Below are 57671 nucleotides of genomic sequence, written 5' to 3' on the forward strand. Positions count from 1 at the left end.
TATTTAACCATACTTAAACTTCTTTATTTATACTAAGCAATATTAAAGGCGTAAAATTATTTTATATGTCATGTATTTAAAATGCATGTCGCCTTAAATAGTTGTTTACAGCTAATTGAATGGACATTATACTAAACGCCTAACTTTGAGGAATAAAGTATGTCTATCAATAATAATGCGCTAGATACCTACCGACTTTTGAAAGCAACCGCAGAAGTTGCTGAAAAATCACTAGAAGGACGTATTCAACATTACCGCGCCCATCTTAAGTCTGAAGAAAAAGAATTAAGAACCTACACCCAAAAAGCCGCTGCTGATTTACTTGGTTGTAATAATCGTACCTTAAAAAGACGCCATGACAATGGTGATTTTGACGATTTAAACATAAAACGCGGTGCAAACGGTCATTACGCTTATACGTTGGTTAATATTTTTGCCATGGCCGATATAATGGATATAAAACCCGATCATCGTGCACCGACAGACAAACTCCAAGTTATTGTTATTAATTCACTAAAAGGTGGTTGTGGTAAAACAACGAGCATGGTTAATATTGCTGCAGCACTTGCCACTACTAACATCAAGCGTTACCGAATTGGTATTATCGATTTAGATCCGCAGGGGTCATCATCTAGCTTTTTCCCATCTTCTGAGCCCGATCCAATTACTGTTGGTGATTTAATGCGTGACTGCATTGATCTTGAAGAAGGTGAAACCTGGCCTGAATTTGTTTCAAACTCTTTTTTACCAACTCATATTCCTAATATTCGTGTTTTACCCTCAGGTATGGATGATTTTTATTTTGAACACGAAACTGCAACTTTGCTTAAAGACACCTCAAACTATGAACAAACTCGCCATTACCATAAGCTGTTAGAGCGTGTTATCGAGCCAGTAAAAGATGAATTTGATATTTTACTAATTGATACAGCTCCTACTCTTAACTTTATGTTTTATAATGCATTAATGGCTTCTACAGCGATGCTTATACCGGTTCATCCTGAAGCGGTAGACTTTGATGCTAATAATAAATATTTAAAACGTTTAGGTGAGATTTATCATACCGTTGCAGCTCTTGGTCACGATGGTTGGGACTTTATGCAATTTCTGGTTACCAATTATGTAAAAGGTAATCACTCACAACGTGACATAGTTAAAGACGTAAGAAGCGCCTTTGGTCGCCAAGTCATGAGCTACCCTATTAATCACAGCTCAGCAATTACTGCGAGTTCATCCTCGTTTAATACTATTTTTGATCAAAAAGCGTCTGACAGTTTAGCGAGTAGAGAATCGTTAATGCGCGCACAAGAAAATATCAAAGATGTTGTTGACGAACTCGAAATGCTAATTCGTTCAAATTGGCAATCTACACAATCAAAATTAAATACGCCTAAGTAAGGATGTTGACTAAAAATGGCTAAAAAACGTAAAAATGACACCCGCTTAGATCCCTTTGCAACCGCTGTCGGCAGTAGCAGTTTAGACGCTCTTTTAGAGCAAGCTAATGCAGGCGATGTTATTCGTATGCCTGCGCCAAGCGATCCTAATCGCGAAATCACCTTGGTTTGTAAAGTGATTGCTCATAACGAGATTGAAAAATCGACTCAGGTTTATGGTAAAAATCGCCGTGTACAAGCGCTTTTAAACGAAAAGTCGGTATCCGATATACTTCCTGCAATTAAAGAAGATGGACGTAATCAGCACCCCGCCCTGCTTTGGGATCAAGGGGATATGAGTCTTGTTCTTGCAGGCTCAAGACGTCGCAAAGCCTGTATTTTGGCTGGTGCAGATTATCTTGTTTTGAGTTCAAGTGATTTTAATGAGCAAGATGCCAAAGTGTTAGCAGTTTCTTCGGATCAATACATTGCTCCAAGTCTTTGGGAGTTAGGTCAAGCGTATCAGCAAACTCGAAACGAACTCATTCAACAAGGCAAAAAAGGATCGTACCGCGAGATTGCCGTTATTGAAGGGGTATCGCATACCGCCATTGCGGATGCTATTAAAGCGTATGAGCAAATATCTGCCGATGTTATAGCTCTTTACCCAACAGCTAATCATGTTGGTAGAGAAGTCGCTAAAAAGCTGATTAACGCAAAGGAGCGAGACGAGGTTGCATTTAACGAGTTAGTTGTAGCACTTGCAAGCAATGATGAAGTTAATGCCTTAGAAGCCGACGACAAGCGCGCTATGCTGATCACTAAACTATTAACCGCAGAGCCTAAAACAGCATTAAAGCGTGAGGCTGTGCTTGAAAACGACTTTATTAGTGTGCAACGTAACCTTAAAAGTGGTGACGTTTCAATAAAAATTAATAATAAAGTGATGACAGACAAGCGCTTAGAACAACTGACTAAACTATTAAGTGCTTTTAATTAGTTAGTAATATCGTGATCTGTAAAGGGGGGTAGGTTAGTTAAATAGTGATCTAGCCCTCTTAATTAGTTAGTAAAAATCTGATCTTCCGTGGTGATAAAAAGCAAAAAAAGCCCGATAAACCACTAAGGATCGTATTTTTACTAACTAAACCTGCTCTATTTGATTAAATTGCTACCTTGTTAGTAAAAACCTGATCTACTCCTAGCAAAACCTCCCTGTTAAGTTAATTTATTGTTTTTATTTTGTAATTTAAACGCCTTTTTTTAGTGAGTAAAATTAAACAATCCTTATAAACCAATTTTTTACTAACCAATCAGATCCAACCAGTTTATTTTAAAAATAATATTGCTTTAGCTCAGCGTTGATAAGACATATACTGGAAAAATTGTTTTTAAATTTTAATACTTTGAGTGACATGTCTGCTAACTTATCAAAAAATGATTTAATGGCTATTTTTGAAGAAATTAAAAATGAGCAGGCTACCCAGTTTCCTCTTTCTGAGCGATTCATAAAAAAATTGTTTAAACCCGCGGTGTTAGCAAAAGGTAAGTCGTATTATAAAAACGGCCAAATAAGTTGGTTAGAACATAATGCTGATTTTTCTGTTGTTGATTCTACTGTGCAAGGCGATAAGGGCATTGCGTTTAACCAACGAATTGAGATCAGTAAATTACCAACTGGCTATTCAGTCGACACACACTGTACTTGTAATGTTAAAACTAAATGCCGCCATTTGGCTGCAATTTTGTTAAAACTTAAAATTGAACACTCAGGTGAATACGGCGAAGACTATTTTATTAATGACTGGTTTAGCGAACTTAGCTCGCTTAAAAACACCGATCAAGCTCATCCATCACAAGTGTTACTGTTTGTATTAGATATTGAAAACGATAAAGTATTTTTAACACCTAAAATTGCCAACTACGATAAAAATAATAATTATGCATTAGGTCGCAATTTAACTGAGCAACAGCTTAATAGTTTTGTAACCCCTAGCGACCTGCTAGAAAGTGATTTTAGATTATATAGCTGGATCCGCTCGCAAAATGCGGTCGGTAATATTGAACTCAAAGGTCAATGGGGCTTTAACGCGCTGCAGCAATTACTAGCTACAGAACGATTATTTTTACAGCGTTCGCGAGTACCTATAAAAGCGCAACCTGGCTTACCCCTAAATTTTGTTTGGGAAAAACAAAAAGAAGTCACCCAGTTAAAAATTCACCTAGATCAAATTCCTAATTGGGCGTTAATTAAAACTACACCGCCCATCTACTTAGATTTAGATAAATATAAGCTAGGCCGCATTCGCACGCCGCTCAGTGCGGACGAAATTGCTCATTTACAAACAATACCAGCACTTCACGATACAAACTTTGATCGAATTTATAAGCAGCTTGCTGATAATTTTGGTGCCGGTGTTATTCCCCATCCTACTAATGCACCAAGCATGCCTGTTAAGTCGTTGAGTAATGCCGTACTTAAAGTCAGCATGTCGGGCTCAGTAATGGCTATTTCGTTATCGTTTAAGTATAAAAATAAAAACTACTTAGCAGGTACAGCGCCTGAAAAACTAATAAACAGTGCATTTGAAAACACCGTTACCAACGAGCTGGTCAACTTAGGCTTTGATTTTTGTAAAGGGGGTTTACACAGCGAGTTTATTTTTAGTCAGGAATCGGCTATTCACTTACACTGGTTAGCGCATGAGGTGTTACCAAGCTTTAAGCAACGTGGCTGGCAAGTATCAATGAGCAAAATAAATATTGCCGATACTAAAAACCAAATTTCCTTGCATGTAAACAGAGCTGCTGGGCATCAAATGCATTGCAAAGTTGTGCTTAACGATACCAAAGTGGCCACTTTATTTAATGTAAATAATAAACTGTTTGAATCGTTAAATCGTCAAAGCGAATTGTTTTATTACTATCCCGTTGGCCGTCAATTTGGAGTTATAGATAAAGCTGCGTTTAATTTATTAATTGAGTTTAAATTGCGATTTGAGTTTATTAAAACGCGCGACGAATTTAATATTCCACTTTCATACTTACCTGAGTTAGTTAAGCACACAGCCATTAATGTTGAGTTACATGATCCGTCATTAGAGCGCTACCTTGATGAGCTAAGCAATGACGCGCTGTTATCGCCCAATATCGCCATTCATGGCTTACACGATTCTGTGGTGCTTAGAGAATACCAGCAAGAAGGCGTAGCTTGGCTTAACTTTTTAAAGCGTAATCAGCTAGGTGGTATTTTAGCGGACGATATGGGCTTGGGTAAAACTTTGCAGGTGATCGCTTATTTAGCCAGTTCTTATAATACTCCGCAGGCTGGCCCTACGCTTATTGTTTGCCCAACAAGCTTAGTGAGTAATTGGCAAAACGAAATTAACAAGTTTGCTAAAAACTTAAAAGTGACCACTATTTTTGGTGCACACCGTAATGATGCGTTGAAACACTTGGCACAAGCACAGTGTATATTAACCACCTATCCGTTATTAAAACGTGACATTGCTTATTATTCGCCACTGTATTTTGAAAACATTATTCTTGATGAAGCGCAGTATATTAAAAATGATACGGCACAGGTATCGCGGTTAGTCAAACGTTTGAATGCCGACTTTAAGCTTTGCTTAAGTGGTACCCCAATTGAGAACAATTTATTTGAATTAAAGTCGTTACTCGATTTTGCTATGCCTTCGCTATTAGGTTCCCAGGCACACTTTAAGCAGCACTTTCAAGGTCCTATTGAGCGCGAAAGTAACATTGAGCGTGCAGAGCAGTTAAAAGCGTTAATTATGCCGTTTATTTTGCGCCGTACTAAAGCCCAAGTGGCTCAAGAACTGCCGCAAAAAACGGAGCTTGTTAAAGAGTTTGAATTTGAGCCTAAACAAAAAGACATGTACCAAGGCATAACTCACGCGCTTGAAGAAAAACTCATTGATTTATTTGCCGAACAAGGCGTACAAAAAAGTAAACTCGCTTTTTTAGAGGCACTATTAAAACTTCGCCAAATTTGTTGTCATCCTAAGCTGATTGAGCCAGAAACTGACGCAGCCAGTGCTAAGTTAGAATGGTTATCAAGCCATTTACCTTTAATGCTTAGCCTTGGTCGTAAAGTGATTATATTTAGCCAGTTTACCTCTGCGCTTGATTTAATTGCAGAGCGCTTAAATACACTTAATATTAAATTTAGCATGTTAACTGGGCAAACGCGCCATCGCGATAAAGTGATAGACGAATTCACCAGTGGCACTACTTCGGTATTTTTAATTAGCTTAAAAGCAGGTGGCACAGGGCTTAATTTAACCCAAGCCGATACCGTTATTCATTTTGATCCTTGGTGGAATCCAGCTGTTGAAAAGCAAGCGACCGATCGTGCTTATCGTATTGGCCAAACTAATCCGGTATTTGTATATAAATTGATTATGGCTAACTCTATTGAACAAAAGGTGTTTCAAATGCAGCAAGATAAACAAGCGCTTGTAGATGCATTATTTACTGAAAAATCAATGAGTTTTACCCAGTTTGATGAACAACAAATGTTGTCTTTAATTAAAAGTTAAAAATTAACAATAATTTTTTGAACTTATTTGAATTGTGGGCGTCTATTAATACAGCTTGGTTAAATTGCAGTTTCTCCAAGTTTTCATGTTGATATCCCATATAGTAGTTACTAGACATAGTAATGATTAAGCCAGCCAGTTCAGCGCTGGCTTTTTTTTGCCTGAATATTTTAAACTATTTTATTTTAAAATATTTTTGAACTAATCAATAATAGCTGGGTCTATTAATATGCTTGTAGTTGATATGTTGTTATACAAGTTTCATGTTGATTTCCCTGTTTGATTACTAATTTAGTAATATTGAGCCAGCTTTATTAGCTGGCTTTTTTTATGCTCTAAATTCAACTTTTTAAAAATTATTTTGAACTAATTTAATCAGGACGCGTCTACTATTATGCTTGTAGTGATGTGTTGTTATACAAGTTTCATGTTGATTTCCCTGTTTGATTACTGATTAAGTAATATTGAGCCAGCTTTAATAGCTGGCTTTTTTTATGCGCTTAATTTAGTGCGTTACCCCTACTGCTAAAGAGCGTTATTCGTTATGATGGCATGTCACTAAATTTTAAAAGTTTATTTTATGTTTACTTCGTTTTTATCCCATTTAGATTGGTTAAGTGTAAGTGCTGGCGCTATAACAGGCATGGCTATTTGTGGTGTTGTATCAATGCAATTAAGCAAAAAAATAAAGCGCCAAGTAAATGAGCAACAACAACAGTTAATGCTATTACAAAGCCAGCATGAGCAAACGCAAAGCCAATATGCCGCGTTGGTTGAAGAGCACGATTTATTAGGGCTTACTCATCAAGAGCAACGGGATCAGTCTCAGCATTTTAAAACCCGTTTAACCGAGCAAGAAAAACAAAGCCAACTTTATAATCAATATTGGCGTAAAGCCGAAGCCGAGCTAACCGCCCTGCGCGAGCAATACAATCTGCGCGATGTAGAGCTTAATAATATACGCACTACCCTTGAGCAAAAGCAGCAACATTTTAGTGAACAACTCGTCCATATAGAGCAAAGTAAAGAAACGCTTAAAAAAGAATTTGAAAATTTAGCTAACCAAATATTAGAAGAAAAGTCGCAAAAATTTAAAACCCTCAATCAAGAAAGCATAGAGCAGTTACTTAAGCCGGTTCAAGGTGAGCTAAAAGGCTTTAGAGATAAAATGGAGTCTATTCACGTTGAAGACTTACAGCAACGTGCTGCACTTAAAACTGAGCTGCTGCATTTACAAGCCAAAAGCCAAGCAATTACCGAGCAGGCCGATAAGCTAAGCAATGCCTTACAAGGGCAAAAGAAAACCCAAGGTAATTGGGGCGAGTTAATGCTTGAAAACGTGCTTGATAGCGCAGGCCTGCGCGCTGGCACCGATTACAAGCGAGAAGTGTCGTTTAATACCGAAGACGGCCGTTTGCGCCCTGATGTTGTGGTGTATTTACCTCAAGGTCGCCACTTAGTGATTGATGCAAAAACATCGTTAAATGCCTACACCCGTTATGTAAATGCCGAAACAGAGCTTGAGTCTCAACAAGCGATTAAAGAGCATGTAAATGCCGTAACTGCCCGTATAAATGAGCTGGCCAGTAAATCGTATGACCGCCTACCAGGGATAAACTCGCCTGAGGTTGTTATTATGTTTGTACCCATAGAATCCGCCTTTGTAGAAGCACTTAAATACCAAAGCGACATTTACCAGCAAGCAATAGAAAAAAACATTTTGGTTGCTACCCCTACTACCCTGCTAACCAGTTTAAATATTGTTAAACAGTTATGGCGCTTTGAAGAGCAAACTAAATATTCAAAAGAGCTGGCTAATCGTGCTGAGCGTTTTTACAGTAAACTCAACGGCTTTTTAACTAGTATGGAAGGTGTGGGTAAACAGCTTGATAAAGCCAAAGAAACTTACGATAAAGCATTTTCTCAGTTATACCGTGGTAAAGGTAACTTAATTAAACAAGCCTCAGAATTTAAGGAGCTGGGTGTATCGGTGCAAAAAGAGTTACCTCAAGAAAGCGTTGAACGCGCTCACTTAGAGCTTGATGAATAAACACCGCACATAATTTTTGCGCACTGAGGTTGTGCATTTATGTGGCTAGTTATTTACTAACGGCGCAGGCACTATAATAATATCTGTCCTTTAGGATTAATCACATGCAACGCCCAACCGTTTTTTTCATTTCACATGGTGGCGGCCCAATGCCATTACTAGGTGATGCCAACCATGCAGAAATGCGAGCCTGCTTAGAACAAGTTGCCGCTAAAATCCCAAAGCCTTCTGCTATCTTAATGGTCAGCGCGCATTGGGAAGCTCAACCAATTAGTATAACGGCGCACTCTTCACCGCCGCTTATTTACGATTACTACGGTTTTCCTAAGCAGGCGTATCAATTAACTTACCCTTGTGCTGGCCAGCCGCAACTTGCTAATTTAGTACAACAAGCGATCGCAACACGTAATATTGACTCAAAACTCGATCCACAGCGTGGCTACGATCACGGTATGTTTGTACCGTTAAAAATTATGTACCCAGAGGCCGACATTCCTTGTGTGCAAATATCCTTGCACCCAAGCCTCGATCCGTTAATGCATGTTGAAATTGGTAAAGCGCTGCAAAGTATTGATTACGATAACTTATTAATTATAGGCTCAGGCTTTACCTTCCATAATATGCGCGCTTTTGGTGTTACCCAATCAAGCGATGTTAATCAGCAAAATCAGGCATTTGAAAATTGGCTGGTAAGCACAGTCGCAGATCAAACATTAACCGAGCAGCAGCGTGAACAGCAATTATTAGCATGGCAGCAAGCTCCAGCTGCACGCTTTAATCACCCCAGAGAAGAGCACTTGTTACCACTACATGTATGCTATGGCGCTGCTATGTGTTCAAGCACTGAGGTATTTGAATTAAATATTGCCAATAAGCGAGCCAGTATGTATTTGTGGCAATAATAAAAAACACGCCAGACTTTACTAGGCGTGTTTTTGGTTCTTCTGCATTTATTGCAGCGGTTAAGCGGCAATTACCATTTCATTTCGCCTTTATGAACTTTAGCACCAATGCTAAGAGCCATAGGTAATACAGCCTCAGGGTATGAGTTGGTCATTTTATCTATCAGCAGCTTACTGCTATCACTACTTTGCTTAGCGTGTGCAAAATCCTTTAAATACTGGATTGAAAAATCAATATTTGCAGCATCTAATTGGGTGCCTGCTTTCATATGCCCTGGGATCACCACGTCAGGTTTAAGTGCTTTCATTTCATTAAGTTGTTTTGCCCAGGTATTTTGCTCTGCTTGAGTTTGCGCATCGGCCATCCATAAATGAACATTGGCGTATACAGCCACATTACCTAAAATAGCTTTGTTATCAGGTATCCATAAATAAGGACGATGATTATGCTCACCCTCTGTACCACGAATTTCAATGGTATGGCCTTCTATTTTTAAGCTATTACCATTAAATACCTCAGGAACAACGGGGTTTTTTGGGGCGTTTTCCCCCATTTTTGGCGTCCAGAAAGCAAGTTTACCTTTAAGCTTTGCTGCTATTTTTTGGTTCACTGCCGGTGTGGTTATAATCTTTGCGTCAGGAAAAAACTGCTGTAACACTTCAGCGCCAAAGTAGTAATCAGGATCGGCTTGGCTAATAAAAATAGTTTTTAGTTGTTTACCAGAGTCAATTACTTTGGCGGCAATGCGCAGTGCATCTGCTTTGGTAAATCCGGTATCAATTAAAATTGCATCGGTACGGCCATAAACCAGCGTGGCATTAACATGAAAGCTATTGCTGTCAGCGTTATACACATCAAGGTTTAGTGGGGTTTCGTCTGCAATAGCGATATTGCTGGCTAATAGTGTGCTTAGTAAAAGAGTGCGTAGGTTCATAGTATTCTCATCATTGGTTGCTAATGCGAGCATAATAAAGGTTTGATATGTTCAGAAAAACAACCAATAATTAGCATCATTGTTTCATAAATCGTGCAAATACTATGGATAAACTCACCGCAGCGCAGGTTTTTGTGGATGTTGCCTACTCAGGCAGTTTTACTGCCACTGCCGATCGGCTTGAAATGTCACGCCCTATGGTTACTCGTCATATTGAGTCGGCAGAGGCCTGGTTAAATACGCGCTTATTGCATCGCACTACCCGTAAAGTAACGCTTACCACCGCCGGCGAGGCCTGTTTACCCGAAATAGAGCAATGGTTAGCACAGGCTAACCGTTTAGTTGAACAAACTAAAAGCCAGCAACAGTTGTCAGGTAAAATACGAGTAGCGACCAGTATGTCGTTAGGTTTTGCACAATTAGCCCCTATATTTACACGTTTTATGAAACGTCACCCTAACGTGCAAATAGACATAGATCTTGAAGACTCAACCACAGATCTAATAGAGCAACGTGTTGATTTAGCAATACGTATTGCAGCCAATCCTGATCCTTCGTTAATAGGTAAACCTATTGCCGAGTGTGAATCTATATTAGTGGCCTCAGCCAGCTACCTTGCTGATTATCCGCCAATAACGACACCACAACAGTTAAGTGCTCATCAGTGTTTAGGCTATAAAAACTTTGACCGATATATTTGGCATTTACACAACGGGGATGAGTTTCAATCAGTTGATGTTAAATGCAATTTAAGTGCAAACGAGGCCACCACATTACTTCATGCAGCTATAGCCGGTGGTGGTATTTCAGTACAGCCTACGTATTTGGCAAATCAATATATACTGGATGGTCGCTTGCAGCGTGTATTAGCGCCATGGACATTAAACCCAATGAAAATATATGTGCTTTACCCTTCTCGTCAGCATTTATCGGCAACAGTAAGAGCACTAATCGACACGCTCAGTGAAGAATTTAAAAATCCAGCATGGTAATAAATTATAAAAGTTTGGGTTTAAACCATAGCTTTGTGCGTTAAGCATACTGATATTCTGTAGGTTATTTTGTTACAGTAAATGTAATAAGCGCCTTAATCCATAAAGGTCAGCAGACCCAAGGAACAATAATAATGAATCTGATCAAAACATCGGGCTTGGCACTGGCCATTGTTGCGGGCTTAGGCTTGCAAGCATGTTCAAGTACCAGCATAACAACCAACAATAATGCAGCGATGAGTACCGTGAATAATCCATTAAGCCTAGCGCAAATTTATAAAGATAAAGAATTTAAAACCCAGCGAAGCACTTACTTTAAGTGGCTAGACGATGGTACCGGCTACACTGTGCTTGAAGAGCGCGAAAGCGAAAAAGAAAAAGCAGACGATAACAACACCGATGACGACAAAGAGCACGGCGTAAAAGGCAACGACATTGTATTTTACAATGCTGACGGGACAGGCCGTAAAGTACTGGTTGAGTTTGAAAAGCTACTGCCAGAGGGCGCAGACGAGCCATTTGCAATCGAAAGCTATCAGTGGTCAAAAGACGGTAAATGGCTGATGGTATTTACCAACAGCGAGCAAGTTTGGCGTTCGCGTAGCAGAGGCGACTTTTGGTTACTTAACCTTGAGACAAACCAATTACAGCAATTAGGTGGTAAAGACGTTGAGCCAACTAAGTTAATGTTTGCTAAGTTCTCGCCAGATAGCTCAAAAGTGGCTTACGTGCGCGATAACAATATTTATATGCAAGCGGTTGGTAGTAACGATGTAACCGCGCTCACAACCGATGGTAACGCCACCATTGTTAACGGTAATTTTGATTGGGTATACGAAGAAGAGTTTACTATTGCCGATGGTTTTCGTTGGAGCCCCGACAACAAATCAATCGCCTATTGGCAGCTTGATACTAGTGACGTTAAATTTTTCACTATGATCAACAACACTGACGAACTGTACCCTACCCTTAAAGAATTCCCTTATCCTAAAGCGGGTGAAACCAACTCTGCCGTGCGTGTTGGTGTGGTAAGCCTTGCTGATAAACAAACCCGTTGGGCTGAGCTTGAAGGCGATAACCGCGACCGTTACATTCCGCGTATTAGCTGGGCAGGCACTGGTAATGAATTAATGATTCAAGATTTAAATCGCCCACAAAGCCATAACAAAGTGTGGTTGTTTGATTGGCAAAAGCAGCAACTGACTAAAATTTTAGAAGACAAAGACGATGCGTTTATAGAATGGTTTTATAAAGCCAACTGGTCAAAAGACGGCGAGTTTTTTATTTGGCACAGTGAGCGCGACGGTTGGCGTCATCTTTACCGTGTATCGCGCGATGGCAAAACTATTATCGACCTAACCCCAGGCGATTACGACATTATTGATATGCTGAGCATAAATGAAGATAAAAACGTGATGTATTTTATTGCCTCGCCAAACGATCCTGGTCAGCGTTATTTATACAGCACACCGCTTGATGGCAGCAGCAAACCGATACGGGTCACACCTGCTGAGTTTGAAGGCTCAAACAGCTACTACATGTCAAAAGATGCCTCATGGGCTATGCACACTTACTCTAAATTTGGCACGCCACCGACTAAAGAGATCATTAAAGTGGCAAATCATAGTAATGTAAAAACCTTAGTTGAAAATACAAAGCTTAAACAAAAGCTGGCTGAGCAAAGCTTACCAAAGCATGAGTTTTTCAAAGTAAACGCGCAAGATGGCACCGAGCTTGACGGCTACATTATGTTCCCAGAGAACATGGATAAAAGTAAAAAATACCCGATTGTGTTTTACGTATACGGCGAACCATGGGGCTCAACCGTTCAAGACCGCTGGGAAGGTAATAGTTACTTATATAAATCACTGCTAACGCAAAAAGGTTTTATTGTGGCATCGGTTGATAACCGTGGTACACGTGCTCCAAAAGGCCGCGATTGGCGCAAATCGATTTATAAAAAAATTGGCTCAATTACCGTGCAAGACCAAGTCGACGCACTAGATGCCATGGCTAAACGCTGGGATGTAATAGACACAGACCGCGTTGGTGTGTGGGGGCACTCAGGGGGCGGTAGTTCAACCCTTAACTTACTGTTCCGCCACGGTGATAAATTTAAAGTGGGCATTGCCTCAGCACCCGTGCCAGACATTCGTTTATACGACACCATTTATCAAGAGCGTTATGCGGGCAACCCAAACACCGATCCTGAGAGTTACGATAACACCTCGCCGATTACCTTTGCTAAAAACCTAACTGGTAAGCTATTGCTTATTCACGGCACAGGCGATGATAACGTGCATTACCAAGGCTCAGAACGCTTAATTGACGAGCTTGTAAAGCATAACAAGCAGTTTGAATTTTTCTCATACCCTAACCGTTCACACAGCTTGCGCGAAGGCAAAGGCACCACTTTGCATTACCATACTATGATGGCTAACTTTTTTGAAAAGCACTTACTAACCAAGTAATCGCTTTAAAAAGTAAAATACTAAAGCCGCACACTAATTATTAGTGTGCGGCTTTTTTAATCAAAATGTAACGGGGGTTTACAAAGCGTAAGTTGGATAGAGTGCAACGAAACCCGACAATAATAAAAAATGACTTATAAACTCAATGTCATCTAAAATAGCGAAGGCTCACCATGTTATTAGCCATTTTTCAATTTCGATAACATCATCACGATCAAACACCATTAAACTTGAATGAGAGCGAGCATTAAAAGTTATTTTTTTTACTAACTCATTTTGTATAGATGAAAAGTAAGCCGGAGGGGATAGAGAGTCAACATCTGAGTTAATTAACAATACAGGCTTTTTAGTCTCAGTTAATTTAGGCAATAAATTTGTTTCTTGAATGGTTACTCCTGCCTCAAACATTGCCTGGTTAACAATATTATCAATCTCGCTATGAAAAAAATGACTAAGCAAAGGCGATTTATAAGGTAAGTACTCCTTAGCTGCAACGTCAAAACTCATCATTGGGGCAAGTAAAATAGCAGCGTCAACATATTCTGATGATAATAAGTTACTTGCAGTAAGTGCTCCCATAGAATGGCCGACTACAACAGTCTGGTTATTTGGTTGATTTAAAAGTGATTCAGCAAGCAGTTCATTTAAAATGCCGTGCTCTTTTGCTGCAAATACAAATGCTTCAGTTGATTCACCATGGCCAAAAAGATCTGGAATAATAACGTTCATACCAAGCGCTCTAAAATAGATAGCTGAAGCCATCATTGCTTCTTTACTGCCCCCATAGCCATGAAGTAATAAAGCAGTGCCTTCAAAACGATTAAATGTGTCTGGTGTCATTCTGTGTGAAATTGTATTTTCTACATTATTACCAGTTGCATGAAGGTTGTAATAAACAGAACTCTCTTGCGAAAATTCGGCTGCTTGATAAGGTTCAGCAGTCAGATATGTAATGCATTGAGTGGTACTAAAAGAGCAAAATTTTTGTTTTTCAAAGCCAATGTCGCTAGGTTTTGCTTTTATAAACTGTGCTTCAGAAAGATAGATACCGGGGTTTGACATGACGTAACTGCCAATAGAAGTACAGCCAGACAAAGAAAATATATAAAGTGTAACTGCTAATAGTTTGGTGAAATTTTCCATTTTCGCTTCATTAGTTAAACTTGAACATCAACACTTTAATTAAGCAGATAACGTCCTATGAGGTGGAGGAGGTTTTAGCCGTTAGTTAGGCATTTTTTTATTATTTCAAAGTACCTTAACAGTATCTTCTATCCACCTCAATTTTCTCGAGTAAATAAATCTGTTTGGTATTAGGTAGACACTTGCTTATTAATCAAAACCCAAATTTAGTGCTTAGTTACGACTTTGAGTTACTTTTTTATCTAAGTTTTATGAATTTAGGTAATTGAAAATTTCACTCTATTTTTAATCAAAATGGTGTGAGGGGTTTACAGCTGAGGTCAAAGGTTAAAGGAACAAGGTCAAAGAATTTTAGTTACGGTAAGTTGGATAGAGTGTAACGAAACCCAACAAGGAAATACTGCTCAATAGGCAATAATTGAATCGTTTATTACTAAACATAGCTTGGAATTAGAGAGGCATTAAAAAAGTAGCATCCATGCCACTGCAAGTGCGATATTAATAAAAATTAAGAGCTTGGTTGCGAAGGTTGATACTTATTAACGAGAATGTGCTGCAAACTTTTAAGTGCCCGCTTTATCGCTTGCAGCATACTTCTTCCTTTTGTATTTACATTAATACTGGGTAGCCCCGGCAAAAGAATATTAATTTTACATTGCTGCAAAGTGCCGTGGCGCTCACTCGAAAGATCATTTATTTGAATCTCTACTTTACGAATATTTAAAGCATGTTTTGCCAATTGGCTTTTTATCAACTTCAAAAGCGACATCTTTTCACTTGCGTTAATTATCTTGTTTTTAACTGTAAGTTTTAGCTTCATGCAATTACACCTTTTAATAGTAACTATGTTGCAGGCATGACTGTAATCTACTAACTTAGTGGCAAAGGAAAAAGCTGATTATTTCTTACTTTAAAACAGGTATTTTCGAATGATTACCAACATCAACTACAATCACTTATATTATTTTTGGCAGGTAAGTAAGCACGGCAGTATTGCAGCGGCGAGTAAAATACTTAATTTAACGCCGCAAACGGTCAGCTCACAAATTACTAACTTAGAGCAACGATTAGGAAAACCGCTATTTGTCCGCCGAGGGCGAGGCCTACAGTTAACGGAATTTGGCCATGTAACTCAGCAGTACACCAATGATATGTTTGCCATAGCTCACGAATGGCTAGAAACTACGCAAGGCGATACCACGCAATACTCACGAACATTAAAAGTGGGTATTTCAGATGTGTTACCCAAATCATTGGTGTCGAAGTGGCTAGCGCCTTTAATTAATAACGACCGTATTACCAACTTACACTGTATTGACGGCCAACAAGATGAGTTGCTGGCACAAATGGCGATTCATAAGCTCGACTTAGTGTTAGCCGATAAACCACTCGATACCACCTTGCCATTTAAGGCGTTTTGTCATGAAATAGGCAAAAGCCAAATCGCTCTTTTTGGTAATGAAACATGGCATTCGCAGTTACATAAGCAGTTTCCGCAGTCTTTAAACAATAAGCCTTTAGTGCTCCCCGCAAAAGAAAGCCCTGTCGCGCGTGCTATTTATTATTGGCTACAAGAGCAAGACATTGAAATGACAATAGCAGGCCATGTTGACGACAGCGCATTAATGAAGTCGTTAGGTGAGCAAGGGTTTGGGATATTCCCTGCGCCTATTTTGGTAAGAGCTGAAGTGGAGCGCCATTACGGCGTAAATTACATTGGTACAATTGATAATGTTTATCAGCATTATTATGCGTTTACGCCCGACAGGCTCATTAAAGACAGTATTTATGACGAATTCATAAAGCACGCGCAAATGACGTAGATTTTAGTTAATCGCTTTAAGATTGACGGGCGTCGGGGTGCGGGTTACGGATCTAAAACCTTACACTTCTCATACCTCAAAATAAATATATTAAAAATATCAACAAGGCGATAAAGAATACCGGAGTGAGCAAATAAAATATGATATTGGCTACTATTTTATTGTTATCTCTAAACTTTAGTACTTTTTGGCGTGCGGCAATTAAGGCTGGAAATGTAATAAATCCTTGGATACCGATAGCTAAAGTAATAGTAAGTTGCATGATAATAATTTGCCAGTATTGCTCTGGGTCATCAATTAACGATGCTTGTTGATAGTCGCTGCCTGTCGTTCCAAGCTGATGAGCAGTTCCTGTAATTAACCCTATAATAGGTGATATCAAAAAGAATAAAGCAACACTTAAGATTGTTTTATCAACTTTATCCCTTAATTTAACTATTTTCATAGCATCCTTGCCTTAAAGTTTATTATTTCAAAATATATTCGCAAGCAAGCCTGCGAACTTTAACCTTATCGAGTAAACATATTGATTGCCATTATTATTAATAAGCCGGCAAATATTTTCTTTATGGTTGAAACTGGCAAATAATGGGTGGCTTTAGCGCCGAGTGGCGCAGTAAACCATGAGGTGCATACAATACCCAATAAAGCGGGCAAATACACAAAGCCTGCAAATCCTTCTTTTAGGCTAAATAACTGGCTGCCTGAGCTGATATAACCCATTGAGCCAAACAGGGCTATCACAATGCCTGAGGCCGAGGCGCAGCCAATGGCTTTTTTCATATCGACAGAAAAAAACGTCAGTAACGGCACTAATACTGCCCCGCCACCAATACCTATCATGGCAGATAACCCACCGGTTATGGTCGTATAAACACTCAGCAACCCTTTGTTTGGCAACGGGCGCGCTATTGCTGAATCATTCTTACCTGAAAAAATCATTTTTAATGCAATTAACACCACACTTACAGCAAATACCAAACGTACCACATGCTCAGGTAACAGCGCGGCCATAAAGCCACTAATGAGCGCGCCAAAGGCAACGCCCGCCATCACCCAAGGTGCAATATCCCACGGTACATTGCCATTTTTATGATGCGCAATAGCCGACGAGGTCGAGGTAAATAAAATAGAGGCCAGCGAGGTCGCAATGGCAACCACCACTACTTGTTCAGGTGGCAAAGCATTAAAGTGCAGTAATATCATGCTGAGTATGGGCACAATCACTAGCCCGCCCCCTATTCCTAATAAGCCTGCTAAAAAACCAACACCGCTACCTAATATGGCGCAGTATATAATTAACACTATTAAATCACTCATTCCTTTTGTCTCTTCTTATGTTGTGGAAAGTTCTGCGGCGGTGAGCTGCTTAATAAAGCGCTTAAGCTCACCTAAGTTTATTCGAGTATATCAACAACCGTTTATGCAAATGGCACTTTAAGTGCCTATAAGCATTGAATAATACTCACGTTTTGTATGAATAAATCACAACACCTGTAAAAACATCTAGAAATCTAGACTTCTAAATTGGGTTTTGTCTGAGTGGGAGCGTCTACTAGCCTAATTTATTCATTCAACTTAGTAAGAGAGTGAATCTGGCTCATGTTTTACCTGAAATAATACCGTTTTTCTTCATGCCACATAGCGCGTATAAATTTATTAACTCTGCAAAGCACCATTACAGTTATCCCGTTAGTTTGGTTTTAACAGCGAGTAATGTGTCATTGATAAAAGCAGTAACAACTCAAATTGAAAGGATACGGCTATGAGCACTGATCTTACATTTACTATTAAAAGCACTAACTTGGATGAAAACTACCATCCATCAAATAACACACGTATTACGACTAATTTCGCTAATTTAGCAAGGGGTGAAAGCCGCCAACAAAACCTGCGTAATACCCTAAAAATGATCAACAACCGCTTTAATGCACTGGCCAGTTGGGATAACCCACAAGGGGATCGTTACGAGGTTGAGCTGGAAATCATTTCGGTCGATTTAGACATTGCAGGCAGTGGTCAGGCATTTCCGTCAATTGAGGTATTAAAAACCAATATTATTGACCGCCAAACCAACGAGCGAATAGAAGGCATGGTGGGTAATAACTTTTCATCGTATGTGCGCGACTACGACTTTAGCGTGTTATTGCTTGAGCATAACAAAAGCAAACCGCAATTTAGCATTCCCGATAACTTTGGTGACTTACACGGCAAGTTGTTTAAATGCTTTGTAAACTCAAATACCTATAAACAGCACTTTAAAAAGCCACCGGTTATTTGCTTAAGCGTGTCTGATAACAAAACCTATCAGCAAACCGAAAACTTACACCCTATTTTAGGCGTAGAGTATCAGCCTAATGAGTCGTCGTTAACAGAGCAATACTTTAAAAAAATGGGCTTACAAGTGCGCTACTTTATGCCACCAAATAGCGTTGCGCCGTTAGCGTTTTACTTTTTTGGTGACCTACTTAACGACTACAGCAACCTTGAACTAATTAGCACCATTAGCACCATGGAAACGTTTCAAAAAATTTATCGTCCAGAAATTTATAACGCCAACGCCGCCGCTGGTAGCCGTTATAAACCGAATTTAAAAAATGACGACCATTCGTTAACGCAAATTGTGTATGACCGCGCAGAGCGAGGTCAATTAGCGGTAGAGCAAGGTAAATTTACTGAGCAGCATTTTATTAAGCCTTATCAGTCAGTGCTGCAGCAGTTCTCGGCAAGTATCGCTTAATCACACAACAAAATTAAAGGCAGCATTTATTATGAAAAAACTATTACCTACATCATCAGCAGGCAGCTTGCCAAAACCGTCATGGCTTGCTGAGCCCGAAACCTTATGGTCACCGTGGAAATTACAAGGCAGTGAGCTGGTTGATGGCAAACACGACGCCCTGCGTATTTCCCTGCACGAGCAACAAACTGCAGGCGTAGATATAGTCAGCGATGGCGAACAAACTCGCCAGCACTTTGTAACCACCTTTATTGAACACTTAAATGGCGTTGATTTTGAAAACCGTAAAACAGTTAAAATTCGCGACCGTTACGACGCCAGCGTACCCACAGTGGTTGGCCCTGTGTCTCGTACTAAATCGGTATTTGTTGAAGACGCCAAGTTTTTACGCCAGCAAACCAGCCAACCAATTAAATGGGCACTGCCTGGGCCAATGACCATGATCGACACCCTGTATGACGATCACTATAAAAGCCGTGAAAAACTAGCGTGGGAATTTGCTAAAATACTCAACCAAGAAGCCAAAGAGCTAGAAGCCGCTGGGGTTGATATAATTCAATTTGATGAACCTGCTTTTAACGTGTTTTTTGACGAGGTAAACGACTGGGGCATAGCCTGCCTAGAGCGAGCAATAGAAGGGTTAAAATGCGAAACCGCCGTGCATATTTGCTACGGCTACGGCATTAAAGCCAACACCGATTGGAAGAAAACCCTCGGCACCGAGTGGCGACAATACGAAGAAGTATTCCCTAAGTTGCAAAAATCGAATATTGATATTATTTCGCTCGAATGCCAAAACTCACATGTACCTATAGAGCTACTAGAACTGGTACGCGGTAAAAAAATAATGGTAGGCGCAATCGATGTAGCCACCAATACTATAGAAACACCTGAAGAGGTGGCAAACACCCTACGCGAAGCGCTTAAATATGTAGATGCCGACAAACTATACCCCTGCACCAACTGCGGCATGGCCCCCCTGCCCCGCGATATTGCAAACGGCAAACTCAACGCTTTAAGCAAAGGCGCAGAGTTAGTACGTAACGAACTATTAGCAGCGAATGTTGCTTAATTTTTAGTTACAGCTGCTGCAAAAAAGCCACACCTTAACACATGTTGAGGTGTGGCTTTTTTAATCAAAATGTCATGGGGGTTTACAGCTGAAATGCAAGGTTAAAGGCAAAAGGTGAAAGGTTTTAAGTTAGTTGAATATTGGTTGGGTAGAGTGCAACAAAACCAGCAAAAATAGTTAAATTTAACCGGGCCGCTAGGTACTATCGATTGAGTGGAAAGTGCCCCATTTGCATGCTGTCAGGATCTATAATTTCTGAAGTCAAGATTTGCCCCCTTTTGCTTAATAGTGTGGGTGAAGAGCAGGGGGCAGGTGATACTGATGGGCATATACTGCATAGCAGTAATGATGGTACTTCAAAAGACAGTAAATCTAGAGATGCCACAGAGAATGAAAAAAGCAAAATTGTTGTACGTGCTAAAGCTGAAAAAGCTAGAATAAATGATCTAGTTCAAGAGTTAAGATCTGAAACAGGTGAAAAGTATGAAACAGCAAAGAGTAATTATGGTTTTGTTGATAACAGCGAATTTAAAACTACCGCTGATCTCTTAATAAAAGATGCTGGGAAAATAGATGCAAAACTTAGTGAAATTATTAAAAACCCATCATCTATTAAAGTAATTGATACAAATGATGTAGGATTTGAAGGTACTTATAATATAATTACTGTTGAGATATCAATGACTACAACTTATTTAAATGGTAGTTCAGTGAGTGGTCTTATACACGAGATTTCACATTCATTTGGCGGGGAGCACCCGAATGGAGGTTACCATTTTAATAAAAAGGAGATTAGTATTCGTGCTAATAATGCTCGGTATCGCCCTTTTTATACAGACACTCAGGCGTTAGACAGTCAAAGGTTAGATAGAGCTGATCTATATAAAAATGTTTATACACTTGATTTTGTGCTCCAAAATAAGAGGTTATAAGTGATTGATAAATTAATACTGTTGGGGGGTGCTATTTTATCATCTCACACTATGTCTAGCATGGCTGCTGAACATAGTGTTGATTTGTATAATAAGGTCTATATTGATGTGACTTGTTCAGTGGTTAAAGGCATTGCTACTTTAAAGTTTCACAATATGACTGGCACCTATGTAAATATAGAAGGTGCAAATGACAAGTTCGGCATTTGGGAGTCGGATGCCATTAAAGTTGTTCAAAAGAAATCATATTCAGAGCATTACACACGTTGGGAATATGCTAGAAAGAACAAGTTTTCTAGTTATGAAGGTAATGACCCTATATCGAGTTTAGTCCTTGCTCCATATTCAAAGCGAGAGTTTGATGTTTTTTATGATAAAGAATTTGAATTAAAATCAGGCGACGAATACATGTTATACCTAACATTTTCTGCTTATATAAATAGTTATCCGCTCGACTTTAAAGTCTTTAGGTCCAACAGGCTTTTGACCTCAAGCGATAATTGCTACTGATAGAATTAAAATGAGGTGAATAGGGTCACCCATTAGAAAGTTCCGATCAAGCAAGCAGCTGTGTTTTCTTGATCTTTTTATTCAAAAAGCCAAGTGTTCTTATTATTTAAACTCAATTTAAATATGACTACGCACCTAGTAATGACGTCGACTGGTGTGAATATACACCAGTCACCCATATGAATTTAGGCGGTTAAGCATCGTTGATGATTAGTTAAGGCCCTTGGCTTTCGCCCCGTCGCCAGAGTCAAATCTTGACTTCATACATTAAATTTATTGACTGACCAATTATTCTTATTTTAATTATCAGGTAAAGTCTAAATCAATAAGATAATTAAGTAACCCTCTACTTTTAGCTATTACTTAATTAGATTTATAACTAGCCCTTATAAACTCAACAACCCTTCTACCCATTCTAAAACGAGGCGAGTATTTCGGGTTTGAAAGCGCTGCTTATTAGGTATGTAGTAGCAAAAGTCAGATTCAACTACGTGGGTATTAAAGTTTTTAAGTAACTCGGTGTCTAATAATCGTTGTACTAGCGTGGTTGAGCAAAAAACCAGTCCTGAGTCTGCCATAGCTTCTTGAATACCAAATAGCTCTTGGTCAAAGGTTTTAATACTAAATAACGCAGGATCTAAGTTGTTTTGAGTAAGCCATTGTTTAATTGGAGGCTCACTTAGCGAATTGTTTTTCCATTTAGTGGTATAGAGCGTAACTGGGCCATTTTGCCATGGGATATCCGCGGCTTTGTATGAGCCGAATACGTTAAATTGTTCGGTTTTTATAATGTCATCAGCGTTTATATTGCGCTGCTGGCCAAAGCGAATCGGTAAGGTGTGTAATTGCTTATCAACGGCTTCACTGGTTGATATATCTACTTCAAGATTGGGCTGACTTTTTGATAGCTCCTGTAATGCGGGTATTAAACGCAGTGCGGCCAGTGATGACGTAGTGGTTATTTTAACGGCGGTGCCTTTAGCTTGTACGGTAGCTAGCGCTTGATTAATAAGGTTAAAGCCATTGCTTGTTGCTTCACTTAAATATTCACCTGTGGGGGTAAGAGTGATTTTTCTAACTTGGCGGTAAAATAAATCGACGTTTAAACGGTTTTCAAGGTTATTTATATGATGCGAAATCGCGGTTGGCGTGAGCGATAGTTCATCCGCGGCGGCTTTAAAACTGCCTAAACGCGCCGCAGCTTCAAAGGCTTTGAGTGCTTGTAGTGATACTTGCATGGGGGATTATTCACACCAAATAGAATTAACTTATAGGTGAGTATAACTTATTTATAGTTAAGGTTTACTCGTTTGTGAAATATGCCTGTTAGTAAGATGATTAACCTACATTTACTAATAGGATAAACAGTATGACTACCCTACTTCACGTTGATGCAAGCGTAAGAGCTGTTAAAAACGACAACCCAGATCACGATTCAATCTCTAAAAATATTGCTAAGCATTTTATTGATAGCTTTGCAAAGCGCCAAGCTATAGATGAGTATTTTTATCGTGATGTTGGTGTGAATCCTCCGTCTTTTATTACCCAAGACTGGATAGGCGCAGTATTTACACCTGATGATAAAAAGACTGCTGAGCAACATCAGTTACTGGCCTTGTCAGACACATTAATCGCTGAAATTGCCGCTGCCGATATTATTGTGATTTCCTCGCCTATGTATAACTACGGTATGCCCGCACAGTTAAAAGCATGGTTTGATCAAGTGATACGTATAAACCAAACTTTTGATTTCGATCTTTCCCGTGGGGATTTCCCACTGCAGCCTTTGCTGGACGGTAAAATATTAGTTGTGATCACCTCAACCGGTGAGTTTGGTTTTGAGCAAGGTGGCATACGTGAGCATATGAGCCATTTAGTGCCGCACTTACGTACGTTGAGTAAATATTTAGGCGTGAGCACCATTCATGAAATTGCCTCAGAATATCAAGAGTTTGCCGATGTACGCCATCAACTATCGCTCGATAATGCTTATAGCCAAGCAGCAGTGCTAGGGGGGCAGTTAAGTAATCAATAATATAAAAATACCGCATTTACCTTGCGGTATTTTTAACGAAACCGCTGCCTGTTTACAGTGTTGAGATGAAAAGCTGAGGCTGAAAAGATGACCATAATAAGCTTTTATTGTCAGCTAGGTGTTTATACCCTACAAATAGTTTAGGTTCCTCCTTGATGTTATTTTAATATTTACTTTTTATACTTCTAAACCTCATTTAGCCCTTGCATATATAACTGACTAAGCTGAGTAACAGAGACTTCTGGCGTTGCTGAGTCTTGTGATGGTTGCTGAGTAAATATTTGCTTAGCCACTTGTCGTCCAATTTGCTGTGCGGTTGTGGTTTTATTTATTCGCGTTTCATAAAATCGCTTTAAAACGGTTTCGAGCTGCTCACCTTTATTAAGTATTTGAGACAAATGCCATACATCTTCAAGTGCTTGGCTGGCGCCTTGTCCAGATGTAGGTAATGGGGCGTGGGCTGCGTCACCGATAATCAGTAAATTTTCATTATGCCAATATGGAAGTGGATCTAAATCGTGTACAAATAGCTGCTTTATGCTGTTTTGTTCGCTGTAATTAAATACTGTTTGGATTTTTTCTGGCCAGTTTTTAAAGCGCAAACGCATTTCATTATACCAATCGTCTATTTGCTTGGTTTTGTCTATTTTACTTGGCCAAGCAGCAGCCCAATAACAAAGATTATTTGCCACAGGCACTATGCCAAATCGTTCTGTTTTGTTGCGGTAGTCGTGAATGCTTTGGTTAAATGCAGCTAAGTCCATTTTACTAATACCAATGATATTGATGAAGCCCTGATATTTGGGAAGTACAGTATTGGGGTAAAGAAGTTCGCGAGCTGCTGAATGCATACGCCCATCGCAGCCTATCACTAGGTCAAATTGTTTTTTTAGTTGATGAATATCCTCAGTATTTATAGAGCGATTAAAATGAATTGTCGCGCTCAGGCTTTTTAGCTCGCGAGCTAAAATACTTATTAAATCTCGGCGCAAAATAGTGATCGTGGGAAAGCCGCTTGTTGAATTAAGTGCTTTAATATCAAACTCAGCGTGTTGTGTATCAGCGCGGCTAAATTGGCGCATAAAGCTTGGCTGACCACCTAGTTGGCTAAACTTATTGATTAAACCCATTTGCTTTATTACAAACATAGCGTTTGGCCACAGGGTAACCCCTGCGCCTATTGAGGAAAAATGACTATTCCTTTCGTATATGGTCACTTTTATGCCTTGTTTTCTTGCAAAAATAGCGAATGCTAAACCTGCAACCCCGGCCCCAATAATAGCTATATGATTAACCTTACTCATTTGCTTATTCCATATTGTGAAAGACACAATGATTATTTCAAAATCATTTATTGGGATAAATGTGCTACTGTAGGTTTGTTAATCCCATATAGTGAGGTAATAGTGCTAGAGAATATTGATATGCAATGGCTGTTGAGCTTTCAAAAAGTATACGAGCAGCTAAGTTTTAAGCGAGCAGCAGAGCAACGCCAATTGCCAACCTCTAACATTAGCCGACATGTTGCTTTATTAGAGCAAGCCTTAAATATTCGATTATTAGAGCGCACAACTCGTAAAATGACAGCAACAGCGGCAGGAGAGCAGCTTTATCATAGCTTATCTCCGCTTATTATGGCGATGGGTGATGCGCTGAAAGAAGTTCATCAAGTGGGTGATTCGATAGCTGGGCATCTTAAAATAATTACACCTGATCTCCCTTTCATGGCTGAAGCTATAGCTGATTTTTGCCACAAACACCCTAGAATAAAACTGAGTTGCGATACTCAGCTCAATCCTGCAGAGGGATTACTTGAGGGGTTTGATTTGGTACTACGTTTTAGTCGTGGGTCATTAGAAGATTCTGGCTGGGTTGCTAAAGAGTTGCTGCGTTGGCCAAGTTATGTGGTGGCTGCACCCTGTTTACTTGAAAAGTACCCTACTCCAGAATCAATAGATAAACTGAGTAAGTCTCCCTGTATTACTAGTTTATCTGTATTACAAGGAATGCCTTGGCGATTCAAAAAAGCAGGGGCTATTAGTGTCGTATCCAGCTATAAGGTAAACAGCGGGCAAATGGCAAAAGCTGCAGCACTAAAAGGATTAGGATTTGCAATACTCCCCTTGAACGCTTGCCTTACGGAGTTAGAGCAAGGCGATTTGGTTAAAATTAACTTGCCTGATGAGCCCGAGGATTTAGTTTTGCATGCACTTTATTCTGGTCGAAAATACCCTTTAGTGAAAGTAACCGCTTTTTTGGATCATTTGCAGAGTAACTACTGCCAGCTGTTCATATAAAGACATACCCTTTCTAAACTCTCCTCCAAAAGAAACAAAAGAACCACTTTACCTTGCGGTATTTTTAACCAAACCGTAACGAGGGTTTACAGTAACTGCTTAAAACGCCGGTGCTTTTAGTGTACTTTATTAACTGATAATGTGATTAATATTGAGTAGTAAAATTGCGCTTTAGTAACTATTTAAACAGGAGTCCATTAATGGCAACTACACTGGCGTTTGATGTATACGGTACGCTTATAAACACCCATGGCGTGGTGTCGTTACTTGAAAATATGGTTGGTGATAACGCGCACGCATTTTCAACTACTTGGCGTGAAAAACAACTCGAATATTCGTTTAGACGCGGCTTAATGCAAAACTACGTGCCGTTTTCGGTGTGTACTGAGCAGGCACTTGATTATGCGTGTTTACTGCACAAGGTAACTTTAAGCGATGAGCAAAAAGCACAGTTATTAGCCCTATATAAAACACTCCTCGCATTTGATGATGTTAAAGCAGGGCTAGAGAGCTTAAAAGCACAAAACTATCGGCTATTTGCGTTTTCTAATGGTGCGGCCAGTGCGGTAAATACCTTGCTCGAAGCGGCAGGTATAAGTGATTATTTTGAAGGCGTAGTGAGCGCCGATGACATTAAAACCTTTAAACCCAACCCAGGTGTTTATAGTCATTTTTTACGCGAGGCACATTCAACCGGCGCTAATACTTGGTTGATATCGAGTAACCCATTTGATGTTATTGGGGCGTTATCGCACGGTATGCGTGCTGCGTGGATACAGCGCTCAAATGAGGCTATTTTTGATCCCTGGGAGCTTGAGCCTACAACAACGGCGTGCGATTTACATGATTTAAAAACCAAGCTGGCAAGTAATAACGAATGATTTAGTTGGCAGGTATTAAATTATAGGGATTGGAGGGCTAGGTTTGCGCTTACAAACCTAGCCGTTTTTTAGTCTTCAATTGCAATAGCAATTTCTATCTCGTTACTGCTTTTATAGTACTCAAAGTCGCTAGTGTAGGTGCGGGAATAACGGCAATCGTCTGAGCTGAAGTATTGCCAAATTTCGCCCCATAAATCGATTACTGCATCGGGCATTTCACCTTCACCTTTAAATACCAAATAACGCCCTGCTTGAGTGGTTACTTTTTTAGCTTCAGGGAGTTTAATTGATAAATTATCGCAGCAGGCAATTACGTCAAAATCACCAGTGAGATCGCTTTCGTAATTGGTATACACACCATACACTTTGGTGTTTTGGGTGAGGCTGTTGGCAAACTTTTCACCAAATTTTTGCCAAAGTTCAGCTATATTTGCAGTGCCAGCGTTCATTTCATTGGCGTTGCAGGTTCTTACTTTTAAGCCGATTAAGGTCTGACTTGCTAGTTGCTTTACTTCCATCATGACGTCCTTTAGCGTTAATACAAACACCAACGTAACAGAAAAACCGCCAATACTTTAAGTTTTGTATTAAATATTTCATAAACAGTGATTGTTTAGCTCAGCTGCGTGTTTTTTGCTCACATTTAAATAGGTAGTAATGGCTAAACATGGCTTTGCTACCGCTAAAATAATTTACTTAACTTTCTCTTTTTTAAGTTTATTTTTTGCATGTAATGCTTGTCGTTTAATAGTGAAGTTTATCGATTTTAGTTAAAAATATACGACAAGCTTATTAGCTCTAATTTAAAAAAAGTTGCTATCTAATCTTTTTTCATTATTGTAAATGTAAATCATTATCATTAAGATCCTTGCACCTAAAAAGTGTACTCAAGGAATGTTGATGTGTCTCAATCTCAAGTGTTAAATATTAATACCATTGAAAAACAGGCTGTATTTGAACAAAGCGGCCTGCCCCCACAATTCAATTTAGAGCAGTTCATTAATTATCAAATAGCGTCATTGCAAGGGTTGTCGGCAGTACAGCAAGCGATGGCTAAAGCCCAAAAGCCATTTTCAGGTGTGTCGGTAAATACGTTGGCAAAAGTCGTAAACGATGTTGATTTATCACAGCCTTTGGCTGACTTCCCGGCGGTGCTTGAGGAGCTAAAAGGCGTGTATTTAGATCATGCTGTGTACTTTCATCATCCGCGTTATATGGCTCATTTAAACTGCCCTGTAACCTATCCTGCTGTGGTGGCCGAACACATTATTGCCGCTATTAATACCTCGGTAGATACGTGGGATCAAAGTGCAGGCGCGACCTTAATCGAACAAAAGCTGATTGATTGGACATGCCAAAAAGCAGCATTGCCAAGCACTGCCGATGGAGTATTTACTAGTGGTGGCACGCAATCAAACTTAATGGCAATGTTAGTTGCTCGTGAAGTGGCTGTTAGCCGCTATGCGCCAGAACATCAGGTAAAACTTCAGGGCTTACCAGCTGTTGCCTCGCGCTTTAAAATTTACTGCTCTGAGGTGGCGCACTTTAGTATTCAAAAAGCAGCGGCGTTACTGGGCTTAGGTTACAACGCTGTGGTGCCGGTGGCTACAAACCGCGAAATGCAAATGGATATGCAGGCACTTAAAACCGCCATAGCAACAAGCAAAGCGCAAGGTGATTTACCCATTGCAGTGGTTATTACCGCAGGCACAACCGATTTTGGCTCAATCGATCCAATCCATAATATTGCCATGCTGGCTAAAGAAGAGCAGCTATGGTGCCACGTAGATGGCGCTTATGGTGGCGGTTTGTTGGTAAGCGAGCACCACCGCAATGCGCTTAATGGCATTGAGTTGGTTGATTCAATAACGATTGATTATCACAAATCATTTATGCAACCGGTTAGTTGTAGTGCCTTTTTATTAAGCGACAAACGTCATTTTAGCCACATTACTTTGTATGCCGATTATTTAAACCCATTAGCAGAGGCCGGAAATGGCACGCCTAATTTGGTTGATAAAAGCCTGCAAACCACTCGCCGTTTTGATGCCTTAAAGTTATGGCTAACACTGCGCACCACTGGAGAAGCACCGCTTGGCCGTGCGTTCGATAAAGTTATTGGTCTTGCGCGCCAAACGCATATTGTACTTAACGACCATCCCGACTTTGAAGTAGTTAACTACCCCGAGCTTAGTGCCTTAGTATTTAGATTTGCCCCTGATGATTTAAAACATGACCTTGATTTACTCGACTCTTTAAACCTGCATGTACGACAAACGTTTTTACAAACCGGTGAAGCCATGGTTGCCCGTACAAAAATAAATGGCCGCCATTATCTTAAATTTACATTGCTTAATGCGCAGTGCCAATTAACTGATGTACGCGCTGTTATTGAGCAAATTAGCCACATTGCATGGCAAACTTATAGGGAAATTGCATAATGGATAATCAACCTTACGATTTTATAGCTATTGGCCTTGGCCCATTTAACTTATCTTTAGCGTGTTTAAGTGAACCGCTCGAAGATGTAAAAAGCCTGTTTTTAGAACAGCGCAGTGAGTTTGATTGGCACCCTGGAATGATGCTAGAAGGCGTTACATTACAAACTCCGTTTATGTCGGATTTAGTAACCATGGCAGATCCAACCAGCCAGTATAGCTTTTTAAATTATGCCAAATTGAATAATCGGTTATACCCGTTTTATATTCGCGAAAGCTTTTTTTTATTGCGCCGTGAATACAACTTATATTGCCAATGGGTTTGCTCGCAGCTTTCAAATGTTAACTTTGAACAAACAGTCACTCACGTTGAATTTTGCCCGCAAAGTGAGTGTTATACCGTTAGCTGTAACACCCCTAATGGTATGCAACATTATGTGACTCGCCATATTGTTTTGGGCACAGGGCCTGCACCGTATATTCCTGATTGCGCTGTGCAAAGTAACTCAAATAACGTAATGCACAGTAGCGATTTTTGTCATCGGCTTGATGAATTAAAAGCGGCTAAACGAGTTACCGTGGTAGGGGCTGGGCAAAGTGCAGCAGAAATTTACCACACCTTATTGCAGCAAGCAGTACCGCAAGGCTTGCAGTTAGATTGGATAGCACGCTCACCGCGCTATTTCCCGCTTGAGTATACTAAGCTCACCCTTGAAATGACCTCTCCTGAGTATGTTGATTACTTTTATAATTTAAAAACTGAGCAGCGAGATTGGCTCAATCAAAACCAAAAAAATCTATTTAAGGGCATTAACGGCGATTTAATTAACGACATTTTCGACACCCTCTACGCGCAAAGCCTTGATGGGCCAATTTCTACTACATTTAAAACTAACAGCAGGCTAACAGGTACTCAAAAAGTAGGTAAGCGTTTACTGACTGAGTTTTATCATCAGGAGCTTGAGCAGCCCTTTTCAATAGAAACCGACTTTTTAATTTGCGCCACGGGCTTTAAATATCAGCGCCCTGCTTTTTTAAATAATATTGCCCACCAATTACCCCAAGATGAGCAAGGTCGTTATTTAGTGAGTCGTGAATATGCGGTAGATAGCGAACAAAAACGTATTTTTGTACAAAATGCCGAGCAGCATACTCATGGTTTTGTAACTCCAGATTTAGGTATGGCTTGCTACCGTAATAGTATTATTTTACGTGAAATTTTAGGTTATTCGCCTTATCAGGTTGAGCAAAAAATTGCTTTTCAAAACTTTGATTTAAGCGATGTCACCCTATCAACACAACAGCAGAGTAGCGCCGCATGAGTCTTCGTTTAGCGCTAATTTTGCTGACGGTTATTTCGGTGGTATGCGATACCTTGTTGCTACCGTTTTATCCGCAATTTTTTGCTAGTGAATTTGCTATTAGTAACGCCACTCTAATCGGCCTCTTTGTGGCTAACTGTTGTATTACTGTAATGCTGGCTTTACCGCTATGGGCTAAGGTCGCTAAAAAATACAATGAATTGGCTTTATGGTTAGTAACCCAAGTAGTAGCCGCTGGTTTTGGCCTGCTTTGCTACTTTGCGACCAATGTATGGGAGTTTTGGATTTACTACCAACTAATGTTGGTGCTAAAGGCAAGCTACCTACTTATTTACCCATTTGCACTGCGATTAGAGCAACAAACTAAGCATTTATCTATTATTGGTTTGTTTTCTGTATTGATGCATTTTGGTGCGATTGGTGGTGCTTTAATTGGTGGTTACTTCTTTAGTTTAGCAGAGCCACGCTATGCGTTATTACTCAGTAGTGCCGGTGACCTAGTTCAGGTTTTATTATGCGCTTACTTAATGTATTCATTAAAAACAGGTATTTATCAGCAAGCAATAGCGACTGAAAAACCGCGAGAACGTATTCCCTATTTTATTTGGCAATTTTGCTTTTTAAGTGTGGTGGTATATTTTAGCGCGTTTTTAATTCGTCCCTTCTTTACAACTCATTGGCAAGCATTAAACGCACAAAGCAGCACGTTGCAAAGTGCTGTTGTATACGCCATTCCTGCTTTTGCAGCGCTTGTTATGCTGGTTTTTAACCATTTCAGGCAGCATTTACCACTTCCAACATTAAGCCGCACTAGCACTTTGTTATGTGCACTTATTTTGGGGGCGTTTGGGCTTTATTTACAAGCGCAGGAGTCGGTGGGGTTAGTGATTTTATCACGTGTTTTATATGGCTTTGCGCTATTTCAAGTGATGGTACTGCTAGAGGTAATGCTATTTGCTAAAAGTGAGCCTGCACATTACGGCAGCGACTTTGCCAAAGTGCACATTGCTCAAAACATCGGGGTTATTTTAGCGTCGTTACTAGTGGGTATGAGCGTAGAGCATCTTTCAACAACGGTTGTGTTTTACTTTGCTGCCACTGGCTTTGCAAGCCTTGCCTTTATTTTGCTTTGGCGGGTTAAGGCTGTTGCTCGAACTGCGCGTTCAGCGTCTTAGTTTTTAAGATTTATTGGAGTTTTTATGTATTTTTCATCTTTTGTAACCACCCTACAGCATACCGGCAAAGTGACGATGCGGTTATTACAACAAACAGATATGCCAACAGTTTGCGATTGGCTTAAGCAACCGTATGCGCACTTTTGGGGTATGCAGCAGCAAACCGAGCAACAAATAACTAAAGCGTATCAAGATATTTTTGTTACGCCTCATCATCAGGCATACGTGATCGAGCAAAATAATAACCTATTGGCTTTAGTTGAGCTTTATAGCCCAGAGCACGAAAGCTTAATGAAAGCGGCGTACGAGGTTGAACCTAATGATGTGGGTATGCATATTTTATTAGCGCCTAACACGGCACCTAAGCGCCATTTTAGTTTTGAAATGATGCAGTGCGTGCTGCAAAGTATTTTTGCTCAAAACAGTGCTGCCCGTGTTGTGGTTGAGCCCGACATTGCTAATAGTAAAATTCATACGTTAAATAAGCGTTTGGGATTTGTGCACACCCAGCAAATTCAACTAGGCGAAAAAGCCGCTTATTTAGGCTTTTGTGACAAAGCAGCCTTTGATAGGCACAGCCAGTTATTTACTGATTCGTTAGCGCCTTTGCAAACTGACTACGTGATACAGCCACATTGGCAATGGGCAAATCGACATTTACAAGCTAAAGCACTCACCGAGCTAGTGCACGAGCGTTTATTGGCTGCAGAGACAACAAAGCAAGGCTTTAAAGTAAACGTTGAAGGCGGTTATTTTATTTTTAATGGCCGTGCTATGGCACTGAATCATATAGATATAGACGAGCCAAGCCTATGCTTTTACAACCTTAACGAAGAGCTGCAGCCGCTAGATGTGTTGCACTTTTTTAGTATGCAAGGGCCTGCGCTAGGTTTAACGGGTAAGCGCCTTGCCACCTACCTTGAAGAGCTAAATGCTACTTTAGCCAGTGCGTGCTTTAAACGTGAAAATAACACGTTAACAGCGGCGCAGTTAGCTAATTTAGGGCTGCAAAAAATAGAAGCCGCAATGAGTGAAGGGCATCCTGCCTTTGTTGCTAATAATGGCCGCATTGGTTTTAGTAAAGCTGACTTTTTACGTTATGCGCCAGAAGTAGGCAAACCGTTTAAAGTACTGTGGTTAGCAGCGCATAAAACGGTATGCGACTTTGCCCATAGTGAATACTTTGCCGATTACCCAAGCCATATAAGTGATGAACTAGATTTAACCACCCGAGATACGTTCAACAAAGCGCTAAAAGCTCAAAACCTAAACCCCGATGATTACTTACTCATTCCTGCTCACCCTTGGCAGTACCAACACAAATTGAGTGTGGTATTTGCAAATGAGTTGGCAAATCAGCGATTAGTGTATTTAGGTGAAGGTGACGATTTATATCAAGCGCAACAATCAATTCGTACCTTATATAATTGCTCGCACCCACATAAACCGTATTTAAAAGTGGCGTTGTCGATTTTAAATATGGGATTTATGCGTGGCCTATCGCGTGCTTACATGGCGGTGACACCTGCCATTAACGATTGGGTATTTGAAAAGGTTAGCCAAGATCAACAACTCGCAGGCGCTAATTTTACAGCGCTTAGAGAATACGCCACTTTAGGCTATGCCCATCATACGTTTGAGCAAAGCGCGCTTGGAGATACACCCTATCGTAAAATGTTTGCCTGTTTATGGCGAGAAAACCCAAACCATAATTTAAATAGTGATGAACAACTGACCACCATGGCAGCGTTATTACACTTAGATAATAATGGCCAAAGTTTAGTGGGCGAATGGATAACGCAAAGTGGTTTGAGCACACAGCAGTGGTTACGTGCCTACTTTAATGCTTATTTAATTCCGCTAGTACATTGCTTTTACGCGCATAAATTAGTGTTTATGCCTCACGGCGAAAACCTCATTTTAAAGCTTAAAAATTCGGTGCCAGTGGGCGCATATATGAAAGACATAGGTGAAGAGGTTGCCTTACTTAATAGCACTGAAGTATTGCCAGCAGGCGTTGAACGTATTCATGTTTCTATGCCTAAAGAACTTGAGCTATTAAGTATATTTACCGATGTATTTGACTGTTTCTTTAGATACTTAGTAGCAATTTTAGTGCGAGAAGAGCGTATTACTGAGCATGACTTTTGGCAGTGTGTTACGCAAAGTGTTAAAGCGTATCAACATGCTAACCCTGCTTTAAATGAGCGATTTAAAGAGTATGACTTTTTTAGTGATGAGTTTGCTCACTCTTGTTTAAACCGCTTACAGTTAGGTAATAATGAGCAAATGGTTGATTTAACGGATCCGGCAGGTAGTTTGCAGTTTGCTGGTAACTTAAACAACCCCGTATCGGCAAAGCTGTATGGCTAAACCGATTACCCTTGCGCAGTTTTTATATTGCCAACAACCCGTGCAACGAACTTTTAAACCGAGCTTATTATTAGTGCGCGCTTTAACAGTTCGTTGTAAGGCGCAGTACCCTACTGCGCCTAAGCAATTTATTAGTCGGCATTTGTATTTACAGCTTTGCTGGCAAGCTATTTACGCTTATTGTTATTGGTTTGCTTGCAAGCAAAGTACGGCTGATCCCATTAACATGCCGTTAGCGGTAAATGGCGCTTATTGTCGTGGGTTTAACCTGAATAATGGCGTGTTAGTAAGTAAAACTGAGCAAACCAAAGCGTTTACTCATTTTATAAGCCAAGTTGGTGAATGGGTAAATACCGACTATGCACTTGGTAAAAAAGAACAAGCTCGGTTATTACTCGATTCATTAAGTAGCGCCATTGAGCGAGCTCATAGCTTAGACCTTGCTACTACTTTACATATCAACAATTGCCATCGTCAGCTGCACACCCTTATTTGTGAAAACTTTAATCTTGATACGCCATTTACTGAAAAACCCCAGCGTTTAACCTGTTGCCGCTATTATTTAGCCGGTTATAGCAAATGCCAAACCTGCCCTAAAAAGGATATTAAAACCAATGAACCAACGTCTTAAAACGATTGATCTTGCGCGTGGTGCGAGCGTTTTTATTATGATTATTGTGCATACCTTATGGATGTATGCCTCCACGACGCTTCAAAGTGAAAGCGCATTTGGTACGGTTGTGCATATACTTGGCAAAGGCACCGCCTCGTTTTTGGTGGCAATGGGGCTATCTATGGCGCTTTCGCGCAGGCAAACACCTTTGCTATTAATTAAGCGTGGCATACAGCTTTTACTGCTTGCCTATTTAATGAATGTGGCCAAGTTTTGGCTACCTATTGAAGTATTTAATACCATGCCTGAGGCATTTATAAATGCTTATGGCTGGCAAAGTCCGCTCAGTGCTGGGCAGTTACAATTTATGGTGTTAACAGGTGATATTTTACAACTGGCTGGAATTAGCTTATTGCTGTTTGGGGCACTTAATATTGCCCGTTGGAAAACAACATGGATTGCGGTTTTAGCCATTGCAATTGCAGTTTTGAGCCAGTTTGTAAGGGGGCAGCAATTTACGCTTTCACCTTATATTAGTGATTTGTTTTTCGCTAATAACTATCAGGTGTATTTTCCGGTTTTTCCTTGGATAAGTGCGATATTAACGGGGTATGTACTTGGTCGTTTATACCTTAGTAATCGACAAAATGCCGATTACTTATACAAAGTGTGTGCACAACTAGGTGCTGCTTTACTTGTTATTGGCGGCATATGGTTAGCCATTGATTTTAAAGGTCAGTTTGGCAACTTTTTCCATTTAAATGGCGGCGGTATTAGCTATTTAATTGGCTTAAATTTATGTGCCCTAGCGGCTATACAGTATATTTTTGCTGATAAATATAATGGCCCTATTACACGTGCCCTTTTATATGCCAGTAAACATGTAACCGCGCTCTATGTTATTCAATGGGTACTTAATTGCTGGTTTATGGGGGCGCTTGGTTATCATACCCTCAGCCTTTGGCCGACACTTTGTATGATGGTACTGATGACTTTACTTACTTTTGCTGTGCACAAGGTTTATTTAAAAAGCAAACAGAGCCTCACAGACATTACGCAAAAAGCTAAACGTACAGCTTAAGCTGTAAAGGGGCTTTACGGGCGCTGATTTAGGTGCCCTAGCCTGCTTTTATCGCATCAATAACGCAATGCATACGCTTTGCTAGCGGCCTATTTCGGTGATGGCACACATAAATATTTTCGCTAATTGGATTAGCTAAATGATGCGTTTTAATAAGCGCAGGTTTATTAAAAGCACTTACTGCGTGTGCGGGTAAAACCGTAAAACCCAGCCCTAAACTTACCGGCTCCAGTATTAAACTTATTTGGTTAGAAAACCCCGTTTGCTTAATTTGATCAACATGTTCAAATTCACTGTAGTTTTCGCTAAGTAAAAGCTGCGCATGATGTTTTGCATCGGGGTGGCCAATAAAGCCAAGCTCACATAAAACCTCCCACGTTGGGTGTTCTATATGTGCGGGCGTTACTAATAATAGGGATTCTTTACCAATTTTGTGGCTGGTAACTTCACTAAGGGTAGGCGCTTGAGTTAAAAAGCCAATATCGGCACTATGATTGGCCACCGCTTGTTCAACATTGGTATTTGGAGCAAAGCGGTAATCTATAATTAGCTTCTTGTGCTCTACTTGCAGTGCTAATAGTTGATTGTAAAACTTTAGCCCGCAACTGCCTGGCGACTGTATTTTTACTAAACCGCTGTAAGGTGAATCATCTTTTAATTGCTGCTCTAAACACTGCCATTCTTTTAATAATAAGCTGCCTTGCTGATACAAGTTTTGCCCATGTACGGTAAGCGTAAACTGTTTACCGTGGCGCTCAAGCAAGGCGCAATCTACTTGCTGCCCTAACTTTTTTATATGTTGGCTTACGCCTGACTGGGTCATATAAAGGCGCTCTGCGGTTTGGGTAAAGTGATTTACCTCAACTAAAGTACAAAACGTGTTTAACCATGTCGGGTTTATCATTACAAAATATACTCAAAATGATGATTAATGATAATTTTACTTAATGTTGGTCAGTTCGTAAACTCACTCCATCAACTAAACATAGTTAAGTAGGAGTATTTATTATGAGTCATACATATCCACGTAGTTTTTCGCACATTGGTATTTCAGTTCCCGATGTTGAAAAAGCCGTAGAGTTTTACACTAAGGTGATGGGCTGGTACACCATAATGGAGCCTACCGTGATCACTGAAGACAACAGCCCAATTGGCGAAATGTGTACCGATGTATTTGGTCCAAATTGGGAAAAATTCAAAATAGCGCATCTTTCAACAGGCGACCGAATTGGTGTAGAAATTTTTGAATTTAAAGACCAAGAAAACCCTAAAGACAACTTTGAATACTGGAAAACCGGTATCTTCCATTTCTGCGTACAAGACCCAGATGTAGAAGGCTTAGCGGATCGTATTGTTGCTGCAGGTGGTAAAAAACGTATGCCAGAGCCACGCTACTATTACCCTGGTGAAAAGCCGTACCGCATGATCTACATGGAAGACCCGTTTGGTAACATCCTTGAGATTTACAGCCACAGCTACGAGCTTATATATAGCGCTGGTGCTTATTAAAAGCATTTAGCTAAAAACAAAAGCCGCAGTATTTATTACTGCGGCTTTTTTATTTGAATAGCTTTAGTAATTAGCTAAGTAATACGTCGGATATTGGCATTTTGAAAAAGTAACTACATTTTATTATTGGTGTGATGTAACATCTTTACTATTCTTACACATACCTTTGAAAAGTTTTTCATCTATATTTTTGCGCTTAATAGCATCGTATATACTGAATAAATTTTTCCTGTCGGTCTGTTCTGCGTCTGTACCAACCGTAAAATTTTGATTAATCACAGTACAGCCATATATTGGACCCGATTCACCTAGGCCACCCACATACACAGTTCTTGTTTCTCCATCGTCTGTAGTATCTTTATCTTTTAATGAAGAGTCTTCGCTTATGGGTGTTCTTTCATTCGCATTACTCACTTCAAAGTATTGTATTTGATTGTTTTCAATCCAGCCCTCGTTGGCATCCATTTGTGTAACGAGTATACCTGATGGTGGTATTTCATATACCCGAGAGCCGTCTTCGTATTTCGGTGGATGCCCGTTTGGTGCATTAAATATTATGTATAGAGAGCCAACATAATTTTCAGGTATAAGGTAAATTACGGGTTCACTTTTTTTTACCTCTGTACAGGCTGATAATAACGATATCATTGAACCAAAAAACAATATTTTTAAAAAGTGTGCTTTAAAGATGGGTTTCATCGAGTCGCCTTTTTACTTAAGTAAGCCATTAAAACAGTTTTCTAAACTCGCTTTTTCAAGCAGCATACAATGACCGCTATTTGCTGGAATAGAAGTGAAACGATAATTCCAATCCGCTATTTTATGAAAGCTTAATTTGGGGTATTTATTTGCCTGTCTAAATAGTTCATCGCCTACGGTCCCTTTAAAACTACCATTATTGTTGAGTGGCAAACGGAGTGCGCTTACAATCATTGGGTAATCAGCATTAAGAGATAAGCTTAGTGGTGGCGCACCTTTGCGAACATGTATACCAAGGGAGATAGATTGCCCACCAGGACCAACAATAAATGCTTCACAATTAGGAAAAGCATCGCCAGTGATATAAGTAACTATATCCATGTGACCGCTAACAGTATCAATGTCTATAATAATTTTATACTTAACATTTAAAGTTGGCACGTATGAAAAGTCTAATCTTTCTTGCATCTGAGGAGAACCTGGCATTGCGTGATTAACTCCTCCGTATTGGCCGTCTAACTGATACTGATAAATACTATTATTAGTTGGAGGTTTTTCTTTGAGGGTAACACGCCCTTTTGGTGCAAGGTTACCAGAATATATTCTTTTCTTATCTTCCCACGGTGCTTTTGATGGATCTGATATTGTATCAATAGAACTAATTTTACTATTTTTTGTAGAAAGCCGTAGACGATGCCAAATCCTTGAGGTCGTAGGTTTAATACCACTAGGTTTTAGCGAAAACCCTCGATTATCTCCTTCAAACATTAGTCCAGACCAGCCAAAGTCTTTTTCAGGGTGAAATGAGCGTATATTAATTTCGTAGTTTGCTAATTGAATAGCCATAACCTTAATTCCATTTATTGATAATTAAAAATCCGTTTCGATAATAGTAACACCAGCTTAAGAGCATAACAATTCTGAAAAGCTTCAAAAGCACAGTACTATTGTTTGTTATTAATAAAGAATTACACGTGTTATGTAAACAAAGCCGCAGTATTTATTACTGCGGCTTTTTGTGCCTAAAAAGAATACATTGCCTAGATATGTTAGTGCTGATAACGTGATAAAACAAAACTACTTATAACTCCATGTTTGAAATTAAGGACAATAATGAACATTTCATTGGAAGGTGTCACCTCTGCTAATTACGAAGAGGTATGCGATTTAGACGTTACCAAAGCGCAACAAGATTACGTAGCGAGTAATATGTGGTCGTTAGTTGAGTCTCATTATAATGTTGGGCATACCTGTAAAGCTATTTACCAAAATAATAAGCCTGTAGGCTTTTTTATGTGGGTGCAAGAAACCCCTACAAAAGTTTCTATTTGGCGTTTTATGGTAGATGAACATCATCAAAATAAAGGTATTGGCCGCCAAGCACTATTCATGGCAATTACAGAGATTAAAACGACTTCTAAGCTTGAACAAATCGAGATTTGTTATAACCCGCAAAACCCTGTAGCTAAGGATTTTTATTCTAGTTTTGGGTTTGAAGAAGTTGGCCTAGATGAAGACGAAGAAGATATGTTAGCCATTATTAATATAAAAAGTTAACCCAATTTTGTTTAGCGCGTTGCTTATTGCCATAAAAATTAGTGCTTAGTAAGGTGTGGAGGATGTTGCAGTGCTAATTTTTTTAGCTGTGTAATGCATGAAAGCGCTAAGTCATGATATTCATCATCGCTATACAATATCTCGTTTAGCAGATTAATAGATTGTATGAGTGCATTGTGCGCAGCACTTTGTTCGTCTAAAAAGTGAAGTGTGGAATAAAGGCGCTCTGTAAGTGAGGTAATTTGTATGATTTGCTGTTTATTCGCACAGTTATACATTTGAGCTAATAAGGACGCACTTTCAAGTGCACACCCCAAATACGGCAATGCTTGTGCAAATTGGTATCGTTTAAACAGCGCTTCGCCACTTAGCTGCGCATTTTGAATATCTATAATTGCTTGTTCTGGTTGACATAAAACATGTTGTTTGTGTCGAGCACATAAAAAAGGTAATGCCATGGTACGTTCCATATCTGTTTATTTTTTAAGACTGTAAAACAGAAACTTCAAAACATCAAATGATAATTGTTTTTATTTGCATTTGTAGGTTTGAAGCAGTTTGTTGTGTATACTAACTTCATTGTTTTGATTCTTATTTTTATAAAAACCGATATGAAAAACCCATTTTTAGCACTTGTTTTACTCAGTGGATTATCAGGCTGCAGTATAAACACAGTATCAGTATCTCAAAGTTCATCCTTGTATAATTACGGGCTTTATAATGCAAATGGCCAGCGAGTTAATTCAATATTGTCAGAATCCACGCTTTTGAATGCCGATATTGTTTTAGTCGGTGAATGGCATACACACCCCGGTGTGCACTTATTTCAGGCTGAGCTGTTTCAGCAATTAAGCACACAAAATAAGCCTATTGCCTTATCGCTTGAGCAATTTAGTCGCGCTGATCAGCAAACACTAAACCTTTATCTTGAGAGTAAAATAGGTGAACAATACCTAATTGATAATACTAAGGCTTGGCCTAATTATAAGAGCGATTATCGTGCGTTAGTGGAATTGGCGAAGATACAAAATAGCGATGTAATAGCTGCAAATGCGCCTAAACATATTGTTACCTGTATTGGTCGCCAAGGTATTAATTATATTAATAAGCTTGACCCACAACAGCGTAGTTTTATTGCAAAAGAGATAGATATTTCTCCAAGCCTTTATAAAGAACGCTTTATGCAATCCATGCATCATGGAACGGCGAGTAAAAACGAAAAACTTTACGCCGCGCAAGTTACTTGGGATGAAACCATGGCTGAGTCTATCGTTAACTATATTAGTCAAAATAAGGGCACACAGGTTATACATTTAGCCGGTGACTTTCATGTGAGAAATGGTGAAGGCATAGCGCGGGTAATTAAGCGAATTGCCCCAGAGCTCAATGTTGTATGGGTTTCGCCAGTATCAAAAGTACAATCTGAGCAAAATGGTTATCAATTAGAAGTTAACGCTTTGCCTGCTCGTTATGTGCAAAAAGCACATCAACAAGCGGCATTCAAAGCTTTAGTCAAGCGAGGCGAGAAAACACAGTGCCAATAATAGGTTGGCACTGTGTTTGTGTAATACACTTTTTAATATTTACTTAAGCGTAAATGTGCCTTTCATCATGGCGTAATGGCCAGGAAAAGAACAAAAGAAAGTGTAATCGGTTCCGGCGGTTAAGCCGCTGGTTTTAAAAGTAACTTCGGTTGTTTTGCCGCCGCCAATAATGTCTGTAGCACCAATCACGCGACTATCATTAGGCTTTATGTAGTGGTTGCTAAGCCCTGCTGCGTTGCCATCTGTGATAATACCTTGCATGTTTTGTTCAGTAGATAGCACCCAGTTATGACCCATTACATTGGCAGGTAATTTACCGGTGTGACTAAGCTTTACAGTCACTTGTTTACAGCTTTTAGGGGCGCTTAGTGTTTTAGTTGAAAACTGCATCATATCGTTTGCATCTATATTTAGTGTGCATTCGTCTGCATATGCAGTATTGGCACTCAGTAGCAGTGTAGTGCTGAGTAAGGCTATTAATTTTTTCATACTATCTCCGCTAGTTGGTTTGAGCTGTTTCGTGCTTGATTTGTTAGGGCTACAAGTGCTTTTCGCACGGCTAATGGGCTATCGCACTCGTTCGCAAAATTAATAGAGTAATTACGCTTGTGGCTTTGTATATAAAAGCCTGTGGGTAGTAGGCCGCTCATTATTGGAGTGTAATCGGCTACGTTATAGTGCTGCATTAATATCAGCGACATAGCATCTTGATGATCTTCATTCATATGAGTGATCATGCTTTGCTGCTGGCTTTCATCCCACTTTTTAGGCTGAGCTTGCCACTCGTTTTGCTCAAGCCAAAATATTTTTCCAAAACCGCCAATATAACGCACCCGTACTACATCTAATTGCCAAAGCTGAAAATCATGCGCATTGCGATAGCTTGCAGCCTCAGGGTACAAAGCTATATATTTATCAAGTAGCACTCCGCTTTGCTCTTTTGCCACAATAGAGCCATCACCTACGAGTGTTACTCGCCCATGTTCGTTTTGATCGCCATAATCGGCGGCATCAAAAATAGTCAGACTCATGCGTGAGTCCTGTTTTAAATTTTTGGTATGCTGAGCTATGTCACTAATAAAAAAGTAGATGCGACCTTGTTCGTCACACATATAAGGTGTAACAGAGCCAAACGGATAGCCGCGTAAATTATTTGAAATGGTCGACATTACGCCGGCATGGGTTTTAAAAACGAGCGTACGTGCGTCGTTTAATGCTTGCTCTCTCATGAAAACTCCTGACGTTGAGAAAAAACCATGGGCGCATCGTTATAAGGATGAGGGTTAACGTGCAATTTCATGGCGTACATTTGTTGTAAGTTTTGTGCTGTTAAAACCGTATTTATAGACCCGCTTTGCAGCACTTTTTGGTTGTGTAATAAAATAGCGTTGGTTGCATAAAGGCTTGCTAAATTAAGATCGTGTATAGCAATAATGGCGCTGTTTCCTTGCTCTACAAAGGTTCTAACACAGCTAAGTAAAGTATGTTGATGACGCATATCTAGCGCTGATGTTGGCTCATCGAGCAACATTAATTTAGGCCCCGTTTGCGCAGTAAAAGCATCTAGCTGGGCTAATGTGCGCGCCATATGAACACGCTGTTGTTCGCCGCCCGAAAGCGCACTCATTCGACGTGTTAGGTAATGGGTTAAATCCATAAGTGAGGCATATTTTTGAACTTTATTGGCTTGTGTTTTAAGAGACTCTGTATAGGGATAGCGACCCATAGCAATGAGTTCAAATACACTAAAATCAAAGCCAACATGGTTACTTTGCATCATTACAGCGCGCTTGCTAGCTAATTGCTCTTTAGAAAATGAATGCAAAGGTTTGGTATTAAATAGTATATCTCCCTCAAAGGGATGCATGCCTGCCAAAGTATGCAGTAAGGTCGATTTACCTGCGCCATTTTCGCCTATCAGTGCGACAAGTTGTCCTGCTTGGATATTGCCGCTAATACCCTCTAAAACACGATGGGTGTTAAAGCCTATATTGAGGTTGTTAAACGTGATCATGACCAATCTCGCTTATTTTTAATGATCAAATATATAAATAGTGGAGCCCCAAGTAACGCCGTTATAATGCCTATCGGCAGCTCCGCAGGCATAACAACCAAGCGTGCTAACCAATCTGAAAGTAACAACACTATGACACCTAAAAGCATACAAAGTGGCAGCATATTTCGTAAATGAGGCCCAACCATTAGGCGTGCAATATGAGGGACAACTAAACCAACAAAGCCAATTAAACCTGTTAGCGCAACCACCGCACCTACGCCCAATGCCACTAATATAATGACGTATAATTTAAGCTTGCTGGTATCGACTCCTAAGTATTGAGCTTGTGATTCACCGATAAGAAGTAGATTCATTGGCTCTTTTAATCGCCATAGCCCGATAAGGCTCAGTAAAAGCAAAGGACTCGCCTGTTTTATATTATCCCAGCTCGCACCGCCTAATGAGCCCATGGTCCAATAGTTAATTAACCGCAGTGCGCTGTCATCGGCATAAAAACTTAATAATCCAATAACAGCGAATGCCAATGCATTAATGGCGACACCGACTAATATAAGCGTATTTATATTAATTTGTTTTTGTTGTTTTGAGACTAAATATACCAGCGACGTTACTGAGAGTGCGCCCAAAAATGAGGCATAAGGTAAGTAGTGTTGGGCGTTAAAATTAAATTGTGCACTAAGGGCGATAAAAGCCACCGCGACCATCGCAGCGCCTGCGCTTATACCAATAATAGAGGGATCAGCAAGCGGGTTACGACATAGCGCTTGGGTTGCAGCCCCTGTTTGTGCAAGTACTAAACCTACCATCACTGCAAGGACAAAACGAGGCAGGCGTATTTGTGTAACCACATTGATTTGTAGCGCATCAAATTGACTAAAATGTTCAGGAGCTAGCCATGCAATAGCTAAACGCCAATCCCATCCTGCGGCTCCATAGCCTATGCTAAGTAATGTTAAAGCAAAAATACAGCCATAACTTAATAGCATCCACTTATGCGGATTACTCAGTGTTATGGCGTTAAAACGATTCAAAGTTAACGTGCTCATAAGCGTGTTTTATACTCATGCAATGCTTGAATCGCAGTTGCAATACGCGGCGACATGCCCAGTGAAAGTAAGCTGTCCATGACCAGTAACTGACACTCTTGCGCTGCTTTTAATAAACGAAGTGTAGGCTGTTTACAAAAGGCTTGTTTCCCACCAAGGCTTTGCACAACATGCGCTGGCGCCACTAAAAAATCGGGCTGACTTACAGCCAGTACTTCACTGTTAATTGCTTTAAAGCCTGTATGCGTAGCAGCTATATTGGTAATGCCCGCATAATTAAACAGCAAGTTGGGCACCGTTTCTTGTCCTGCTGCGACGAGCCCACGCTCATTAGCTGAAAGTAAAAACAAAGCGTTATGAGTCTGTGTTTTTGCTTTAGTAGGTAACGATTTTTTTATTTTAGTAATTAGGTTTTGAGCTTTTAGGTTTGCATCTAAATCACTACCAAGGTGCTTAATTAGCGCAAGCAGTTCATTTACAGATGTCGGCTTTTTATAGTGAATAACCTTCACTCCGGTTGCTTCTATTTGCTTTAGCGCCTGCTCTCTTCCTGCACCTTCAAGTGCAAGTAACGTAGTTGGGCGCATTGAAAGCACTCCCTCAGCGGCTAGGTCTCGATAGTAACCTACCTGTGGCAACTGTGTTGCTTGTTGCGGATACATACTTGATTGGTCAACCGCGACTAAACTATTTTGTTTTTCTAGTGCGTAGATTATTTCAGTTAATGTGCCGCCAGCACTGATCACACGCTCTTTCGCGAGTGCTGATTGAGTGGCTAAAGCCAGAAAAAAAATTAGGTACTTCATAACAAACTCCGATTTTATTTTTTAGTATTATAACCACTTTAATCTAAATGAAAATGATTATCATAATCAATTGATCTTATTTTGGGTTAGTTGTACCATTTAAAAGTAAATAATAACTATTATCATTTGGAGTGGAGATGAATCCCTTTTCTTTTAAATTTACAGCATTAGCCTCTTTGTTAATTAGCTCTGGTAGCGCACTGGCCGAAAATGTTATTGACGATCATATTGTGGTTAGTGGTTCTCGCTTTGAACAAAAGCTTGAAGATGTGACTGGCTCAGTAACGGTTATTACCGAACAAGATATTGAGCGTCAGCTCGCTGTAGATTTACAAACTATGTTTAAATACGATCCAAGTATCTCAAGTACTGGCAGTGGCGCAGGCGCGCAAACACTAACTGTACGAGGTGTTGGTGGCAACAGAGTTGTTTTTATTAAAGATGGAAGACGCACAAACGATGGCTACGCTGGCGGCGGCGGTTATTTAGTGGGTCGAAACTACTTTGATGTTGCAGGTGTTAAACAAGTTGAAGTTGCAAAAGGGGCGGCATCATCGCTATATGGTTCTGATGCACTAGGGGGAATTGTAGTAATAACAACTAAAGACCCGAGTGATTATTTAGCGGATCAACAAAGCTTGGTAAAAGTAGCGTTAGGCTACCAAGGCCAAAGTAATCAGGTTGCTGCTGATATTACAGCAGCAAAAGATTTAGGTGACGTTGCTATTAGCGCTGTTTATAGCCATCGCGATAGTGAAGAAGTACAAAACTACGCTGAAGATTTACCAGGTTACGATGCCCGCTCGGACGCTTTGCTGCTTAAAGTTGAGCAAAAACTTGATGAAAAACGCACCCTTAAGTATACCTTAGATTACTTTAATCAAACGACAGAGCAAGTAATCACTCCATCCATTCAAGAAACCGAAGACGAAGACACAAATATCTCATTTGCACTCGATTATGATTCAGATATGGCAACAGCTATATTTGATAAATGGTATGGGCAACTATCTTATAGTCGATACGAGCAACAAAGTGACCAAATAAGCGCAGCTAGAAATTACATCGATTATAATGACTACGGGTTTGAGCAAGATATTTTAGGCTTAAAAGCGGTATTTAGTAAGGAAGTTAAAGGAGAAAATACCGAGCATGAATTTGTCTATGGAGTAGATATTGATTTATATGATACTACTCGACCACGCTTAAAAACCCGTGTATTAAATGATGGTACTGTTGATTTTACGAATGAAAAACAAAAAGCATTTCCCGGCGCCGATACTTCTTTAGTTGGTGTATATATGCAAGACAGTATTAAATTTAACGAGACTGATTGGTCGTTAGTTGCGGGTATTCGTTACGATTATTATGCACTTGAAGCCAAAAAAGATGCGTTATACGCTGACGCCGAGCTTGATGATATTACCGAGTCTGCGTTTTCACCAAAGCTGGGTGTGATTTATCAGGTAGACGATAATTTATCTTGGTATGGGCAATATGTTCGAGGCTTTAAAATACCGCCACACGACCAAGCCTATCAAAGCCATGGTGTTGAGCCATTTTATCAAATATTACCAAACGCAGATTTAGACCCTGAAAGCAGTGACTCATTCGAGATCGGATTAAGATACGCAAGTAGCGATATTAGTGTAAATCTAAGTACTTTTTATGCTGCCTATGATGACTTTATCGAAACAACCATTGCGGGTGTTGAGCCAACTTATATTCCTAATGTAAATAAAACATTTTACCAATACCAAAATATTAGCGAAACCCAGATCAGCGGTGTAGAAGCTGGTATTGCTATGTATGTCACCGACGATATTTTATTAGAAGCCAATGTTGCTTACGTAGATGGTGAAAACAAAGACTCTGATCAGCCACTTACTAGTATTAGCCCGTTAAATGGTTCTATATTGGTAAGCACTGAGTTTGGCAATGTTAATTGGACCGCTGCTTGGCGTTTAGCTAAGGCGCAGTCTGATGTAGTACTTGATACTAATGGTAATAAAACAACACAAGGTAACGGTTATGGTGTTGTTGATTTATATGCAAATTATCAGTGGCAAGCATGGCAAATGAATGTAGGTTTACTTAATCTACTCGATAAAGAGTACGTACCGTTTGAACTTATTGCTGGTCAATCCAAAGGTACTGATTTTAGCCAATATAGCCAACCAGGACGTAATGTTTCGGCTCGGATAAGCTATCAGTTTTAATTAATATTAAAAGTTGTATATATACCAATCGGCATAAATATCTGAATAATTTAACGGATTGAATTTTTCTATGTCTAAGCTGATTGGTATAAAAAGCACTAGAAAACTCTGCGTATTGCGCCATAGTGTAAAGGGGGTTTACGCCCCCCGTGATCTTTGTACTGCTCATATCTTTCAATAACACTATGCATACATTTTCTAAAGAGTGCGCTTAAATCAATATTGGTTTACTAAAGGCACTTATGGCATGCGTATTCAACACGAGAAACCTAAGCTAATTATAAAAAGGAGATATCAGCTCGAACAGGTTACGTCACTCATATCGAAAGTATGCGTTAAACCAGCAGGATCTTTATTAATTACTATTAGGTTATTCTTTTCAATGTAAAAAGTGTATTCGCGCATCCAATTGAGTTTCGCAATTTGCTTTAGCTCATAACGGCCAAATGCTAGCGGGCAATTTAAATACGCATAATGGTAGGCTTTCCCCATCGCGCCAGGGTCTGCGGTGTAAATATAAATAGTACGATCAGTAAACGTGCTTTGTTTGTGAATATAATCAGGGGTTGATAATGAAGAACCATTGAATAAAATCCCTAAACACAAAAAAGGAATTTGTATTACACCGACTAATGTAAGAATGATAATGAACAACCACTTAGCGATTTTATTTTTAATTATGCTTTTAATTTTTTCAGATTTGGCGAGCAGTAATATTAAACCTGTAATTACCAACACCAATTTTATATAAAGTAGATTATGGCTTAATGTATCCATAAGCCGTGGAGAGTGCCAATTTAAACCCCAAAGCGTTCCACCATGCATACTCTCCAGAAAGGGTAACAATAAACATGCCGTAATAAGAAAAATAATTAACGAGATATTATTGCTGCTTGTATCCATTGATTTTTGTCCTTTAAATCTAACCGGAGTCGCTGTTTTTTTAGTGTGATATTTATAACATAATTTAAAATGCAGCGTACCTAAAATGTTATAAACAAGATAGCTACCTAAAAGAGTAAAAGTATCTTTAAAGATGGTAAGCGGCTATTTATTATCCAAAAAAAAGCGCCTTAACCATTACATTAAGACGCTTTGGATGAAAAGCTAAATAACAAAAGTCGGGTTAAAATAGCTAATCGGGACTATGAAATTGTTAGAATTGATATGCCAATGACATCTTAAATTGAGTAGGCGCACCGGGGTAAACCCATAATGCGTTGTAGCTACTTTGAGCATATTCTTCATCAAGAATATTGTTAACACTGATATTTAACTTGGTGCGCTCGGTTAAGTTTACCTGCCCAAAAATACCAACTAGTTGATAGCTCGGTAAGTTAAATGTTAAATCGGCGGCATCGCCTAAGCGCTCACTGGTGTACTGATAACTGGCACCTAGCTCTAGCTCTTTGCCAAGAACGGCCATTTGATGGCTAAGCGTTAGATTTAAGTTATTTTTAGGCACATTGACTAATGGGCTGCCTTTTTTGATTGGCACGCCCCAATCAGCATTTATTATGTCGTTTGCCGTACTGGCATCTATATAAGCGTAAGATAAATTAAACTTTGTATCATCAGTAATATAAGTACTTAAATCAAGTTCAACACCTTTACTATTTGCTTTACCAATAGGCGCTGAAAAACCAACGTTTACAGGATCGGCTACTAACATATTACTTTTAGTGGCATCAAATAATGCTAGGGTTCCCGTTATGCCTTGGTAGCTAAATTTAGCGCCTACTTCAAATGAGTCACTGTATTCAAAGCCAAATGGGTCGCCATTTGCATCTGTGCCACTTAATGGTAAAAAGCCTTCGGAGTAGCTGCTGTATAAGGTTACAGCGTCGTTTAGTTCATATACTAAGCCTACTCGTGGACTTACCTGGCTTTGTGAACTGCTTGAAAGCACACCACTTTTGGTTTCTAAAATGTCTTGATCTACGCTATCGAATCTAAGGCCAACTAATAGTTTAATTTTATCAGTCAGATCCATTTGATCTTGAACGTATATACCATAAGCATCTTGTTGTTCGTTGTTTTCGTAGAGTAAACCTACTTCAGGACGAGCAACGTTATAATTCGGCTGATAAATATCAACTGTGTAAGTGCCATTACCGCCGCGATAACGATAAAGTCCAGTGCGTAAGTCGTATTTGTATGCGTCGGCTCCTATTAATAAGTGATGGGTAATGCCTGCGGTATCAAAATGCCCACTTAGCTCAAATTTAAGGCTGGTATCATCAACTTCATAATCGCGGTAGCGCTGTTGGCGGGTAAGTGTGTGGCCATCATCGAATAATGATTGGCGCGAGGGTGCAAGTTCAGCATCAGACGAAAACCCAGTTAGTGTAGAGCTACGGTAGTTTGCGCCTACAACGAGTGACCATTCATTGTTTATATCGTGATTTAAAGTTACTTGGTGACCACGAGAATATACTTGCGTGTCACCATCGTTTGGATTGCCTAAATAGCGTGAGCTAGGAACAGTATTAAAATTATCATTAAGTACAACAACACCACGGTCAAATAGCTGGGCTAAATCAACGTATTCAAATTCATAAGTGATACTGGTTGAAGCGTTTATTTGATGATAAATAGATGGCGTAACCACCTTTTTATGGGTGTACACCTCATCGCGGTAGCTATCGCTATCTTGCCATGCGCCATTTATTCTAAATGCTGTATTATCGTTAATGCCGTTTGTATAGTCGCCTTCAACGCGATTAAAGTTATCACTACCTAAGCTAAGCTTTAGCTCACCCTGTTGCTCAAATTGAGGTTTTTTGGTTACGATATTTACTGTACCGCCGGGCTCTGAGCGCCCGTATAGTGCAGAACCTGGGCCTTTTAATACTTCAATGTACTCAATGTTTGATACATCACGAGGGCCGCTGAATCCACGTCCACCGCTAAAACCATTAATTAAGTAACCCGATGGCATGTTTTCGTTACCCGATAATCCACGAATCGAAAAGCTATCCCATAATGCGCCACTGTTATTTTTACGTGAAATACTGGCAGAAAAATCCAGCGCATCTTGTAATTGAGTTATTCCTTTTTGATCAAGTACCGCGTTATCGAGGGTTTCGATTGATTGTGGCATTTGCTTTTGAGGAATATCGCCTCGGTAAGCTTGTTTATATGTAACCGCAATTTTCTCTATTGGTTGGCTTTGGGCAATGCTTTGTGCGCTTGCACTTAAGCAGGCTAAGTAAATTAATGAGTACTTCATAAAATGCTTTTTGGTAATGTTATATTATAACCAAAACTATAACATGTGTTACTTTATAACAAAATGTTTTTTTGCGCTCTATGTGTGCGTCTAATTTTTATACTAGCGGCTATACAGCTATCACGTTAAGATGGATGAAAATAACACAATAAGAATAATATAATGTTAACAAAAACAAATGCATTAATTTACTTTTTAGCCTTTAGCAGTGGCTTTAGTATTATGGGAATAGAGCTGTTAGGTGGGCGCATTTTAGCGCCTTACTTTGGCAGTAGCGTACATATCTGGGGCAGTATTATTACGGTATTTATGCTTAGCTTATCATTCGGGTATTTACTGGGAGGGAAGCTGTCTATTCGTCATCCTTCGTTGACCAAATATGGGTTAATCTTTTTAGTTGCCAGTATTATGGTGGTGCCCATTGCTTTGTTTGCTGAGCCAATTATGGCATTTATTTTTTCGCATATTGAAGACAGTCGCTATGGCTCGTTACTCGCCTCAACCGCGTTATTTTTTATACCCACCATTATTTTAGGCATGATCTCGCCCTACTCCGTACGTTTGCTGGTTACCAATAGTGAGCGCAGCGGCCAAGTGGCTGGCGGCCTTTATTTTGTAAGTACCTTAGGCAGTGCGCTGGGCACCATTATTACCTCTTTTTATATGGTACTGGCGTTTGATGTTAACACCATTATTTTAGGTTTTGCTGGTGTGTTGGGCACGCTTGGGCTAATTGCTATTAGCTTTGATAAACTTAAAGTGCGAGAGGCCGTTTATGCACAAGCTTAAATTATTGTTTATTAGTATAATGGCGCTGCTATTTTCAGCTCACAGTATGAGTAATGTTGTGCATAAAGAGCGCTCTTTATATCGAAATTTACTCGTTGAAGAAACTGGCGATTTACGCTGTTTAAAGTTTGATGAAAAAACCCGACAAAGCAGCCAAAGTTGCATGTACATCAGCGATCCTAAAAAACTGGTATTTAATTATACTAAGCTGGCTTTTTCTAGTTTATTACTGATTGATAACCCTAAAAATGTGCTCATTATTGGTTTAGGTGGCGGTACGCTTTCTAATATGATTCATGAGCTATACCCAAAGGCACACATTGAAAATGTTGAAATAGATCCTTCGGTAATTAAAGTGGCGCGCGATTATTTTAACTTTATAGAAACCGATAACGTAACTGCTAAAGTACAAGATGGGCGTATTTTTATTAAACGTGCGGCGCTTAAAAGCCAGCAATTTGATTGGATTATTTTAGATGCGTTTAATGGCGATTACATTCCTGAGCACCTACTCACAAAAGAGTTTTTTGAAGAAATAAAAAGCGTATTGGCTGAAGGCGGAATTGTTGCTGCTAACACGTTTTCATCAAGTAAACTTTATGAACATGAATCGGCAACTTATCATGCGGTATTTGGCGATTTTATTAATGTAACAGCCAATAATAATAGTAATCGTATTATTTTAGCCGGTTATAGCAATATCCCTACAGAGCAACAAATAGCACAGCGGGTTAAGCAACTAGCTCCATTACTTGCCTCTTATGATGTGGATATAGAGGCAATTAGCCAGCGTATGTTTTTCACTAAAGATGGAAAAGACTGGCCAAGTGATACTAAGGTGCTGACTGATCAATACTCTCCAGCTAATTTACTTAACTTTTAGCGGCTGATATAACATGGTCACTTATATCCGGTGACCATTACTTTAGGGTATTATTAAAAAGATAATATTTTAAGGAAACGGCAATGCACATTCACTTTATTATTCATGAACATTTTGAAGCGCCAGGCGCTTATGAAGCTTGGGCTAAAATGAATGGCCATACGTTGTCTTATACCCGTATTTATTTAGCTGAACCCTTACCTCAGCATACCGATGATATCGATTTTTTAATCGTAATGGGTGGGCCACAATCGCCCGCTACATCGCTTGCAGAATGCCCTTATTTTGATAGCAAAAAAGAACAAGCCTTTATTGCCAGTGCGATCACGGCAAACAAAGTGGTGTTAGGCGTTTGTTTGGGGTCGCAATTAATTGGTGAAGCGTTAGGCGCGACTTATCAACCTAGTCCAGAAAAGGAAATTGGTAAGTTTGCTATTACCCTCACCGATGCAGGCTTGAATCATCCGTTATTTAGCCATTTTGGCAGTGAGCTTAATGTGGGGCATTGGCATAACGATATGCCCGGGCTGACTGCTACGGCCAGTATTATTGCCTATAGCGAAGGTTGTCCAAGGCAAATAATCGCTTATAGCGATTTAGTATTTGGTTTTCAATGCCACATGGAATTGACCACCGATGTGGTTACCCTCCTCATTGCCAACGATGATTTAACCAATGCCCATAATTACCGCTTTGTTGAACAGCCCGAAAAGCTCTTAAGTCACGATTATGATGAGATGAACAATAAGCTTTATACTTTCTTAGATAAGCTTGCCGTACACTATTTATCTAAATAATACTTATTTACGTGAAGTTAAAATGCCAATTATTTACTTAGCCTGCTAACTAATGCTAAAATTTGCTGATATTCACCAGTAAGAGTTCCTATGAGTAGCAGTATTCCTTTTCATGAAACACTCGATTTAACTTTATGCGGCAATATGGGGCGAGTGCACCGCTTATGTCGAGAAGCGGTAACATTAGCGGTTGAACCCTTAGGTTTAACTCAGTCGCGCTGGACGGCAATGATTCACTTACATCATTTACCTTTAGGGGCAACACAGCAAGCGTTGGCGACCAGTTTAGGTATTGAAATGCCCTCATTAACGCGCACCATTAAGCAATTAGAGCTGCAGAATCTAGTTATTAGACAAGTTGATGAACACGATAAACGCAGTAAAAAATTGTACTTTACCGATGAGGGTATAAAGTTATTAGAACACTTAAAAGAGTTAACAAGCGATATTAAACAGCGTTTATATGCAGGTTTAAGCACGGAGCAGCTTGACGGTATGGCGCACAGTTTAGTGCAAATGGAAGAAAACGCGCGGCGTTGTATTGCAAGCTTATCTGGAGATAAATAAGTATGACACCCGATCAAAAATTTGCCCGCTACGTTAAAGTATCGCTCGTTGGTTTTATTGTTGTATTTTTCTATTATATTGTTGCCGATGTATGGCTACCGGTTACGCCACAAGCACGGGTTTACCATCCGGTTGTGCAAATATCGCCGCAAATAAACGGCCGTGTTACCGATGTGTTGGTTAGTAATAACCAAACGGTTAAAGCGGGTGATGTATTATTTGAAATAGACAAAAACACTTACCAACTAGCACTTGAGCAAGCGCAGCTCGCGCTTGATGATGCCAAACTGCAAAATAAACGACTTGATACCAACGTAAAAGCGCTGGAGGCACAAATAAGTGCAGCTAACGCTAAATTGCATGAGCAGCAGCTATTAAAAAAGCGTGGCGAAACACTCTACAAACAAAACTCTATTTCGGAGCAAGAGCTTGAAAGCATTCGTGCAAATTTTGCAGCAAGCCAATCTAATTTAGCTGCCTTTGAAGCACAGTTGGCAGAAGCTGTTTTAGCGCGTGGCGATTCAGGGCAAGATAACTTAGCACTGCGCCATGCAGCAAACCAGTTAGCACAAGCTGAGCTTAATTTATCTTATACGCAAGTGCGGGCTTTAAGTGATGGCGTTGTAGCTAATTTACAGTTACTTGAGGGCTCCTATGCGGTTGCGGGTAAGCCATTACTCGCGGTTGTAGCAAAAAAAGCAGATTTGGTAGCCGATTTTCGTGAAAAGTCACTATTAAACATGCAGCCAGGCAGTTTAGCAAAAGTGGTATTTGATAGCCGACCTGGTGAAGTATTCGACGCAAAAATTGAAATATTTGAGGCCGGTGTCAGTGACGGACAACTTAGTGCGAATGGATTGCTTAGCACCACCGAAACCAGCAATCGCTGGGTTCGGGATGCGCAGCGTCAACGTATTCATTTAGTGCTGCCAAATAACAATCAGCTTATAAATAATATGCCCAGTGGTGCGCGTGCCACTGTGCAGTTACTTCCACAATCGGCTATAGGTCAATGGTTGGGAACAGTACAGATCCGCTTTATTAGTTGGTTACATTACATTTATTAGTGGGGCGAGTAATGACACAACATGTTAGCCAAGCGCCACAACTCGATTCAAATGGTTTACGCCAAGCGCTACGGATTGCTGGCGGCTGCACTATTGGTTTTACTTTGTGCAAGTTAATGAATTGGCCCAATGGAATATTTTTTACAGTTTACCCTATGTTACTACTCGGTTTAGTGCCAAGTATTAACATAGGCGTGATCCGTCAATTTGTTGCCAGTGCTGCCTACAGTGCGTTTATAGTGCTTATTTTACAGGGCTTATTTTCACACTTGCCGGTGTTAATGACGCTCATTATTTTTGCTAGTTTTTGCGTGTTATTTTACTTAATGAGCTCTGGTGGGGCGTTTTTATTTGGTGCGTTAGGTGCGGTGAGTTTATCGATTCAGTTACATTTTGCCAGTCATGTTGATCAAGCTAGTAGCATTTACCCGCTTATTTTAAGTAATGGTGTGGCTATTTTTATTACTATTATTATTGCGCTCTTGATGCATGGCTTGTTTCCTGACGTGACAGCGCGACCCATGCGCGCTGTACCGCACAAGGATAAAGAAAGTATTCGTCACGAGGTGTTGTTATGTGCCACGGTTGCTACTTTGTCGTTTGTGGTTTTTCAGGTGCTTGATTTGCAAGATTCAATTTCGGCGCAAGCGGCATCTATTTTAATTTTATTTTCGCTGTGTTTTAAAGCGGCGGGCACCGCAAGTTGGCAACGTATTATTGGTACACTGATAGGTTGTAATGCTGCTTTAGTTGCGCAATTGTTTTTGTATAACCATACCGACGTTTTACTTTTTCCGGTGGCTATATTATGGATTTTATCTTTTATATTCAGTCGTTTTCATATTTTAGGTGGTGGTCCACCGGGGGTTGGGTTTGGGGTATTGACCACTTTTGGGATTTTATTTGGTCAGTCGTTAGGCCCTGGGCAAGATTTAATATACAGCGCCATGTATCGATTTAGCTCGGTGGCTGTTGCAGTAACAGTAAGCTTAAGCGCAGTGTATGTAGTGCATCGAATCCTAAACCGATTTAGCGTCACCCGCCATCATACTTATGATTAAATTAAAGGCTGCATTCGCAGCCTTTTTTATGTGCTTAACCAGAGTCAGGTTACTTAAGTTACAGCTTAATATTACCGCGGAGAGCTTTGGTTTGGCCGTGTTTGGTTTTTTTATCCATACGTTTACGCTGTGAGTTACGGCTAGGTTTGGTAGCACGGCGTGCCTTATTAACCTTTGTGGCGCTTAAAATTAGATCTTTTAGCCGTTTAAGCGCATCTTCCCTGTTGAGCTCTTGAGTGCGGTGGCTCTGGGCTTTAATTATCAATACCCCTTCTTTGGTGATCCTTGAATCTTTTAAAGCAAGTAATCGTTCTTTATAAAACTCGGGCAATTTAGAGCGGTTTATATCAAAGCGTAAGTGTATAGCACTGGCTACCTTATTAACATTTTGTCCGCCAGCGCCTTGCGAGCGAATAGCGCTTAGCTCTACTTCCCATTCATCAATGGTTACGCTGTTTGAAATAGTTAACATAGTGCCCCGTTCTTTTTGCAAAAAATGTATTATAACATCAGTACATTGACTTGTGGTGATTCAACTAATTAGATAGGCGGCCATTGCTATTTACAATCTAATAATTGCTAAATAAACACATAAAAAAGAATTTACTCTACACTTACTATATTGTTTTTTAATTCGCTTTAATTATATGAAACAAATATCTATTTTAATGTCTTTGGTATGTATGCTCGCTATTTCGTATGCTGTTTATGCCAAATCATCTCAAACGTTTAGTGCTGGCGTAATTGCACAAGAACAAGTTTATCCAATTAAAGTGTTACCTTTGGGTAATTTTCAACGCTGTTTTGTTGTTGCTGCGCAAAAAGAAGATGCGCTGTATTCTGCGTGTTATATTAAAAAGAGCGCGCAATCGATTTGGGTTGCCGAATCCGCGGGAGCGCGTTGTGAAATAAAATGTGAGTCGCATTTAAACAGTGATGGCAAAACACAGGTGCAGTACTTTACTACTGATTTATAGCAAAAATGCTGTGCCAAGGTTTCTTTATCGCGGTGGTGAGCCCTTTTATTTGTTTAACCACTTGCTTATCACACGCTGTTTGCTTTGCATTATGCGGCCCTGACAGCATCAAATAATGGGCTTCACCTTTTATTGCTTGCTTTGCTACGAACAGTGATGGATTTTCCCTTAGCAGCTTTTTATTAACTGATTTTTCAGAGGTATATGCTACGTACTGGCAAAAGTAAGTCTCAGTTTTTTGGGTTTGCATATCGCCCCACTCCCCTATTTTTCGCCACTGTGGTGAGGCATATCGCCTTGCATCAACCATAAAGCTGCCATGAAGCGCCGGTATTGAATAAACATCATTAATGGTTTGCTGTGCTTTAGCTGCATTATTATATGGGCCTGCAACGAGGTAATAGCTATCACGGTTTTCATGTTTATATAACTGCAAAGCATAGGCTGCTTTATCAATTTTATTCGCCACAATAAGTGCCGATTGAAACTTTTTGAATACGCCCAATTGCACAAAATAAGGCGTGTTTTGGTTTGCTTTAGCTGCTGTTGTTGGTTGCTTATTTAAGGTATTAGCGTTATTTGTGTATACAATGATGTCTTGCAGTATTATGGTATCGCCGCTTTTTTCAGTGATGATCTGCTCGGGAAGGTTTTTTATGGTTATGTTTTCTGATAGCTGCTCATTTTTTTCTATTTCAAGAATATAACTTCCTTGAGAAACATTAGAAAAATAATAATAACCATCATATTCAGTGACCGTTGAATAATGTTTTTCGCCGCCCTTTTCTTTAAGTACAACCGTCAGTCCTGCGATAGGTTTACTCTTTTCATTGCTCGATAGATAGATAGTCCCCTCAACCTCGTTGTAGACAACTAAAGGAATGTTTACTTTGGTTTGCCCGCCTCTATGAGCCAATGTTTTAATTTTCCCTAAAGAGGGCTGCAAGTAAGGATTAGACAACGAGCGTAAATTAACATCTAAAACTTGGCCACCGTAACTGCTTGGCAGCAAGACCTTTCCGTCATTATTGGTGTATTTATCTCGCCATAGGTAGTTGCCAGTAAAATTAACGTCTTGAATTGGCTCATCGCCTTGGTCAAAGATTTCATTTTCATTCCAATCTATGAACGAACTAACTTCTATTTGCCCTGAATTTAATGAGCGAGGAGTGTCAAAG

Annotated in this window: 53 protein-coding genes (1 of these 53 running past the window's edge); 32 read left to right on the plus strand and 21 right to left on the minus strand. The window is 39.8% G+C overall.

Translation table 11 applies throughout. The features are described 5' to 3' along the window. Positions 1 to 159: 159 nt before the first annotated feature. The 5 genes from PUND_RS15095 to PUND_RS15115 all read left to right on the plus strand — a co-directional run bounded on the left by PUND_RS15095 (position 160) and on the right by PUND_RS15115 (position 8890). Entirely contained in the window at positions 160 to 1398 is a 1239-nt protein-coding gene (locus PUND_RS15095; protein WP_010388797.1) for an AAA family ATPase, read from the plus strand. Positions 1399 to 1413: 15 nt separating this feature from the next. Then, positions 1414 to 2376 carry a transcriptional regulator gene (locus tag PUND_RS15100; protein ID WP_010388796.1) on the plus strand — a complete coding sequence of 321 codons (963 nt, stop codon included), beginning with the start codon at positions 1414 to 1416 and terminating at the stop codon, positions 2374 to 2376. A gap of 415 nt (positions 2377 to 2791) precedes the next feature. Continuing rightward, positions 2792 to 5938: a DEAD/DEAH box helicase gene (locus tag PUND_RS15105; protein WP_010388794.1), complete on the plus strand. Its 3147-nt coding sequence runs from the start codon at positions 2792 to 2794 to the stop codon at positions 5936 to 5938. 580 nt (positions 5939 to 6518) lie between these two features. Continuing rightward, on the plus strand, positions 6519 to 7988 hold the full coding sequence (locus tag PUND_RS15110; protein ID WP_010388792.1) for a DNA recombination protein RmuC: 1470 nt from the start codon (positions 6519 to 6521) through the stop codon (positions 7986 to 7988). Between the two features lie 104 nt (positions 7989 to 8092). Further along, positions 8093 to 8890, plus strand: coding sequence for a DODA-type extradiol aromatic ring-opening family dioxygenase (locus PUND_RS15115; RefSeq protein WP_010388791.1), 798 nt, complete (start codon positions 8093 to 8095; stop codon positions 8888 to 8890). 71 nt (positions 8891 to 8961) lie between these two features. Here the strand turns inward: PUND_RS15115 and PUND_RS15120 are convergent, their stop codons facing one another. Then, the gene (locus PUND_RS15120; RefSeq protein ID WP_010388789.1) at positions 8962 to 9825 is read right to left on the minus strand and encodes an MBL fold metallo-hydrolase; all 864 of its coding nucleotides are present in this window, start codon (positions 9823 to 9825) and stop codon (positions 8962 to 8964) included. A 104-nt stretch (positions 9826 to 9929) separates the two neighbouring features. Between PUND_RS15120 and PUND_RS15125 the strand changes: the two genes are divergently transcribed. Then, a complete protein-coding gene (locus PUND_RS15125) occupies positions 9930 to 10817 on the plus strand; it encodes a LysR family transcriptional regulator (protein WP_010388788.1) in 888 nt (295 codons plus the stop codon). A gap of 134 nt (positions 10818 to 10951) precedes the next feature. Then, positions 10952 to 13288 (plus strand): S9 family peptidase, encoded by a 2337-nt coding sequence (locus PUND_RS15130; RefSeq protein WP_010388786.1) that lies wholly within the window; start codon positions 10952 to 10954, stop codon positions 13286 to 13288. Between the two features lie 168 nt (positions 13289 to 13456). Here the strand turns inward: PUND_RS15130 and PUND_RS15135 are convergent, their stop codons facing one another. Together PUND_RS15135 and PUND_RS15140 are read right to left on the minus strand one after the other, a co-directional pair. Further along, a complete protein-coding gene (locus PUND_RS15135) occupies positions 13457 to 14431 on the minus strand; it encodes an alpha/beta hydrolase (protein WP_010388784.1) in 975 nt (324 codons plus the stop codon). A 508-nt stretch (positions 14432 to 14939) separates the two neighbouring features. Beyond that, on the minus strand, positions 14940 to 15251 hold the full coding sequence (locus PUND_RS15140; RefSeq protein WP_008110823.1) for a hypothetical protein: 312 nt from the start codon (positions 15249 to 15251) through the stop codon (positions 14940 to 14942). A 109-nt stretch (positions 15252 to 15360) separates the two neighbouring features. Here PUND_RS15140 and nhaR point away from each other — a divergent pair, with 109 nt between their 5' ends. Continuing rightward, positions 15361 to 16254 (plus strand): transcriptional activator NhaR, encoded by an 894-nt coding sequence (gene nhaR, locus PUND_RS15145; protein WP_010388782.1) that lies wholly within the window; start codon positions 15361 to 15363, stop codon positions 16252 to 16254. A gap of 76 nt (positions 16255 to 16330) precedes the next feature. Here the strand turns inward: nhaR and PUND_RS15150 are convergent, their stop codons facing one another. Together PUND_RS15150 and PUND_RS15155 are read right to left on the minus strand one after the other, a co-directional pair. Beyond that, positions 16331 to 16699: a hypothetical protein gene (locus PUND_RS15150; protein WP_010388781.1), complete on the minus strand. Its 369-nt coding sequence runs from the start codon at positions 16697 to 16699 to the stop codon at positions 16331 to 16333. A 65-nt stretch (positions 16700 to 16764) separates the two neighbouring features. Beyond that, positions 16765 to 17574: a sulfite exporter TauE/SafE family protein gene (locus PUND_RS15155; RefSeq protein ID WP_010388780.1), complete on the minus strand. Its 810-nt coding sequence runs from the start codon at positions 17572 to 17574 to the stop codon at positions 16765 to 16767. A 445-nt stretch (positions 17575 to 18019) separates the two neighbouring features. Here PUND_RS15155 and PUND_RS15160 point away from each other — a divergent pair, with 445 nt between their 5' ends. The 4 genes from PUND_RS15160 to PUND_RS15175 all read left to right on the plus strand — a co-directional run bounded on the left by PUND_RS15160 (position 18020) and on the right by PUND_RS15175 (position 21508). After that, positions 18020 to 18994 carry a DUF1852 domain-containing protein gene (locus PUND_RS15160; protein ID WP_010388779.1) on the plus strand — a complete coding sequence of 325 codons (975 nt, stop codon included), beginning with the start codon at positions 18020 to 18022 and terminating at the stop codon, positions 18992 to 18994. Positions 18995 to 19025: 31 nt separating this feature from the next. Further along, on the plus strand, positions 19026 to 20066 hold the full coding sequence (locus PUND_RS15165; RefSeq protein ID WP_010388778.1) for a methionine synthase: 1041 nt from the start codon (positions 19026 to 19028) through the stop codon (positions 20064 to 20066). Between the two features lie 233 nt (positions 20067 to 20299). Further along, entirely contained in the window at positions 20300 to 20998 is a 699-nt protein-coding gene (locus PUND_RS15170) for a hypothetical protein (RefSeq protein ID WP_010388777.1), read from the plus strand. Then, positions 20999 to 21508 carry a hypothetical protein gene (locus tag PUND_RS15175; protein ID WP_010388776.1) on the plus strand — a complete coding sequence of 170 codons (510 nt, stop codon included), beginning with the start codon at positions 20999 to 21001 and terminating at the stop codon, positions 21506 to 21508. A gap of 386 nt (positions 21509 to 21894) precedes the next feature. Here the strand turns inward: PUND_RS15175 and PUND_RS15180 are convergent, their stop codons facing one another. Further along, positions 21895 to 22746 (minus strand): LysR family transcriptional regulator, encoded by an 852-nt coding sequence (locus tag PUND_RS15180; protein WP_010388774.1) that lies wholly within the window; start codon positions 22744 to 22746, stop codon positions 21895 to 21897. 131 nt (positions 22747 to 22877) lie between these two features. Between PUND_RS15180 and PUND_RS15185 the strand changes: the two genes are divergently transcribed. Beyond that, positions 22878 to 23543: an FMN-dependent NADH-azoreductase gene (locus tag PUND_RS15185; RefSeq protein WP_010388773.1), complete on the plus strand. Its 666-nt coding sequence runs from the start codon at positions 22878 to 22880 to the stop codon at positions 23541 to 23543. A 185-nt stretch (positions 23544 to 23728) separates the two neighbouring features. Here the strand turns inward: PUND_RS15185 and PUND_RS15190 are convergent, their stop codons facing one another. Further along, positions 23729 to 24847, minus strand: coding sequence for an FAD-dependent monooxygenase (locus PUND_RS15190; RefSeq protein ID WP_010388772.1), 1119 nt, complete (start codon positions 24845 to 24847; stop codon positions 23729 to 23731). A gap of 102 nt (positions 24848 to 24949) precedes the next feature. Between PUND_RS15190 and PUND_RS15195 the strand changes: the two genes are divergently transcribed. Further along, complete coding sequence (locus PUND_RS15195) at positions 24950 to 25840, plus strand: LysR family transcriptional regulator (protein WP_174375335.1); 891 nt, start codon at positions 24950 to 24952, stop codon at positions 25838 to 25840. Positions 25841 to 26040: 200 nt separating this feature from the next. Continuing rightward, on the plus strand, positions 26041 to 26721 hold the full coding sequence (locus PUND_RS15200; protein ID WP_010388770.1) for a haloacid dehalogenase type II: 681 nt from the start codon (positions 26041 to 26043) through the stop codon (positions 26719 to 26721). A gap of 68 nt (positions 26722 to 26789) precedes the next feature. On the opposite strand, the gene PUND_RS15205 is transcribed toward PUND_RS15200, so the two are convergent. Beyond that, positions 26790 to 27239 carry a GyrI-like domain-containing protein gene (locus tag PUND_RS15205; protein WP_010388769.1) on the minus strand — a complete coding sequence of 150 codons (450 nt, stop codon included), beginning with the start codon at positions 27237 to 27239 and terminating at the stop codon, positions 26790 to 26792. A 384-nt stretch (positions 27240 to 27623) separates the two neighbouring features. Between PUND_RS15205 and PUND_RS15210 the strand changes: the two genes are divergently transcribed. The 6 genes from PUND_RS15210 to PUND_RS15235 are packed head-to-tail and all read left to right on the plus strand — an operon-like array spanning position 27624 to position 35723. Further along, positions 27624 to 29162, plus strand: a complete 1539-nt coding sequence (locus PUND_RS15210) for a pyridoxal phosphate-dependent decarboxylase family protein (RefSeq protein ID WP_010388768.1) — start codon at positions 27624 to 27626, stop codon at positions 29160 to 29162. After that, a complete protein-coding gene (locus PUND_RS15215) occupies positions 29162 to 30481 on the plus strand; it encodes a lysine N(6)-hydroxylase/L-ornithine N(5)-oxygenase family protein (protein WP_010388766.1) in 1320 nt (439 codons plus the stop codon). Before PUND_RS15210 ends, PUND_RS15215 begins: the two co-directional genes overlap by 1 nt. After that, positions 30478 to 31656, plus strand: coding sequence for an MFS transporter (locus PUND_RS15220; RefSeq protein ID WP_010388765.1), 1179 nt, complete (start codon positions 30478 to 30480; stop codon positions 31654 to 31656). The genes PUND_RS15215 and PUND_RS15220 overlap by 4 nt, the downstream gene beginning before the upstream one ends. A 24-nt stretch (positions 31657 to 31680) precedes the next feature. Beyond that, on the plus strand, positions 31681 to 34029 hold the full coding sequence (locus PUND_RS15225) for a GNAT family N-acetyltransferase (protein ID WP_010388764.1): 2349 nt from the start codon (positions 31681 to 31683) through the stop codon (positions 34027 to 34029). After that, the gene (locus PUND_RS15230; RefSeq protein ID WP_010388763.1) at positions 34022 to 34660 is read left to right on the plus strand and encodes a hypothetical protein; all 639 of its coding nucleotides are present in this window, start codon (positions 34022 to 34024) and stop codon (positions 34658 to 34660) included. The genes PUND_RS15225 and PUND_RS15230 overlap by 8 nt, the downstream gene beginning before the upstream one ends. After that, positions 34644 to 35723, plus strand: a complete 1080-nt coding sequence (locus tag PUND_RS15235) for a heparan-alpha-glucosaminide N-acetyltransferase domain-containing protein (RefSeq protein WP_010388762.1) — start codon at positions 34644 to 34646, stop codon at positions 35721 to 35723. Before PUND_RS15230 ends, PUND_RS15235 begins: the two co-directional genes overlap by 17 nt. A 37-nt stretch (positions 35724 to 35760) precedes the next feature. On the opposite strand, the gene PUND_RS15240 is transcribed toward PUND_RS15235, so the two are convergent. Continuing rightward, positions 35761 to 36627 carry a LysR family transcriptional regulator gene (locus tag PUND_RS15240; protein ID WP_010388761.1) on the minus strand — a complete coding sequence of 289 codons (867 nt, stop codon included), beginning with the start codon at positions 36625 to 36627 and terminating at the stop codon, positions 35761 to 35763. A gap of 104 nt (positions 36628 to 36731) precedes the next feature. Here PUND_RS15240 and PUND_RS15245 point away from each other — a divergent pair, with 104 nt between their 5' ends. Further along, complete coding sequence (locus tag PUND_RS15245; RefSeq protein ID WP_008130525.1) at positions 36732 to 37232, plus strand: lactoylglutathione lyase family protein; 501 nt, start codon at positions 36732 to 36734, stop codon at positions 37230 to 37232. 123 nt (positions 37233 to 37355) lie between these two features. Here the strand turns inward: PUND_RS15245 and PUND_RS15250 are convergent, their stop codons facing one another. Both PUND_RS15250 and PUND_RS15255 read right to left on the minus strand, forming a co-directional pair. Then, on the minus strand, positions 37356 to 37931 hold the full coding sequence (locus tag PUND_RS15250; protein WP_010388759.1) for a DUF6843 domain-containing protein: 576 nt from the start codon (positions 37929 to 37931) through the stop codon (positions 37356 to 37358). A gap of 12 nt (positions 37932 to 37943) precedes the next feature. After that, positions 37944 to 38777 (minus strand): hypothetical protein, encoded by an 834-nt coding sequence (locus tag PUND_RS15255; RefSeq protein WP_010388758.1) that lies wholly within the window; start codon positions 38775 to 38777, stop codon positions 37944 to 37946. Between the two features lie 267 nt (positions 38778 to 39044). On the opposite strand from PUND_RS15255, the gene PUND_RS15260 reads away from it, so the two are divergent. Continuing rightward, a complete protein-coding gene (locus tag PUND_RS15260) occupies positions 39045 to 39488 on the plus strand; it encodes a GNAT family N-acetyltransferase (RefSeq protein ID WP_010388757.1) in 444 nt (147 codons plus the stop codon). Between the two features lie 38 nt (positions 39489 to 39526). Here the strand turns inward: PUND_RS15260 and PUND_RS15265 are convergent, their stop codons facing one another. Continuing rightward, complete coding sequence (locus tag PUND_RS15265; protein WP_010388755.1) at positions 39527 to 39946, minus strand: hypothetical protein; 420 nt, start codon at positions 39944 to 39946, stop codon at positions 39527 to 39529. 153 nt (positions 39947 to 40099) lie between these two features. Here PUND_RS15265 and PUND_RS15270 point away from each other — a divergent pair, with 153 nt between their 5' ends. Continuing rightward, complete coding sequence (locus PUND_RS15270) at positions 40100 to 41032, plus strand: ChaN family lipoprotein (protein WP_041709348.1); 933 nt, start codon at positions 40100 to 40102, stop codon at positions 41030 to 41032. 39 nt (positions 41033 to 41071) lie between these two features. On the opposite strand, the gene azu is transcribed toward PUND_RS15270, so the two are convergent. The 5 genes from azu to PUND_RS15295 are packed head-to-tail and all read right to left on the minus strand — an operon-like array spanning position 41072 to position 44901. Beyond that, the gene (azu, locus tag PUND_RS15275; RefSeq protein WP_010388753.1) at positions 41072 to 41521 is read right to left on the minus strand and encodes an azurin; all 450 of its coding nucleotides are present in this window, start codon (positions 41519 to 41521) and stop codon (positions 41072 to 41074) included. Continuing rightward, positions 41518 to 42261, minus strand: a complete 744-nt coding sequence (locus PUND_RS15280; RefSeq protein WP_010388752.1) for a HugZ family pyridoxamine 5'-phosphate oxidase — start codon at positions 42259 to 42261, stop codon at positions 41518 to 41520. The genes azu and PUND_RS15280 overlap by 4 nt, the downstream gene beginning before the upstream one ends. Continuing rightward, on the minus strand, positions 42258 to 43046 hold the full coding sequence (locus PUND_RS15285; protein WP_010388751.1) for a heme ABC transporter ATP-binding protein: 789 nt from the start codon (positions 43044 to 43046) through the stop codon (positions 42258 to 42260). The genes PUND_RS15280 and PUND_RS15285 overlap by 4 nt, the downstream gene beginning before the upstream one ends. Then, the gene (locus PUND_RS15290) at positions 43043 to 44095 is read right to left on the minus strand and encodes a FecCD family ABC transporter permease (protein ID WP_010388750.1); all 1053 of its coding nucleotides are present in this window, start codon (positions 44093 to 44095) and stop codon (positions 43043 to 43045) included. The genes PUND_RS15285 and PUND_RS15290 overlap by 4 nt, the downstream gene beginning before the upstream one ends. Further along, entirely contained in the window at positions 44092 to 44901 is an 810-nt protein-coding gene (locus PUND_RS15295; protein ID WP_010388749.1) for a heme/hemin ABC transporter substrate-binding protein, read from the minus strand. The genes PUND_RS15290 and PUND_RS15295 overlap by 4 nt, the downstream gene beginning before the upstream one ends. Positions 44902 to 45038: 137 nt before the next feature. Here PUND_RS15295 and PUND_RS15300 point away from each other — a divergent pair, with 137 nt between their 5' ends. After that, positions 45039 to 47120, plus strand: a complete 2082-nt coding sequence (locus PUND_RS15300; RefSeq protein ID WP_010388747.1) for a TonB-dependent hemoglobin/transferrin/lactoferrin family receptor — start codon at positions 45039 to 45041, stop codon at positions 47118 to 47120. 294 nt (positions 47121 to 47414) lie between these two features. Here PUND_RS15300 and PUND_RS15305 read toward each other — a convergent pair whose 3' ends face one another. Beyond that, positions 47415 to 48023: a hypothetical protein gene (locus PUND_RS15305; protein ID WP_010388746.1), complete on the minus strand. Its 609-nt coding sequence runs from the start codon at positions 48021 to 48023 to the stop codon at positions 47415 to 47417. A gap of 253 nt (positions 48024 to 48276) precedes the next feature. Further along, positions 48277 to 50352, minus strand: coding sequence for a TonB-dependent siderophore receptor (locus tag PUND_RS15310; protein ID WP_010388744.1), 2076 nt, complete (start codon positions 50350 to 50352; stop codon positions 48277 to 48279). A 162-nt stretch (positions 50353 to 50514) separates the two neighbouring features. Between PUND_RS15310 and PUND_RS15315 the strand changes: the two genes are divergently transcribed. The 6 genes from PUND_RS15315 to PUND_RS15340 all read left to right on the plus strand — a co-directional run bounded on the left by PUND_RS15315 (position 50515) and on the right by PUND_RS15340 (position 55516). Further along, complete coding sequence (locus PUND_RS15315; RefSeq protein ID WP_010388742.1) at positions 50515 to 51141, plus strand: fused MFS/spermidine synthase; 627 nt, start codon at positions 50515 to 50517, stop codon at positions 51139 to 51141. Continuing rightward, positions 51128 to 52024, plus strand: coding sequence for a spermidine synthase (locus PUND_RS15320; RefSeq protein WP_010388739.1), 897 nt, complete (start codon positions 51128 to 51130; stop codon positions 52022 to 52024). The genes PUND_RS15315 and PUND_RS15320 overlap by 14 nt, the downstream gene beginning before the upstream one ends. An 83-nt stretch (positions 52025 to 52107) precedes the next feature. After that, positions 52108 to 52821 carry a type 1 glutamine amidotransferase gene (locus PUND_RS15325; protein ID WP_010388737.1) on the plus strand — a complete coding sequence of 238 codons (714 nt, stop codon included), beginning with the start codon at positions 52108 to 52110 and terminating at the stop codon, positions 52819 to 52821. A 90-nt stretch (positions 52822 to 52911) separates the two neighbouring features. Beyond that, positions 52912 to 53388 (plus strand): MarR family winged helix-turn-helix transcriptional regulator, encoded by a 477-nt coding sequence (locus PUND_RS15330; protein ID WP_010388735.1) that lies wholly within the window; start codon positions 52912 to 52914, stop codon positions 53386 to 53388. 2 nt (positions 53389 to 53390) lie between these two features. Beyond that, a complete protein-coding gene (locus PUND_RS15335; protein ID WP_010388734.1) occupies positions 53391 to 54455 on the plus strand; it encodes an HlyD family secretion protein in 1065 nt (354 codons plus the stop codon). A gap of 11 nt (positions 54456 to 54466) precedes the next feature. Then, positions 54467 to 55516 (plus strand): DUF2955 domain-containing protein, encoded by a 1050-nt coding sequence (locus tag PUND_RS15340; RefSeq protein ID WP_010388732.1) that lies wholly within the window; start codon positions 54467 to 54469, stop codon positions 55514 to 55516. 58 nt (positions 55517 to 55574) lie between these two features. On the opposite strand, the gene arfB is transcribed toward PUND_RS15340, so the two are convergent. Further along, a complete protein-coding gene (arfB, locus tag PUND_RS15345; RefSeq protein WP_010388730.1) occupies positions 55575 to 55988 on the minus strand; it encodes an alternative ribosome rescue aminoacyl-tRNA hydrolase ArfB in 414 nt (137 codons plus the stop codon). A 175-nt stretch (positions 55989 to 56163) separates the two neighbouring features. Here arfB and PUND_RS15350 point away from each other — a divergent pair, with 175 nt between their 5' ends. Then, positions 56164 to 56493 carry a hypothetical protein gene (locus PUND_RS15350; protein WP_041709269.1) on the plus strand — a complete coding sequence of 110 codons (330 nt, stop codon included), beginning with the start codon at positions 56164 to 56166 and terminating at the stop codon, positions 56491 to 56493. Here PUND_RS15350 and PUND_RS15355 read toward each other — a convergent pair. Beyond that, on the minus strand, positions 56480 to 57671 hold the end of the coding sequence (locus PUND_RS15355) for an SdrD B-like domain-containing protein (RefSeq protein ID WP_010388726.1). The gene runs 2027 nt beyond the window's last position; 1192 of the gene's 3219 nt are visible here — the last part of the coding sequence; its start codon lies off the right edge, out of view — the gene reads right to left on this strand; its stop codon occupies positions 56480 to 56482. The two genes, PUND_RS15350 and PUND_RS15355, sit on opposite strands and share 14 nt — an antisense overlap.

The sequence above is a fragment of the Pseudoalteromonas undina genome, assembly GCF_000238275.3.
Lineage (GTDB): Bacteria > Pseudomonadota > Gammaproteobacteria > Enterobacterales > Alteromonadaceae > Pseudoalteromonas > Pseudoalteromonas undina.

Bases quoted from the DNA above. Each gene is read 5' to 3' on its own strand.
- PUND_RS15095 (WP_010388797.1), top strand. From the start codon at position 160: ATGTCTATCAATAATAATGCGCTAGATACCTACCGACTTTTGAAAGCA.
- PUND_RS15100 (WP_010388796.1), top strand. From the start codon at position 1,414: ATGGCTAAAAAACGTAAAAATGACACCCGCTTAGATCCCTTTGCAACC.
- PUND_RS15105 (WP_010388794.1), top strand. From the start codon at position 2,792: ATGTCTGCTAACTTATCAAAAAATGATTTAATGGCTATTTTTGAAGAA.
- PUND_RS15110 (WP_010388792.1), top strand. From the start codon at position 6,519: ATGTTTACTTCGTTTTTATCCCATTTAGATTGGTTAAGTGTAAGTGCT.
- PUND_RS15115 (WP_010388791.1), top strand. From the start codon at position 8,093: ATGCAACGCCCAACCGTTTTTTTCATTTCACATGGTGGCGGCCCAATG.
- PUND_RS15120 (WP_010388789.1), bottom strand. From the start codon at position 9,825: ATGAACCTACGCACTCTTTTACTAAGCACACTATTAGCCAGCAATATC.
- PUND_RS15125 (WP_010388788.1), top strand. From the start codon at position 9,930: ATGGATAAACTCACCGCAGCGCAGGTTTTTGTGGATGTTGCCTACTCA.
- PUND_RS15130 (WP_010388786.1), top strand. From the start codon at position 10,952: ATGAATCTGATCAAAACATCGGGCTTGGCACTGGCCATTGTTGCGGGC.
- PUND_RS15135 (WP_010388784.1), bottom strand. From the start codon at position 14,431: ATGGAAAATTTCACCAAACTATTAGCAGTTACACTTTATATATTTTCT.
- PUND_RS15140 (WP_008110823.1), bottom strand. From the start codon at position 15,251: ATGAAGCTAAAACTTACAGTTAAAAACAAGATAATTAACGCAAGTGAA.
- nhaR (WP_010388782.1), top strand. From the start codon at position 15,361: ATGATTACCAACATCAACTACAATCACTTATATTATTTTTGGCAGGTA.
- PUND_RS15150 (WP_010388781.1), bottom strand. From the start codon at position 16,699: ATGAAAATAGTTAAATTAAGGGATAAAGTTGATAAAACAATCTTAAGT.
- PUND_RS15155 (WP_010388780.1), bottom strand. From the start codon at position 17,574: ATGAGTGATTTAATAGTGTTAATTATATACTGCGCCATATTAGGTAGC.
- PUND_RS15160 (WP_010388779.1), top strand. From the start codon at position 18,020: ATGAGCACTGATCTTACATTTACTATTAAAAGCACTAACTTGGATGAA.
- PUND_RS15165 (WP_010388778.1), top strand. From the start codon at position 19,026: ATGAAAAAACTATTACCTACATCATCAGCAGGCAGCTTGCCAAAACCG.
- PUND_RS15170 (WP_010388777.1), top strand. From the start codon at position 20,300: ATGCTGTCAGGATCTATAATTTCTGAAGTCAAGATTTGCCCCCTTTTG.
- PUND_RS15180 (WP_010388774.1), bottom strand. From the start codon at position 22,746: ATGCAAGTATCACTACAAGCACTCAAAGCCTTTGAAGCTGCGGCGCGT.
- PUND_RS15185 (WP_010388773.1), top strand. From the start codon at position 22,878: ATGACTACCCTACTTCACGTTGATGCAAGCGTAAGAGCTGTTAAAAAC.
- PUND_RS15190 (WP_010388772.1), bottom strand. From the start codon at position 24,847: ATGAGTAAGGTTAATCATATAGCTATTATTGGGGCCGGGGTTGCAGGT.
- PUND_RS15200 (WP_010388770.1), top strand. From the start codon at position 26,041: ATGGCAACTACACTGGCGTTTGATGTATACGGTACGCTTATAAACACC.
- PUND_RS15205 (WP_010388769.1), bottom strand. From the start codon at position 27,239: ATGGAAGTAAAGCAACTAGCAAGTCAGACCTTAATCGGCTTAAAAGTA.
- PUND_RS15215 (WP_010388766.1), top strand. From the start codon at position 29,162: ATGGATAATCAACCTTACGATTTTATAGCTATTGGCCTTGGCCCATTT.
- PUND_RS15220 (WP_010388765.1), top strand. From the start codon at position 30,478: ATGAGTCTTCGTTTAGCGCTAATTTTGCTGACGGTTATTTCGGTGGTA.
- PUND_RS15225 (WP_010388764.1), top strand. From the start codon at position 31,681: ATGTATTTTTCATCTTTTGTAACCACCCTACAGCATACCGGCAAAGTG.
- PUND_RS15230 (WP_010388763.1), top strand. From the start codon at position 34,022: ATGGCTAAACCGATTACCCTTGCGCAGTTTTTATATTGCCAACAACCC.
- PUND_RS15235 (WP_010388762.1), top strand. From the start codon at position 34,644: ATGAACCAACGTCTTAAAACGATTGATCTTGCGCGTGGTGCGAGCGTT.
- PUND_RS15240 (WP_010388761.1), bottom strand. From the start codon at position 36,627: ATGATAAACCCGACATGGTTAAACACGTTTTGTACTTTAGTTGAGGTA.
- PUND_RS15245 (WP_008130525.1), top strand. From the start codon at position 36,732: ATGAGTCATACATATCCACGTAGTTTTTCGCACATTGGTATTTCAGTT.
- PUND_RS15250 (WP_010388759.1), bottom strand. From the start codon at position 37,931: ATGAAACCCATCTTTAAAGCACACTTTTTAAAAATATTGTTTTTTGGT.
- PUND_RS15255 (WP_010388758.1), bottom strand. From the start codon at position 38,777: ATGGCTATTCAATTAGCAAACTACGAAATTAATATACGCTCATTTCAC.
- PUND_RS15260 (WP_010388757.1), top strand. From the start codon at position 39,045: ATGAACATTTCATTGGAAGGTGTCACCTCTGCTAATTACGAAGAGGTA.
- PUND_RS15265 (WP_010388755.1), bottom strand. From the start codon at position 39,946: ATGGCATTACCTTTTTTATGTGCTCGACACAAACAACATGTTTTATGT.
- PUND_RS15270 (WP_041709348.1), top strand. From the start codon at position 40,100: ATGAAAAACCCATTTTTAGCACTTGTTTTACTCAGTGGATTATCAGGC.
- azu (WP_010388753.1), bottom strand. From the start codon at position 41,521: ATGAAAAAATTAATAGCCTTACTCAGCACTACACTGCTACTGAGTGCC.
- PUND_RS15280 (WP_010388752.1), bottom strand. From the start codon at position 42,261: ATGAGAGAGCAAGCATTAAACGACGCACGTACGCTCGTTTTTAAAACC.
- PUND_RS15285 (WP_010388751.1), bottom strand. From the start codon at position 43,046: ATGATCACGTTTAACAACCTCAATATAGGCTTTAACACCCATCGTGTT.
- PUND_RS15290 (WP_010388750.1), bottom strand. From the start codon at position 44,095: ATGAGCACGTTAACTTTGAATCGTTTTAACGCCATAACACTGAGTAAT.
- PUND_RS15295 (WP_010388749.1), bottom strand. From the start codon at position 44,901: ATGAAGTACCTAATTTTTTTTCTGGCTTTAGCCACTCAATCAGCACTC.
- PUND_RS15300 (WP_010388747.1), top strand. From the start codon at position 45,039: ATGAATCCCTTTTCTTTTAAATTTACAGCATTAGCCTCTTTGTTAATT.
- PUND_RS15305 (WP_010388746.1), bottom strand. From the start codon at position 48,023: ATGGATACAAGCAGCAATAATATCTCGTTAATTATTTTTCTTATTACG.
- PUND_RS15310 (WP_010388744.1), bottom strand. From the start codon at position 50,352: ATGAAGTACTCATTAATTTACTTAGCCTGCTTAAGTGCAAGCGCACAA.
- PUND_RS15315 (WP_010388742.1), top strand. From the start codon at position 50,515: ATGTTAACAAAAACAAATGCATTAATTTACTTTTTAGCCTTTAGCAGT.
- PUND_RS15320 (WP_010388739.1), top strand. From the start codon at position 51,128: ATGCACAAGCTTAAATTATTGTTTATTAGTATAATGGCGCTGCTATTT.
- PUND_RS15325 (WP_010388737.1), top strand. From the start codon at position 52,108: ATGCACATTCACTTTATTATTCATGAACATTTTGAAGCGCCAGGCGCT.
- PUND_RS15330 (WP_010388735.1), top strand. From the start codon at position 52,912: ATGAGTAGCAGTATTCCTTTTCATGAAACACTCGATTTAACTTTATGC.
- PUND_RS15335 (WP_010388734.1), top strand. From the start codon at position 53,391: ATGACACCCGATCAAAAATTTGCCCGCTACGTTAAAGTATCGCTCGTT.
- PUND_RS15340 (WP_010388732.1), top strand. From the start codon at position 54,467: ATGACACAACATGTTAGCCAAGCGCCACAACTCGATTCAAATGGTTTA.
- arfB (WP_010388730.1), bottom strand. From the start codon at position 55,988: ATGTTAACTATTTCAAACAGCGTAACCATTGATGAATGGGAAGTAGAG.
- PUND_RS15350 (WP_041709269.1), top strand. From the start codon at position 56,164: ATGAAACAAATATCTATTTTAATGTCTTTGGTATGTATGCTCGCTATT.